Origin of the sequence: Rhodococcus sp. ACPA4, assembly GCF_002300185.1 — a bacterium.
GTDB classification, from domain to species: domain Bacteria; phylum Actinomycetota; class Actinomycetes; order Mycobacteriales; family Mycobacteriaceae; genus Rhodococcus_F; species Rhodococcus_F globerula.
In genome coordinates, this window is sequence record NZ_NSDY01000003.1 from 115,344 (window position 1) to 173,014 (window position 57,671).

Below are 57,671 nucleotides of genomic sequence, written 5' to 3' on the forward strand. Positions count from 1 at the left end.
GAGCCAGTCGCGTGACGAGCCGCCCCGCCGGCGTGACATCCCCCAGATCGTTGGCGGGGCACAAGACTGGCGCACCGCTTTCCGCCTCGGTTCTCGGTGCGCCCAGGACTCGCCGATCTGCTGATCACACACTGGCCGGCGAGTCCCACTCGGCCGTCCATCCCCCAGCCGGAGCCTGACAGGCATCACTCCCCAGGACCGTTCGCCGCATTAACCTGCCCGCGCGTCGACTCGGCATGGAACGGGGACCTTAGACCCTAAGCAATAAATACCGACCGGCTTATTCTTTTCGAGCACGAGCTTCGTGGACCGATGTGCTTCGGTCCGGGGAACGTGTAGGCCTTGTCGGACTGCCCGCAAAGTCGGCCCGACAAGGCCCCGATATCCGTTCTGTCCATTCCAGGGGGATGGACAGAACGGAGTTGCCACGAAAGCAGCCATGCCCCAAGAACGTCGAAGCAAGATCGACACCGCAATTATCACGGTCGCCGCATGTACCGCAGGCGGATTCGTTGTCGGCGCAGGCCATGATCCTGGCAGTGAGCGTTTTCCTCGGGGGAGGACTTGCCCTCGCGAGCTACATCATCAAAGGCGGCTGACTGCCCGCACCTCAACCATATTCGGCCGGCGCTGAACATGTTTACATTCACCAGTTTTCGGCTACGTTCCTTGCGCGACGGTGGATCTTCTCGGGCGTGGGGTCCGTCGCCCACGGCCCGCCTACCGGCTGTAACTCGCCGGAGGTGGGCCCCACAGCTGCGCATCGGCCGACTCGGTGCGTACGGCTCACCGGCGCGACACGTCCACCTCCTGCGTCGGTGAGCTCTTCCCCTGCTGCGACGAATATCGTCCGTCCCTAGACAGGCTTGGATTTTGGTCACCCACTTGAAGAAATCTCGTCAAAACCTGCATCTGCTTCTCACCGAGTCTTACCGTGGACATGCAGGGATCCGCTATGAGGGGAGTGGATCTCGGCGCGGATAGTGGGTCGCTGTGCTGTGTGCTCAGCGCGGACGACAACGAGCCCCGATCTCAGGCATGAGGTCGGGGCTCGTGGCTTTCGCAGATGGAAAGCCGCAAGGTAGCCGAGCCGCAACAGTGCCAACCCGGCCACTGCACCTACACAACGCGGAGGTGGGCGCTGATGCTGGCCAGCTGCTTAACCAACATGTCTCGACGCTCCGAGAGTCTCCGGATTGCGTTGTCGTCCTCGGCGAGCCGGGCACGGTTCAGCAGGAACTGGCAAGTGTCCAATTGATCTCTGACAGTAGTCATTGCCGTCACCTTCGATCACTTGTGTAGGTACGTTCTGAACCTGCCAGTGGAAAATGCGATATACATGGGCCAAAGTACCTACGTAGGCACCTGTTTTTCGGATCCGACATCGCAAAAGCCCCAATCTCATTGCGAAGCCAAGGGATTCGTGATTACTGGTACGTAAATGGCGAGGCCGAGTTGCTGGCCGCTACTTTCTATGCGCCCCTTCAGCGAGAGTTGAGCATACATCTCCACTGGAGAGGCGTCAGGCCTCGCCGGTTGCGACCCCCCGCTCCAGCGGGGCCTGTCCATGCTCAGGGTTTAGATCTCGCATTACCGGCGCCTGGCTGTACCGCTAACCTCACGAGTATGGGGCTTGCCGCACAAGGGCCGCTTGCTGGCTGTCTCTCTCACCAGCGGTGGACGGGGGAAGCGCATCGTTCGGGGTGCGAATCGCCCGCTGGCGTGCCGCGCTCACAAGTTCGATGCTGGAGGTGAGGCGCCGCGCCGCTCACCACTAGTTTTGAGCTGAGCCCATCTCTCGATTTGGGGCTTCGACGTCCTCTTCAACTTCTTGTCGATGATCAACTTGGTCCGCGCTGCATTAATCCGCACGTCAGTGACATGAGCAGCGCCTGGTGGTTCGAGTCTGTCATGACTGATCCTCCGAATCTTCACTGCAGACATCACCATGCGAGTACTTCATAAACAATGATGTCCGCGGCGGCCAACTCATCCGAACCGGCAAGAGTGCCGATCACCATCTTCCACACCATCGAACACCTCTGGAGTCACCGCTCCATGACCGATGAAGCGCCGCAGAGGTATCGACCCATCCTCCTCAACACATTGCCTGTCCTTCACAAGCCAACCGGCGAAGTTATCCACAGCGACTTTGCCATCAGTGCCAACTGCCGTCGACACTGAACGCAAAATCGTCCCCCAGCAGAGTCGGACTCCTCCTCATCTGCCAGGTAAGCGTCGTCAATCCGGCAGATGAGGTACCCACTTGCCTACTCCACAAGGACCTTTCGGTTACCGACGTACAAAAGACCGATTCCAGTCGCCGCACACTAGCGCTCGGGCTCGCCATGTCCATGCTCGGAGCCGAACCTTTAGAGCTCACGGTTCCCTCACTCGCATCACCGACTCCCCTGGGCTGCATCGACGTCCTTGCGGTGATGACCCCGGGGGCGTGGGAAACAACTTCCGACGCCGATCCCAGCGTTCCCGTCGGAATGCTCGCAGCGGTGGGAAACGTGTTGAAACGACGTACGGCGACAAAGTTGAGCCGTTCTATACCCCGTACGCTGCTTTGGCGTTTGATCAGGGAAAGACTTACGGCGACAGCAAGACAAACGGGACTGCCCCCATCGGCGCTCGACCCAATCCCGGAACACCAGCGAATGCCTGCGCGATGGACATCCACTCACCTGCCACATGGCCGGTGACGACGAGGCCTGTGTCCGCGATATTGCGGCGCTGGGTGACAACAAGAGCAAAGTCCCACGCCGAACCGGAAACACTATTCTGGCCGCACTCTGGTCCCCACCGCCATTCGTCTCCGTCAGGCGCGGTCAACACAACACCGACTGGCTCCGTGGGCGCCTCCATGCCGCGCAGCGCATAGCTGAATGCTCTCGTTTGCACGCCGAGGTGGCAAATATGTCGAACCCTAGCGGTTGGCTGTCGCTCGATTGCCAGCGCATCGGCTATGTCCTGCCCATGTGCCCAGGTTTCCATGAGCCGCGCCGTAATTGACGATGCGAGGCTCATAGACACGCCGAACCACGGCACTCGTCGAGTGTCCTCGGTGGCGTCAAAGACAGTGAGGAGGTTCTGTCGCGCTCGGTGGAGCCAATCGCGCGTCGCCTCGACGGGTAAACCCCGCTGCTGCTCAGCGATTTCACCTGGGAAATCCTGCGCACTCGCCATCAGGCTGTCAGCTAGCTGTGAGAACTCGGTGGGGTTACGCATGGCAAGTGTGGTTGCGTCGTCGAAATAGGCGAGATGGTTCAGTTGGTCTTGAACTGTCCACCCTTCAGCCGGCGTCTGTGTCATCCAGGACGCATCGTCGGCACCCTCGATCATCGACTCAAGCTCGGCGGTTTCCTCCCGGAGATCGGCGAGAATCTGCTTCGTTATCCTGGACATGTCATTCCTTATGTGTCTGACGCAATTGATGTTTGAGGACCTTGCCTAATTGAGTTCGTGGCGGATTGCAGGCCCTCGAGGGGCAAGTCCGCTCTGCCGATCACTAGCGACACCTGCGAATGACCCTCCGCGATACCGCATTCACGAAATGCGGTTCCGCCGCACTCTCATATGGAAGCTCGACCATCACCCACTTGGCCGCATCCCCCAACAGCGTGATCGATCTGCAGATTTGGCCGCTTCCCGCCAAGGGTTGGATCGACCCAGTCTCAGCCGTTTCCAGCTCGATCAACTCTGCCCGGCGCGACACCGCGAGAACTGGCTGCGTTCACGCACGGGAGTTCGAGCCCTTGGCCCTTCCTCGGACGCAGCCCGTGTCGCCCAGTGTCCCGACTGGACAACGCTGCGAACCCTTTTCCTGGAATGCCTTTCGGTGAACACGTTGGAGCTGACGGTGCGGCGCGATCTGTCGCATCACAGGTCGTTCCGTCTACCGAGAGAAACTCCAAGAAGATGACTATCCCTACAGGGCGGTGAACGGCGCCGTGAGAGACAGGGTGGCTCCGGCGTCTACTTTGAGCTGAAGTCCGGTGACATAGCGGGACTCTTCCGAGGCCAGAAACAGGACTGCAGCACTGATATCGCGCGGCTCGACCCATCCGGTTGGCATGGGGTGCGTCGCGGGGAAGGCCTGTTCGGCTTCAGCCCTGGTCGGCGACTCGAGATCCGGACGGAACGCCTCGTATATCGGTTGGCTGTACAGCATGTCAGTAGCGCAATTGGTCGGATGCACCACATTTGCCCGGATCGAATCAGGCGCAAGCTGCAGTGCCAGATCGTGAGTGAAGCGGGCCACGCCCTGTTTCGCGTGGGAGTACCCTGGGCCGCCGGCGCCTCTCGCGGGATTGTCCGTCCCTCCCTTTCGTACCAGACCCGCGATCGACCCGATCGTAATAATCGACGCCCCCGCCGACAGGTACGGGTATGCGGCCGAAACGGTGTTGATGACACCTACGAGGTTGACGTCGACTGCATCGAGGAACGCGCGCCGCGCAACACTCGCGCCCATTGGGCAGATTCCGGCGTTGGCCACCACGATATCCAGGTGACCGAGCTCGTCCACTCCTCTTTCGAGGGCTGTACGTAGCTGCGCGGCCTCGCGCACGTCGGCGACCGCCGTCACTGCCCTCTGCCCCTCCTGCTCCACCAACCGTGCCGTCTCCTCCAGGTCCTCCAGCGAGGCCAACGGATACCGGTTCGTCGGGATATCTGCGCAAATGTCGACGGCAATGATGTTCGCACCGTGCTTCGCCAACGTAACTGCATGACTGCGGCCCTGCCCCCTAGCGGCACCCGTGATGAATGCCACCTTGCCGTCTAGCTTCTTCGAACTTCTGTTCCCGCTCATGCCGGGGGTCCTTCGGGTCGGAACAGGAGTCGGAACTGCTCTGCGTTGTAGATGTTCTTCCGCGCCAGCTCTTCACGTGGGTCGGAGATCTTGACCTTCGCGGCCGGGCGCGCTGCGATTCGGTCCGACCATGCCTTCATATTCGGATAGTCCGATCCCGTAATTCCATGCCCACCGGCAACCCTCGCCCAGGGGTAGGTTGCAATGTCGGCAATCGAGTACTCGCCGGCGAGATAGTCCCGATCCCGGAGATGATCATCGAGAACTTTGTACAGGCGTGCCACCTCACCGACGTATCGGCTTCTCGCGTAAGGGTTGTCGATACCGTGCTTCGGGGCGTGCGAGACGAAGTGGGCGGCTTGACCTGCCATAGGTCCATGGTTCGCTACTTGCCAGAACAGCCAACACAACGCTTCCTGGCGGCCGCGGGGGTCGGCGGGCAGCAGCCGGCCGGTCTTTTCAGCGAGATACTGCAGAATCGCCCCTGTCTCGAAGAGCGCGATTGGCTCGCCTCCGGGGCCGTCATGGTCCACAATCGCCGGGACCTTGCCGTTCGGGTTGATCCGAAGATACTCGGGCGTGAAATGGTCCCCGTCCTTGAGTTCGGTCCAGATGATCTGGTATTCAAGCGAAAGCTCTTCGAGTGCGATCAGAACCTTTCGCACATTCGGGCTCGTGTAGTAGTAGAGGTCAATCATCGAACAGTGCTCCAGAAGAGTCGATTACGGACGGTCAGATGTCGTACTGCTGGGCGATCCTCAACCGAGTCTCACCACTCGAGGAAGGTGCCGTCCATGTGCTGGAACCGGCCCGAGTTCTCGGGCGTGAGGTTGTCGATGTTCTTGATCAGGCCGGCAGCTGACTGCTCCGGGGTGATGTAGGTGTGCTCGCCGGGGAAGTCCTTGCTCAGGTCCGTCGCAACCATTGCCGGGTGGAGCAACAGCACGCTGACTCCGTCCTTGGACAGGTCGTGATGCAGATTCAGCCCGACCATGTTGGCTGCGGCCTTAGAGATCCGGTAGCTATACATGCCGCCAGATGTGTTGTCGCCCAGGGATCCGACTCGGCTGGTGACGATGCTGACCTTCGCGCCCTTGTTGAGCAACGGTCGCACCGCCTCGATCGTCCGCAGCGGACCGAGGGTGTTGATCTCGATTTGCCTGCGAATCAGGTCGTAGTCGAGCGACCCGACCTCATCAAGCCACATCACACCGGCGACATGGAACACCGCGTCCAGCTTGGCACCCGCGTCGGACAGCCGCGCAGCGAGTGCTTCGACCGACTCCTGCGAGGTGACATCGACGTACGGCTCGACTGCGATTCCGTCGGCGGCAAGATCGGCGCCGTCGAACAAGCATGCCGCGATGACGTTATCGCCGCGATCGTGCAGCTGGCGGGTGATCGCGTGAGCGATGCCCTTGTCGGCACCAACAACCAAAACAGTTGACATTGTCTAGCACTTCCTCTCAGGCAGAGACGCCGGCAACGGCGTCCTGCTCAGTTCCAATGATTTTTTCCGCAGCGAGCGAAGCGATTTCGTCGTTGCTGTAACCGATTTCCGCGAGGATCTCGGTGTTGTGCTGACCGAGCAGAGGCGCCGCCTTGGGCGCATCTGGAACCGTGCGCAGGAAGCGGGCCGCCAATCGTGCCTGCCGCAGACGTCCGGCCGTGGGGTGCTCGGATTCAATGATCGGTCACGCGGGGGCAGTTTGCCGCGGTCGGTATGCCGTGAGCGAGCTTTGTCGGACCCACCCCGGGCGGCACGGGCTAATACCGCGCGCAGCTCCTTGAGATGTTGGGTGTGATGCTCGACGATGCTTGCGAAGGCGTCACTATTGCGGTCTGCGGCGGTGCCGATCGGGGGTGCTAGCGATGCCATGACGTCATGTCTCCTCGGGTTGGTGCCGCATGTCTGAGGCTGTTGAACCGCCCCCGATCGAGCGATCCAGCGGGACGAGTTTATTAATTAACGTTCATAAATTTAAGGGCAGAGTACACCTGCAGCAGTCATGGGTAGCCCGGTCGGGATCTACTGTGGTGGCCAGCTTGAAACCGGCCGATCTTCGAGCCCGTAGGGATTGAGTTAACGAAGACTAACTGCCATTAGGGTACCCGTGATCAGCCAACCCGTCTAGACCCCTTCTCCCTCAGCAGGTTTCGATGAAGGCGATAATCCAGACACAGGCAGTCGATCCGACGCACGTAACCCGATCCGGGCTGAAGACCGCCCACCGATCGAAGCCCATACGCGCCGCCGCGGTTAGGCGATGGCGGAGATGAACCTGAGGGATCTGCCATGCTCGCCCCACCCAGGGGGTCGCGAGCCCGGAACGTGCTAAATTAATGAACGTTAATTTATCATGCTATGCTGGAACCCATGACACGGTCAAGAACCTTGACGAGACCGGCTGTAATCGACGCCGCGTCGACGCTTTTCGCCACCCGCGGATACCGCGGAACATCAATGAAGGACATCGCTGGCGCGGTAGGGGTGTCCGCGCCGAATTTGTATAACCACTTAGAATCCAAGCAAGACGCTCTCGTGGAGATTATGAACACAACGATGGATCGTGGCCTGATCGCCATGAACCGTGCGCTTGCGGGTGTCGACGATGTGAGCGAGCAATTATTCAAGGCGACCGAGTCAATCGTCCTGCAATTCCTGCGCCACCCCCACGATGTGACGGTATGCGGTACAGAAATCTACTGCCTGGAGGAGACTAACCAGAGGGTGATCATCGAAAAGCGACGGCGATACACGAGCCGCATCATGGAGATCATTGAGAACGGCTGTGAACAGGGCCGATTTGCTACCGAGGTTCCCCGAGTTGCAACGTTTGTCGTCGTAGAAATGGGTAACAACGCCAAGTCATGGTTCCGGCATAGTGGAGATCTCCGCGATATCGATCTCGCGAAGCATTATGGAGAATTCGCACTTCGCATCGTCGGGGACCGCGGAAGTCTGCCGCAATAGTGGAATTGCGCGCGTTAGTCGGGCCGACTTGCTCCGAGCGCCGCGCCAGCTTGCGCTGCTGCCACGCCGACTCAGCCCGGCTTCCGGATTGCAGACAATTAACTCTCGGCGTCCTCGATGGCCCTACCTCCATCCACGAAATACCCAGCGGAGAAGCCGGCGGGACGGACACCCACACCGCAGTGCATACCGCGACCAACTGTCACCGCGCGCTGAGCGAGCGCACCGGTCACTCCCGCAGGCCAGGCGCGAGCACATCCTGTTGGACGCACTCGACAGCCAACACCGCTACCCCCAGGGGACACGACCCGAGGGCGGTCCGATCGAGTCCGATCGTTCACCAACACCGCCAAATTGGGCGAGATTAGTGTAGGACGAGCGCGCCCGTGGACACTAACTCACCCGGTGGCCGCACCCGCGCTCCGTGGTTCACGCCGACCGTGGTCAGCCCCGGTTGTATTCGACCATCCAGGCGGCGATCTGGGTCCGTGAGGTGAATCCCAGCTTGGCGAGAATGTGCTCGACGTGTCCCTGGGCGGTCCGTGGTGAGATCACGAGCTTGGCGGCGATGGCGCTGTTGGTCAGACCCTCGGCGACGAGCTCGGCGACTTGTAGCTCACGTCGGGTCAGGGTGGTCGCGGTCTTGCCCGTGGCGCCCCGTGGCCGAGATGGCTCGGGTAATTCGGCGGAATCGTCCAGAGCGTACGCGGCGGCCTCCTCGAAAGTGGCGGACGCAGCCCTCCGGTAGCTCGCGTCATACGCCTTCGGCCCGAGTGCCCGGCGGGTCCGTCTCTCGCACTCGTCGTGCTGTGCACGCAAGCTCGGGAGGACGATTCTCGGCAGGCCTCCCGTCTGTCGCATAGCCTGCGCGTAGCCCAGCAACACCGCGGACCTCGCGTAGTTCTCGTCGGCCGCGGCGATCCAGGCCAGGTACTCAATACAAGGCGCGGCACTGAATGAGTCACCGACGGACCGCAGTAGTCGCAATGCCTGCTCTATCAGCGCAATCGCGCGCTGTGGATCGGTCTCCCACACCGTCAACCCGAGTGCCCGCACGGCCCACGCCCGGAACACGATCTCGCCGCGCGGCTCGGTGATGTCCAGCACCCGAGCGAGGTAGTCGGCTGCCTTCGCTGATTGCCCGAGTAGTCCGCTGGCCACCTCGGCGCCAGCCAACGTGGCGACCCGCAGGAGATTCTCGTGGGGAGGGCAGGCATCGAGCGCCTCGTCGAAACATGTTGCCGCGGTGCATATGTCATTGGAGCTTAGCGCCACATTGCCGGCTGCATATAGTGCCGTCGCGGCGGCGTTGGGATCGTCGAGTGCCGCTGATGCCGCGCGCGCCCAGCCGATCCATTCGGCGCCGGTCGCGATGTCGCCCCGAAACCCCCTGAACACCGCGCCGAGGCTCACGGCCCGCACCCACTCCGTCCCGCGAGCAACGCCCTCAACGGTCAGGAGTCGTTCGGTCCAGCGGACGCCCTCGCTGAGCTTTCCGCTGGTAAGCCAGAACGGGTACAGCGCGGCCGCAATGCGCAGACCGACCACCACGTCACTAGGCTCCGCCATGCAGGCATCCAACGCCTCACGAAAGTTCTGCTGATCCAGTTCCAGACGAGCGATCCAATCCAGCTGGCGGGGCCCTATCCAGTCGGCTTCCGCCCGCAGCGCCAGGCGCTCGTACCAATCTAGGTGGCGTCGCCGCATCTGCTTGTACTCGCCGGACTCCGCCAGCTTTTCGAGACCGTACTCGCGGATGGTGTCCAGGAGCCCGTACCGCCCCGCCGTGGCAGATCCCTCATGGATCAGAATCGACTTCTCCACCAGCGACGCGACCAGATCGAGCAGCATCTCTGGCGACAGGTCGGCGCCGCAGACCTGTTCTACCGCCGTGAGCTCGAAGCTGCCCGCGAACACGGACAGGCGAGCCCACAGCTGTTGCTCCTGGGGCGTACACAACTCGTGACTCCAGTCGACGGACAGCCGGAGGGCCTGCTGCCGCGTCGGGGCGGTGCGCCCGCCGCGGGTCAGGAGCGCGAAGCGGTCGGTGAGCCGTTGCAGGATCTGGTCAGGTGACAGCGCCGCCAACCGCCCCGCCGCTAGCTCGATCGGCAGCGGCAACCCCTCGAGCCGGTGGCAGATCCCGGCCACATCGGCCATGTTGTCCTCGGTGAGCGCGAATCCCGGAACGACAGCGGCAGCACGTTCGGTGAACAAGGTGACCGCGTGGTAGCTGGGCAGAGCTGCCAGGTCGAGCTGACGGCCAGGAGCGGGCGCGCTGAGCGGCGGAACTCGCAGCGTCACTTCCCCGCCGATGCCGAGGGGTTCTCGACTGGTGGCCACGATGCGCAGCTCGGGGCAGTACCTGAGCAGCGTCTCGGCCAGTTCCGCGACCGTGTCGATCACCTGCTCACAGTTGTCGAGCACCAGCAGAATCTGGCGCGGCTCGAGGAATTCCGCGAGGACCGTCTGCAGCGGCTCGTGAGAGAAGGACTTCAGCCCGAGAGCGGACGCCACCACCCCGACCACCAGCGACTCGTCGCGGAGGTCGGCCAATTCGACAAGCCAAACCCCGTCGCGGAAGGCCCGCCGGACGCTCGTCGCGATCCGCAGTGCGAGCCGGGTCTTCCCGACGCCACCGATTCCGGTGAGCATCACCAAGCGAGAGGTCGACAGCATCTCTTTCGCCTCGGTCAGTTCGCTGCGGCGATTGACGAAACTCGTCAGCTCCGCGGGCAGGTTTCCCTTCCGGCCCCGAGTCGACGGCCCGGTCGGCGCGGGCCCGCCACTCGTCGACGGACGCCGATCGCCGCCCTTCGGAACGGCTGCGGACAGCAGTGCCATCTCGTCAACCGGAAGACCGTGGCGGAACTGGATCTCACGCAGGACGTCCCCAAGCTGTGCGGCCGTGGGGCGGGCGCCCGGATTCGCGGACATGGCGCGCTCGATGGCGGCGGCCACGTCATCGGGGATGTCGAGTTCACGCAGGTCCGGAACGGGCTCCGAGGTGATACGCACGAACTGCGCGACGACCTGCTCGCCGCTCCGGCGTTCGAAGGCCGCGTGGCCGGTGAGGGCGCAGAACACCGTCGCACCGAGGGCGTAGACGTCCGCGGCGGCACTGGGCGGGCCACCGCCCAGGATCTCGGGCGCGGTGAAGGCCGGGGTGGCGGTGAACGTGCCGGTGGAGGTCTCGAATCCGTCGGGGATGTGGGCGATGCCGAAGTCGGACAGCGCCGACTCGCCGTAATCTGTGAGGATGACGTTCGCCGGCTTGATGTCGCGATGCAGGATCGCGAGCCGGTGCGCGGACTCCACCGCGCCGGCCAGCTTCACGCCGAGTTGCAGCGTCTGCTCGAGTGACAATGGGCCCTGCTCGCGGATGCGCACATCGAGCGATCGCTGCGCGTGATACGGCATCACGATGTAGGGATGGCCGCTCGCGGTGGTGCCGACCTGCAGCACGTTCACGATGTTGGGATGGCCGGTGAGCCGGCCCATCGCCCGCTGTTCCCGGACGAAGCGCGTCCGATTCTCCTCGTCGAGGTCGGCGGTGAGCACCTTCACGGCCACGGTGCGGTCCAGGGTCGTCTCGGTGCAGCGGTACACGACGCCGAAGCCGCCGCGCCCGATCTCGGTCGCATCGGTGAACCCAACGGCATCCAGCTCCGATGTCACCGATGGGGGTACACCGCGCTGAGTAGCGAACGGATCGTCACCAGGCATCGATCATGCCGATCTATCGCCTGCGTGGCGCTCTTCATAATGCGACACGGCACTCACCTCACGGGCAACTACTCAGATTCCATACTGCCACCCGATTCGATATACGGATACCACCTGCACAGTTCGGACACTGGGCGACTGCGGCCAGAACACCCGTCACAGGGCGCCCCGTCCAACATGCGACTCTGCTTCCATCCCTGCCCTGGCACAGAACGCACCAGTCAGCTAGGTCAGCGCCGACGGCCTGTCTTGGCCGCAGAACGTCGACAACCGACGGGTAGTGTCGAAGAAAGCGCAGACCGGGATCGGACCGCTGGTTGCATAGCCGCTGATGTATCCGCGACCAGAACATGATCCTCGGTCAATGTCAGGTTGGCGCTGATTCGTCGTCGCCCAGCCGCGCCGAAGCCAGATCTGTTCCGCACTGCGGCGCGGACGGTGCCGCCGAAGCGCCTCGCCGTTTCGGCCAGCGCCGCAATCACTTCCACTCCACGCCCACTTCGTGTGCCGTGAGCAACCCATACCAGTACATCGTCACCACTGCGCATAATCACCTGAATTGCGTACGCAGTCAACAGGATCCAGGGCAAGACGGTAACCGCGTTTGACCACAGTCTGCACCGCTTCGGGTGCGCCGAGACACGCCCGCAATCGCGCCACGGCAGTTTCGACGGCGTGAGTATCAGTGCCACCACCGGGCAGAGCGGCAAGGAGATCCTCCCTGGAGACGACGCGACCAGGACTCGCACCAAGGGTTCGCATCAGCGACATCGCCGCGGGCGACAGTTGCCTCACCGCTCCGTCCACGACTACGCAACCGCTTCTAACACTAATTTCATGCGCACCGGCCTGAATTTGATTGGCTCGCAGCGGAATTTCCTCGACAATATGCCTGGCAAGTGCGCCCAGACGGGAACGGACAGGTCCCGTCGTCGGAACGTTCAGTGCATCCAACGGCGCCGATGCGACCGGTCCGACACACACAGCCGTCACCGACCCGCGCATGGCACCGAGGACCTCGTCGAGTCGTCCTGTACTGTCCGCACGCATCACCAGCGACGAAACCGCCGCCGCACTGGTAAAACTAACGGCATCAATTCCGGCAGAAGCGATTGCGTCGATCATCCGATCGAGAAGTGTCGGGTCTTCCGGTGGCTCCCAACGGTACACAGGGACCGCGATGACTTCGGCACCCGCGTCCCACAATGCCTGACAGAAATCAGAAATTGGTTCCCACTCGGTGGTGGCGCCGCGCAATTGAACAGCAATACTCTTGCCCGAGACGCCCTCGGACAGAAGATGTTCGAGAACCTCGGCCGAAGACTCCGAAACCGGTGACCACTCTTCGCGCAAGTCTGCCGCATGGATTGCACCCTTCGCCTTGGGACCCCGAGCCAGCAGACGCGCCGAACACAGTGCCGCGCTCAAATTCTCGGCCTCGCCCCAACCGTCAGCAGCCTCGAGCCAACCCCGAAATCCGATTCCGGTGGTAGCAATCACCACCTCGGGAGGATTCGAGATGATCTGTTGTGTAACGCGTTCCAGCTCACGATCGTCGGCGAGCGGGATGATGCGGATCGCCGGCGCGAACATCACATCTGCGCCCCGTCGGGTAAGGAGTGACGCAAATTCCTCGGCGCGACGCGAGGCCGTGATGCCGACGGTGAATCCCGCCAACGGCATATCGTCATTCACGAGGCAGTCTCGACAACGCAACCGGTGCTGCGCACTTGAACTACGCCGGCACAGACGTGAACCTCATACACCGGAAGCGATACCGACTCGTCGTCCAATGCCCGTCCGCCGATCAACGAGAACGCCTGCTTCAGAAACGCGGACAACACAATTGGTTCACCATTGCGATCACCGACCAGTCCACGCGATATCACAGCGGCGCGGCCGTACGGATCGAAGTTGCTCACGGCCCGCAAGGTGCCAGCCTCGAGCCCTAACAGCGCTCCCTGCTCCCCACTGCGAAGCAACACGGCAACTCCACGGCCCGTAATCAGGTGACTCAGCGGGCACGCCGACGTCCACTCGAGTCGCTCTGAAGCCGGCTTGGCGATCCGCACACTCATCGAGTCCTCCTCGTGTTCTGTTCCTTCTCGAGGACTGGCATCACGCCACTTCGCCGGGGAACCAGCCCGGCCGCTGCTCCTACAGCATTCGGAGGTAGGTTCTCATGCCGGTTGACTGCTCAACCAACGTGCGCCGATGCTCCGAGAATCGCCGAACTGCATCGTATTCATCTGCAAGTCTGGCTCGCGCCAGCAGGCACTGACAATTGTCCAATCGATCCTCGAGAGTCATCATCGCCACCGATCGCCGGCGTAGGTACCTCCTGAACCTCTCACGGACGTGAGCGTTGCGCACGGGCCCAAGTACCCGGATGGATACCTATCTCTCAGATGGCCGCAAAGCCGCAACCTCGTCGCCGGGCTCGAGCGCGGTTCTACCGCAGATGTGCAGAGTCATCATGAGGCTGCAACTTCGGCCTGCCGGCGTGTACCTCCGCCGTCCGCCGGCTGGCCGATTCCAACCCTGTTTTCTTTCCACCAGTGCGGATTTCCCAGCCCCTCCGCAGTGCGGAATTCCCAGGAGGCCATCACATGCCCATCTCCCCACCTGGATTTCCCCGGTCGTGTATCCCGAAGCGGCCGGGCTGAGAACGTCCACTCCCGAGCTGCTTCGCGACGCCGTAGCAGCGGATCCCAGCCGCATTTTCGTCGTCGAGGAGAACCACCGAATTTCGGGTGCAGAACTATTCGACGCCGTCACCCGAATTCAGCAATGGTTGCAGCGCAACGGAGTACAGGCAGGTGACTGCGTGGGCATGCAGTTCCCGAACTGGTGGGAGGCTGTGGCCGTGGCCCACGCGGCCTGGGGTCTGGGCGCGGTTCTGTGTCCGATCCCGGTGAACTACCGGTCAACCGAGATTCGCGCCGTGCTCGACGCCGTCACCCTCGCCGCCGTCGTAATCCCGGATACGTACCGGGGCGTCGACCGCGTCCAGTCGTTCGACGAGGTTCAGGCCACCCGCACGCTCGCCGCGCCGGTGCTGCTGCTGGTGATCAGACCCGAGATGGCTCCGGTTGCATACTTCCGCACAGGCGATTCCGCACCGATCCTGCATGCCGACCTCGACGCGATCTCTCTGCTGATGTTCACGTCCGGGACCACCGGACGCGCCAAAGGTGTTCTGCACAGCCATCGCACGTTGTTTTCCAAAGCGAGGTTTGCATTCTGCCCCAGAGTGATTCGATTACTGCATTGATGCTCCTATAGTTGTCAACTCGCATCGACACTGGTCACGGGATTGTTGACGAGGTGGTAGACCTCGCGGATGACGTAGCGTTTCAGGCAGCGGATGATGTCCCTTTTGGCCTTTCCTTCGGCGGTGCGGCGTGCGACGTAGATCTTGGTGGGTTCGTGAAACCGCATGCGTACGATGACTGTTCGGTAGATGGCCGCATTGAGTTGCCGATGGCCGCCGTGGTTGATCCGGTATTTCCCAGTCGTCGTCCCTGAAGACGCCGGGATCGGACTGATCCCGGCAAGCTTGGCAAGCGCTGCTTCGGACTTGATTCGCTCCGGGTTGTCACCGAACACGATCAAGATCTCTGCTGCCGTGTCGGCGCCAATTCCGTATGTTTGAACGAGTTGCGGTGCAGTGGTTTTCACCAATCCTTCGATATGTTCGTGCAATTCGGCTGCCTCGTGATCGAGTGTGAGCCAGCGACGAGCCAGACTTGCAAGTGTGACCCGGATGCTGTCCTCGGGTGAATTGAGGTACTCGACGATCAGGGCTGCGCAGTGGCGGGCCAGCATGATCTGCGTCTTCCCTGCTGTCTCGGAGCGCAAGGCTTCCGGTGCATGCACCAGCATCGCTTTCAGCGTCACCATTGTCGTGGCGCGGGCCTTGACTGCGGTGTCATGTGCGACTTTGAGTTGACGAATCATTTCGACAGTTCCGTCGGCGGTTTTCGGTTCGGCGGTAGCGAACCCGGCCCTCACTGCTTTCGCTGCATTCTGGGCGTCGATCGTGTCCGATTTCCCGACCAACCGGCGTATCCGTCGATCCGGTCGGGCGACTTCGATGACGCGGTAGCCGCGGCGCCGAACGAACGAGGTCAATGCACCACCGTAGGAGCCGGTCCCTTCGATGCCGAAAGCTATCGGTTGTCCGAATGACTCAGCCCACGAGAGCAACTGGAAGAATCCGTCCGAGTCGGCAGGAACGCTGATGGTCGATAGCAAACCGGCCGTGGTATCGAATACTGCTCCGACGTGAACGTATTTGTGGGTATCGATCCCGACAACAACATCGCCTGATTTCGCGATATCTACAGCTGTGGTGGTGGCCATGACGGTTCCTCCAGTACGTCGATCCGATCTACCATGGGTTGCACACTGGCATCAGGCCCGATCGACAGGACTGTCACGGGGACGCTCGCAAACCGACCTCCAGGCTCCTTATCAAGTCAGATCGGACGTGATGCCAGTGCCGTGCGCCCAACCAGAGGGCTGACAGATCAACGCAAAGACACCGAAAGGGTCACTCATAACAGGAGTCAAGCCGCTCTGGCTGGGACTTTGCCGAATCTACGCGCATAGACCGGCAGAAACAGACTGACAGTCATAGCATTCGCCGATCGCTCCCGTCGACGGGACGAGGCCTGAGTCGTGCGCCCGGCGGGTGAACGCCGACGGCACAAACAGTCTCACTGTCGCAATGAATCAAAGTGCCGGGTGTCGGAGCTCGATTCGAAATGGCTATTCCCAGAGCATTCGTCAGAAATGTCGCCGTCTGAGAAATAAAATATCAGTCGACTACCGGCAACTCGCCTCGAAACGTATCCAAGACAATGGCACAGTAAACCTTTCCTTCGCACGTGGGATGTTCTAATCATGCATGTTGCGGGCGACCCCCACGTACGCTACGTCCATTCCAACGCGCCTGGTCGGTGGTCGACGACATGCAACGGGGAAGGCCTCACCGGGTCACTATCAGGGGGCCTGCGCCGCCGTCCCGGCCGTCATGCCATCAGGACGAAGACCCTCGCATTGTTTGATCGGTAGATGTCGTCCGGTTTGGGTGCGAACGAAGACGCCGCACAGGGCTGCAAGCACCCCGCCGAACGCGAAGATGACCGGATAGGTCACAACACCCGGCCACTGCTCGGTGAGAGCCGACAGAATGGCCGGTATCGCGAAACCAAGATACGTAAGCGAGTAGAACACCGCGGTGAGTCCCGCAAGATCATCCGGGCTGGAAATGCGTTGAACCTCCAGTAGTCCGGCGACAAGCGCCATACCGTAACCACAACCGAGGACAGTCGCCGCGAGTAGCGCGCTCACGAGCGTCAGAACTGTTGCGGCCCAAGCAGCGAGCAGCATCCCGACGGTCAGTATTGTCAGGGCAACTATGGATCCGCGTGCGCCGAGGGGACTGTCGATTCTTCGGGCCGCCGACTGTATGGCAAACCCGGCTCCGAGTGCGAGCACCGACATCAGTGCGGACAGGGCTATCGGAAGGCCACCGCTACTACCGGCCATGAGTGATGGGAGAAGCGCGTAAGCGACGCTGGCGGAACCGAATACCCACGGCGCTACCGGAAGGACGATGAGCAAAAACCTTCGGTGTGATGCCGCGCGAACTTTCAAAGCGTCGACAAGCTTTCCGCGTTTGTCCGCGAAGATAGGCATACGCGTTTCAGGCGCCGCGAACATAGCCACGCCGACGGCCAGGCAAATCGACACATGAACCAGATAGGCAAGGTGCGTGGGCCACGGCGCCCACTGAGCAAGTACACCAGCAACACCGGCACCCAGTCCGAATCCTGAGGTGAGTGCCATTGCTGCTCGCTTCGCGCCCGATCCGCTCGACGAACGCGGATCGCGCGCAGACAACTCTTGCACCCAACTGCCACCCACTGCCATACCGATGCCCAACGCAATACCGGTCAATACTCGGCCTACGAACAGTAAGAGTGCCGAATCGGAACCGACTGCTATCAGCACTGATCCGATGGCAGCGATCGCGGTGGCAGGAAGCATCACTGGTCGCCGACCCACTCGATCCGACAACGGACCGCAAATCAACAGTGCAGGAACGATTCCTACGACGTAGGCGAAGAGGAAGGTGTACACGGTGATGGTTGAAAATCCATGCTCCAGCCGGTACATGACCAGCAGAGGAGTGAATTCGTTTCCGCCCCACGCAACGGCAAACATTCCCGCTGCGACGAGAATCCATCGGCGACTTCCGTCTACTGCGCCGGCCCGATGCTGTTCAACCTGCCCGGTCACAGCGAAGTCCCCAGGTTCCATCCGTGAACTCGACGCATATCCCGATCTACCGCGAGTTCGAATCCGTTGACATCACTTGATTCAATCAGGCCTATCAAGCGTGAGTGATCCTCGACGATACCGCTGACCTGTCCCGGATCGCGGGCCGAAGAGTCGGTTGCCATCCTCCGTTGCCGCTCATGTAAGCCCAGGTAGAACTGCTCCAGAAGGGAGTAGCTGACTGCATGAACAATGGCACCGCGCAAGTCCGCATCAGCGGCACTGAATTCCGACATATCGCCGGTCTCCGCAATCCCGCGTTGACGAATCACGTTCGAACCGAACGTCGTAGACAGCTCTGCTCGGGCTCGAATGGACGCAACCGCAGTTGCGACGCTCCTCCTCTCGACCAGCTTACGTGCAGAGACGATGTGCTTGGCCTCATTTTTTGCTATCTGAATCACTAGCACACCCTTGTTCAAAATCACGGTCTTCTGCTCGGTGTAGGCATCGAATACTGCGGCGCTGTGCTCGCGTCCCCAACCGGACTGCTTGAAGCCTCCGAACGGCGCCGAAGGACCGAGAACGTGGTCGGTGTTGATCCACACCGTGCCAGAATTGATCTTTCGAGCAATGTCGTGTGCCTTCGAGACGTCCGATGCCCAGACGTATTCGGCGGTTCTGTCCGGGAAACCCCAAGCGGCAGTGTCATCTGCGGTTAATGCGACCTACGGAGCTGGAGTCAATCGGCGCAATCCCCATGACTGGAAACCCACAACGTACAGCAGGGTCCAGAGCACTAACCAGTCGATGAACCCAAGCGCGTTGCCGTACAGGCTTCCGGCGATCGGGGGTTCATGGAGGATGTGCCCGGCGGCAAACTTGTAGTAGAAGAGGAAAGTGGCAACCCCAAGGGTGAGCGTAACGACGGCCCGAACGGCGAAATTTACAGAGTCACCGTATCGAGTGGGCCTATTGCCGAACGCATTGGCCCACAAAACCATCCAAAGCACCCAGCAGACTCCGATCTGCGCCGGGAACTGGTTGATGACAGCGCCGAGCTCATCGACATTCGATTGACCGACCAAGAACTTTGCTACGGAAACCATGACGAAGTACAAAGCTGTACCGAGGGCAGCGTTGCCGATCGTAGCCGTGAGCGGCATCAACCAACGTTTGCTACTGGATGCGAACGAACGCCATGGCCAATTGTCGAGCGTTTGACCCGTGAATATCACGCACACCACGATCGAGTAGAACCATCCGAGAACCGTATCGATGGACATCAAAGGATTGGTCGCCGATAGCGACACGGCCGGGAGCCCCAGCGTGAAGTACAAAGCCAACGTCGGGATCGCTACGAAGGCGATCTCACAGAGTCCGGCCAACGGTTGCTTCATGCCCAGTCCGGTCCATGGCCAATGATTCCAGTTGAGTGCCGCCATTACCCACGTTCCGAATCCGAACAAAACGAAGAGTGCACCAGCGAAGTAGCCGAGTCCGGCCTCGCGATCGGATGCAAAGTCCGGGTACAGTTCGCCGAGGCCGGGAGAGAGTAGCCAGGTGGCTGCGATTCCGAACAGCGCTGTGGAAACAAGGACGACCGAACCTCGCCAGGGCTGAGGAATTCTGTCGAATCCTGCGAATTCACAATTGAATCCGATGAATACGATGAATACGATTGACCAGAACAATGCAGCGTTGAACGGGAGTGGGTAGAAGTCCCACGGGCTGGTCTGTGGGTCGGCAAGCAGATACCACGACCCTATCGAAAGTGCCACCACCACGATCAGATTCAACAATCCGAAGAGCGGCCACGGGTGAGACTGCGTTGTGCTCACGGCAGGAGATATCGCTGAGTCTACGGTAGTTGTCAATGTAAGTGTCCTTCGAAAGAGGGCAGAAATGTCCTCGCGATGAGACGCGGCTATCAGTGAATTGGACGCGTCGTGGAGTGGCGTTGTAGTTCGGGGCGAAACCTAGGGGTGCTCGCACTGTGGTCTCGACAGATACTCTGACTGTCTGAAAATGTGAAAGGTGCTGTCCGGCAATCGTTAGTAGCCGAACAACACCTTCGCGTGGGTTACGGTTGTTATGTCTGTTGGGCCAGGGCGCGCTGACCGGTCAATGGATCGATGTACACGGGGCCGCGAGCGACGATCCGTTCGGCGACTTCGTTGATTTCGTCGTAGTCCGGGTCGTACGACATTGCTTCCTGCCCCTGGTACCCGAGCTTGGCGTTGACATCGGGGTTGAGATAGTACGCCCCAGCGATCAGATGCGCGACGAGGTCGAAGTCCTCAGCGGGCAGACCGGATTCGAGACTGCCGAGCGCATCTGCCGGTGTGGAGGACGGGAGGGCACCGACGATCTCGATGAACCGATCTTTCTGATCGTCCCGAACCTCCAGTGCACGGGGCAATAGATCTGTGATGACGCCGGCCTCGGATGCGGACGGCATCCCCAAGCTGGCATCGGCTGGAATGACTGCGTCACAAACCCATCCGAGCTGGGCGGTGATGGAGAGATAGTCGCTCATGATTTCGTCCCTTCGCGCTCAGCGCACTGCAAACGACAACTGCTGCTCGCGAGCAGCGGCGATCGCATGTTCTGTGGTTCGGAGTGATAGTGCCGCAACAGTTCCTGTTGGGTTGACGCATCCCGATGTCGGCATCACGCTGCCGTCGACGATGAAGAGATTGGCTACATCGTGTGCGCGGCCGTGACCGTCGACAACCGAGCGCCCGGGATCAGTTCCCATGGTTGCCGTACCGAGTAGATGCCAGCCGGTCTCGCGAACCACGGACGCGACGATCGTCTCGTAGGCGCCGGCCTCCTTCATGGAGATCTCGGCTTGTTTCTGGTTGAACTCGAGGAGTTTGATCGTGTTTTCGGAGGCACGGTAGTGAAGTTTCGGTGCGGGTAGACCATCCGAATCTGTGAGTGTCGGGTCCAAGGTCACGGTGTTGGATTCGTTTGGGAGGTCTTCCGCGATGATCGACCATCCGGCGGTGTGTCCGAACCGACGATCCACTTCCTTGTGAATGCCTTCCCCCCAGGCGATTCCGTTGAAGGGCCACGCTCCTGTGGCTGCGAGCGGACCACCGGTCCCCATCAGCTGCCATTTCGCACCGCGGACGAAGTCCCTGTCGGGGTGGGTCTCTTGGAACTCGAGCGAGTACGCCCGTTGCCCGTAAGGTCCCTGCCAGCCTTCGAAGAAGTCGTCGAAAAGCCCGACGACGACGCTGTAAGGGTGCATCATGAGGCGTTTGCCGACCTGGCCCGAGGAATTGGCGAGCCCGTTGGGGTGCGTCTCGGATGCGGAATTCAGGAGCAGTCGCGGAGTTCCGATGCCGTTGGCGCCGACAAATACTGTTCTCGCCGGCTGAAAATGCGTCTGCCCTGTGGTGCGGTCGATGTAGGTGGCGCCGGTGGCTAGGCCGGCGGAGTCGGTCTCGATTCGAACGACGCGTGCGTTGGTGACCAGTTTGGCGCCCAGCGACGTGGCGACGGGCCAGTGGGTCCGGTCTACCGAGGCCTTGGCGCCGTCGAAACATCCCCACAGGCAACTTCCACGCCGGACGCAGGGCAAAAGGTTGTTGTGCTTGACGGAGGCGATGGCGTTTGTGCCCTGCCACCAGTGCCAGCCCAGGCGGTCGTGGGCGGCCGCGACGCGTCGTTCCATATCTCCCAGGGGGAAGGGCGGAAGTGGCGGCTCGTGGTACGGGTAGGCGGGATCGCCCGGCATTCCGGAGACGGAGAAATCCTGGTCTACCCGGTCGTAATAGGGTGCGAGTTCGTTGTAGTCGAACGGCCAGTCGTCTGCTACTCCGTCGAGTGTCCGGACCCGAAAGTCGCTAGGCTTGAATCGATGCCATGCCGCGGCATACAGAATTGAGCTGCCCCCGACACCGTTCCACATCAGGGGTGCAACGTCGGATTGCTCGTCGTTGATTGGGTAGTCAGCGTCGGCTTGTCGTCTGTTCGGATACCAGCTGAAGTGCCGGTCCTTCGCCAGTTCGAATTCATCTGTGGCGCTTCGTATCTTCGTGTAGTCGGGGAAATCGCCTTGCTCCAGGCAGACGACGGAAAATCCCTCCTCGGCGAATCGTTTCGCCGCGACGGCGCCACTGGGTCCGGCACCGATGATCAAGACGTCATAAATGGTGTGATGTGAGGCTGAAATGGAGATTCTCCCTCTACTCGTACGGCCCTCAGGGTCTACTTGGGTTTTGGTGAGTGCTGAGTTTTAGTTGCGTGCTGATCGGTGAATCAGAGTGGCGCACTCGCCCAGTCGCCAGTCGAACGCAACGATTCGTCGAGGCCGATCGAGATATGTTTGACCTGCGTGTAGCTGGCGACAGTTTCCAGACCGTTCTCTCGCCCGATTCCGCTGCTTTTATATCCACCGTGAGGTGCCAGTGGCGATTCGGCCTGCCAATCGTTGACCATGACGCCACCTGCCTGGAGCTTTCTGGCGGTGGATAGTGCGCGCTTGATGTCGCGGCTCCAGATACACGCGAAGAGTCCGAACTCGGAGTCGTTAGCTTGTTCGACCAGGTCATCCAGATCGGTCCATGTCAGAACAGAGAGCACCGGACCGAACACCTCCTCGCAGACGATCCTGTCGGTACGGTCGACATCTACGAAAACGGTCGGCTCGATAAAGTAGCCACCCGGATGGGTTCCGGCCGGCACTCCGCCCCCGTAAACCAACTTGCCTTCGGCTTTTCCGATCTCGATGTATTCACGGACGCGTTCGAGTTGCCGACGAGACACGAGCGGACCCATTTGAGTCCCCGGTTTCAATGTGTCACCAATACTGATGGTGCTCAGACGTTCCTTCAGTTTGACGAGAAATTCATCTTTGATTGCCTCGTGCAGGAACAGCCGTGTACCCGCGACACAGACCTGGCCGGCATGCGAACAGAATGCTTGGACGGTGCCTTCGACGGCGTCGTCTATGTCTGCGTCCGCAAAGACGATGTTCGGGCTTTTACCGCCGAGTTCGAGGTTAGCCTGTGCCATGTTGTCGACCGCGAGGTGTGCGACTGCCTTACCTGTTTGGACCGACCCCGTGAAGGTGACGCCAGCTACGTCCGGGTGAGCGGCGAGAGCTGCGCCGACATCGGCACCGTGGCCGGTAACCAGGTTGAAGACGCCCGGTGGGAATCCGGCTTCGTGCACCAGTTCGGCGAATCGCAACGATGCCAGCGATGTGTCCTCGGCCGGTTTGACCACCACAGTGTTGCCTAGGGCCAATGCGGGTGCTACCGATCTAGCTAACAAGACCAGTGGGTAGTTCCACGGAATAATGTGGGCTGTGACGCCGAGCGGCTCCAGGACCGTCATGCTCAATCGATTGCCCGGCAGCGGGATGGTCCTTCCACCGACGGTAGGTGCAAGTCCCGCATGGTAATCGAGCCAAAGCGACACAGCGCCGACAAGGTCTTTGGCTTTGTCCAGGTAGTGGCCGCTGTCTACCGCTTCCAGCCACGCCAGTTCATCAGCGTGCGTTCTAACGAGGGAACTGAGCTTTTTCACCAAGTCGCAGCGAGTTAGGACGTCCGTAAATTGCCACCCAGTTGCAGCGGCCTTGGCAGCTGCAACTGCGTCGTCGACGTCTTCGACGGAGCCACAGGGAATGGCTCCGATCACGCTTCCGGTGCTCGGGTCTACTACCTCGAGACTCTGCTTGAGCTTGGGTGCCGTCGCACGGCCACCGATGTAAAGGGCGCCTCCGTCCACGCGTCGGTTTTCACGATCAATGGTCAACGAAGACAAAGTTGAAGTTGCAGCTGAAACAGCCGTTGAGGTCATGCGATGGTGTCCTTTTCAGTCGGAAGTGGCGATTTCGTCTGATGTGGTTGCGGCGGAACAGATTGCCCAGATCGTGGATGAGTTACGACTGGATGCGACACAGTTGTCTCGGAAGGATCGCCGCGATCGAGGTGTCGTTGATCGTCAAGCAGTCGAGCCGGAATCATGAGAATCAGAGCGCCACCGGTCACTAGTAATAACGCGACCGCGTAGAGACTGATTGTGGTGGTACCTGTGATGCTCGACAGCCAGCCGACAGCCGACGTGCTGACAACTCCGGATATGTTGCCGACAGAGTTGATCAATGCAATACCAGTCGCGGCACCTATTCCCGTAAGAAACGCAGCCGGCAGGCTCCAGAACGCTGCTTGAGCGGTCGATGCGCCGGCAGCCGCAATAACAAGGCCGATCATGGCGACCGTTGTGTTGTGTGCCCCGAGGCCCGTCAGGACAAGTCCTGCGGCTGTCACCCAGCACGGAAGCGAAGTGTGCCATCGACGTTCACCGTGCTTGTCCGCGTGAGTGCTGTTCGCAATCATGGCGACCACTGCCGCGAGGTACGGGATTGCGGTCAGTAGCCCGATTGCAATCCCGCCGGCGACCCCCGAGTCGCTGATAATCGTGGGAATCCAGAAGCCAATGACGTAGATCCCGAGCGCTATGCAGAAATAGATGGCGCTGAGTAGCCACACCTTCGGGCTTTTGAGTACGTCGAAGACCCGATTGTGTGTAGCTGTGTCCTCGGTGAGCGCCTCCGATGCAAGCGTGTGTTCGATGACTTGTTTCTGGCGCAGAGTGAGCCACTTAGCGTCTGTGTAACTGTTGTCCAGCCATTTCAACACCGCGAAGCCCAAAATCAGCGACGGGATAGCTTCAATCAGGAATACCCATTGCCAACCGTGAAGTCCGGCTGCGCCGTTGAAGGACTGCAACAGCCAGCCCGATAGAGGACCACCGAAGATCGAAGCGACCGGGATTGCGGAAAGAAACAACGCGAACACGCGTCCACGGCGGTGCACTGGAAACCATTGTGTGAGGTAGAACAGGATGCCTGGAATGAAGCCGGCCTCGGCTACACCAAGTAAAAATCGAAGTGCGTAGAACATTTCGGGACTGGTGACGAATGCCATGGAACCCGATATCAGTGCCCACGTCAGCATAATTCGTGCGATCCAGATTTTTGGACCGACCTTCTGCAGGATGATGTTGCTCGGCACCTCGAACAGGATGTAACCGACAAAGAACATGCCGGCGCCGAGTCCGTAGACCGCCTCGCTGAATTGCAGGTCTTCGAGCATCTGGAGTTTGGCGAAGCCGACGTTGACACGATCCAAATAGGCGGCGGCATAGCAAACGAACAGAAAAGCAATCAACCGCCGAGAGACCCGTTTGTACACAGCCTCGGTTTCAGCGGACGACGGTGGTGGGTTACCGAAGAGAGAGGAATCAGCCATGATGAATCCGTCCTTTTGTGGTTACACCCGACAATGACTAGACCAGCGCTCTGCGATCCTCGACGCGTCGCGCCTTGTGGTCTGTACGATCGAATGTGTTGGTGGACACGGTCTCTACGGACACACGCAGTCCCAGAGTCGCCTGCAATTCGGCACTGACGACTGCCTCAAAACGCTCGATTGCAGTGGGTTCGGTTGCATCATGCTTGCACTCGACTTTGACGAGCATCTCGTCCATTGATCCGGTCCGCGAAACGATGATGCGGTGTTCACCACCGTAGTGTTCGACGTTGCGCAGAACATTCTCGATCTCTGTCGGGTACACGTTTTCACCGCGAATGTGAATCATGTCGTCGATACGTCCGTAGATCCCACGGGGAAGCTTCGGATAGGTACGGCCACAGGGGTTTTCCTCGTATACCCAGCTGGTCAGATCACCAGATGCGAGCCGAATCATCGGCTGTGAGGTCCGTTCGAGATGGGTATATACCGCAGTGCCTTCGCCGCCGTACGGAACCGGCCTGTAGTTGGTTGGATCGCATACCTCATGATGGACGATGTCCTGGTACAGCAGCATGCCGTCCGGAGTCTCGGCGGTAGCTGATGCGCTCATGAACGGCGTCATTTCTGCCATCGTCCCGCAGTCCACGACGCGTGCACCGAAGGCAGACTCGATCGCGGTGCGAACCGAGGGTATCGATGCGCCGGGTTCGCCGGAGAAGAACATCACCTTGATCCCGAATTCCTTCGGATCAATGCCCTCCTGCACCGCCACCTCGGCCAATCGAAGCGCATACGAAGGAGTTGCATAGAATCCCTTGGGCTTTGACGCTTTCAGCCACCGAACGGCCCGTGCCGTCATCCCTGGCGCGCCCGCACCGAAGGGGAATGCTCTGCAACGCAACCGTTCTGCGCCGGCAAGGGCACCCCACGAGCCGAGATAAAGACTGAAAACGGCAGCGATGAACACCGTGTCCCCTGGCCGTAGTCCCATCCCCCACATCACGCGAGCGTGATTGTTCGCGACCGTGTCCCAGTCTTGCCGACTGACAGCAAAGGCGGTGGGGGTGCCTGTCGTCCCCGACGAGCCGTGGATGTGGTGGATCTCGGACTCCGGCGCGCAGAGGTAATTGCCGTACGGTGGAGAGTCCAACTGAGACTGCCGCAGTTCAGCTTTGGTGACGACGGGTACCGATTCGAAGGCCTCGAACGAAGTAATATCCTCCGGACTGATCCCGGCGCCATCCCACTTCCTGCGGTAGAAGTCCGATGTGCGGTAGGCGTACCGCATCACCTCTCGGAGTCTGATGAGAACAGCCTCGGCGCGCTGCTGTGGATCCATGGTTTCGCGGTGGCGGAACCAGTATCGGCTATCAGTATTGGGGAGATAGTCGTTGTTGTACCGTGTCGGAAAGGACCATTCCTCCATCGACAGTTGCTGGGTGCTGGTCGCTGCGGTCCCGATCAGATTGCTTGTCATGAATTCTCCCGGCGTTCGATTTCGATGTCGTTCCATGGCAGTAGTGCTTGGTAGTCCGGTACATATCCGAGCCCCTTCTGGGCATCGGGCGAGATTGCATCTCGAGTGACATCAACCTGGATCACTGCGGGTGCGGCGTCGACAGCCCGTTTGATCGCATCAGTGAGGTCGTTGGGGTCAGTGACGCGTTCGCCGTGCGCACCCAGTGCACGGGCCATCGCGGCGTAGTCCGCATCGCCCAGTTCAGTTCCCGCGATCAGTCCGTAGTTGGTTTGCTGGTCGTAGCGTTCGATGTTCCATGCGCGATTGTTCGCGACAATCACGACGATCTTCGCGCCATGCCTGACTGCTGTATCAATTTCCATCGCGTTGAAGCCAAAAGCGCCGTCGCCGTTGAACGATAGGACTACTTTCTCTGGGTTCTCGAGTGCAGCGGCGATCGCAAACGGCACACCGATTCCTAGACAACCGAACGCTCCTGCGTCGAGATAGGCGGAGCCCGATGCACCGAGACGCGCAAAGCTGAGAAGATCTCCGCCGTCAGCAACGACGATCCCGTCGTCGAGGCCCAGACTCTCTGTCGCCGCAAAGATTTGATTCGGATGCATCAATCCATCGGCTCCCGACTCGGACTTGCTAAGCCCTTGTTTGTAGCGGCGTGCCCGCTCAACGTGTCGAGCTCTCAATTCGTCTCGCCACTGAGTCTCTGGGTCGTGGCCTCCGCCGACCAGGAGCGCAGTGATCGCGTCGAGCACCAGGTCAGGCGAACCAAGAAGCTCGACCTCACCGCGACGGTTGTCGATCAGTTCGGCGGCGGTGTCACTGATTCGTAGAATCTTGGCGTTCGGAAACGCTGCGGGTGAGCCGTAGCCAAGTTGGTAGTCGAGTCGACGTCCCACCGTAATAAGGAGGTCGCATTCGCTCATCACTGCCGAACGCACCGCACCGACGAAACCTGGATGATCCTCCGAGACAAGGCATCGACTTTCCTGCGTGTCGAGGTAAGCAGCCCCGGTCACTTCCAAGAACCGCTCAAGTTCGGCGGAGCACGCTCTAGCTCCACGACCGGACACGAGTGCAGGTCGGCGGCATGAAGCAATGAGTGCGGCCGCGCTAGCAGTATCCTCAGCCGCCGGGACGGTGCGTCGACGAGAAGTCGGGCGGAGGTACTCGGACAGGACAGTCCTCGGAGCGACTGGTGTTCGCAAAACATCCGTAGGAATCTCGATATAGACGGGTCCCGGGTCGCCCCCGTCGCCCTCGGCAAGTGCCCATGCCTCGCTGAGTTCACGCAAAACCTGGTCTGCCTGACGCAGTGTGCGCGCACGACGGGTGATCGGCTCCATGATGGCGGTATGTGGAATATCCTGCAGGGCACCCATATTGGCCTGTGGACGTGGTGCGCAACCACCGAGCAGCAGCACGGAGGCTCGGGAGACGAAGGCGTTGGCAACGGCAGTCACCGTGTTGGTCACTCCTGGCCCTGCCGTCACCAATGCGACGCCGACGGTCCCTGTCAATTCGGCATGCGCGTGGGCCATGTGCACTGCAGCAGCCTCGTGCCTAACGTCGACGATTTCGACGTTCATACGGGCCAAATGATCCCAAATTGGTTGGATGTGCCCACCTTGTAATCCGAACACACGACGGACTCCATGTGCATACAGGAACTGGGCGGTCAGCAGTGCGGCGGAGGCCGGCTGAGGATCCGGATTGGAATTGGAATTGGCATTCACCCGAATTTCACTTCCTTGCTTCTAGTGCATTGGCTCACATTCAAAAGTTGATGTGCTGACAGTCACGTTAGCATTCTGAATTCAGAATGCAACATTCCGAATTCAGTTCGATGGCATACAGAACTCGGAGTTCAGCTACTATGTGGGGTGTACCAGCACTAAGAAGGGAGCGCACGATGACAGGACTTCCACTTCCGCCCTCCCGGACCGAGCAGGTGTATGACGCAATTCTCGACGAGATTTGCCGCGGCAAGCTCCCCCCTGGCGTCACCCTGCGGCAAGAACTACTAGCCGAACACTTTCAGGTCAGCCGACAGCCAATCCAGCAAGCTCTACTACTCCTCAAATCGCATGGGCTCGTACGTGATTCAGGAAAAAGGGGCCTCGAAGTAGTGCCGCTTGATGAAAAATTCGTGGTCGATCTGTACGAGATGCGGGCAGTAGTCGATGGATTGGCAGCTCGTCGCGCAGCATCACGGATCACGCCCAGCATCCAACGACGTTCCGAAGAACTGCTTCGCGAGGGCGCTCTAGGCGTCCAAGAGGGTTCTTTCGCCCATATGATCGCCGCTGATATGGAGTTTCATCAGCATCTGCTACAGGTAGCCGACAACATGCTTCTGTCTGAAAGTGCTGCCGTGCTCTATCGCAGTGTTCGGCGTGTCATGGGCGAGGTACTGCGCCAGAGTGGCACTCCGCACTGGGTATGGGCTGAGCATGAGGGCATTCACGCGGCAATCGTCAGGGGCGATGCCGACCTAGCCGAAACTCTGGCACGTGAGCACGCCATACACGGGACTCAACTCATCCTCGGCGCAATGTTCGGTGACAGTACTCATGTTCAGGCCGCTGTCGACGCATAAGTACATTTCCAACCTGGTGATCACTAGATCGCCCTTGCCATAGATTCCTCGAATCCTGATGCAATGCACAGATTCTCGAACTGTCGACATGGCTGCAAACGACTCGTCAGATACCCGGGTAGTTTCCCTCCACGCGGAGGACAGTCGCGTTCTCCGCTGGATCGAGATACACCCGACGATGTCGGTGACCTTCGCGACCAAGTCGGGGTCGGCGGAGAACTTGAATGCCTCACTGCGCCATGGCTGCACACCGTACTCGCGTCAGATCTGTGCGACCGTGCCGTACCCGATTCCCAGACGTGCTTGAGCAAACGCCAACTCAATCATGCAACCCATATTCTCTTGAGCGGCGGCACCAAGGTCGCGGTGACGAGACTGTGTGGCCGACGGGACCGCAGGTCGTCGTCGAGGCCCGCCAACCCGTCGACCTTGTAGCGGGCTGCGCAAGGCCAGCTCTATATCGCCACCATAACGCAAGATCAGCGGCCTAATCTCCATGCGTGAAGTATCTCCAGACCATACGGTCACAGAACTTCGGCGTGTGACCCGGACCCGGACCCCGACGGTGGCCGCGTTGCCTAAAACCCTGCACAGCGTGACGCGGGTCCATAACGCTGAACCTGGCCGTCGTCGGTGCCCCCGACGACGCCAAACCGCTATCCCCCGATTAGTCTCTCGTCACTCTGGAGAGTCCTGCCACACAACGGGGAAAAGATTACTCTCTATCCGGGTACCTGGAATCATCGGCGGAACCGAGAACCCACCAATGGTGGAAATGTGCTCGAAGCTGGAGCCTGGCCTCGGATCCCACACGACATCGTCGCCAGTGAAGATAGTTGTCACGGCACGACGAGGTCGGTCTGTGCGATTTGGGGGCGATCCGTGCACAGTCTTCGGATGGTGCAGCAATGCGTCCCCTGGCTCCGCTTCACCGACAAACCAACGAGAGCTGTTGTAGGTGGCCGAAAAATCGGGCAACTCTGGATAGGGCGATCGGTCATACACCGCGACCACCTCTGGATCACCGCTGAAGCTACGTGGTCGGTAAACCGGCCCGAAGTGTGATCCCTTCAGATAGTGAATCGCTCCGCTGCTGGCGGTGACGGTGTCAAGGGGAACCCAGATTCGAAAGTACTGATCACCGTCGATTGGTAGATAGGGATAGTCCTGATGAAACGGCGCACCCCGACCTGACCCCGGTTCCTGCGCGAATACCTGATCATAGAAGAACCGCAGCGATCGCATCCCAGGGTGAATCTGCTGTGCGATGTCCTTTGTCGGCCCATGGAGGGCCCAGACATCGAATGCAGGATCCACGAAGCGTGGAAACGCCTGCGAGAAGAACCGAGGTTGGCCGGGCTCCGTATAGTTCTGGGAGGTGTCGGGGACGTCAGTGAGCAGCCGAGCCACCGCACTTCGAAGGTATTCGATCCAAGCCGGAGAAATCACGGATTTGAGCAAGGCGACACCATCAGCGGCGAATGCTGCCCGTTCCTCATCGGTGATCACACGAAGCAGGCTGTCGGTGGGATGATCGGCGTTGTTGTCAATAGTCATTTGAGTCCTTGTCTAGTTCTGGGCATGTCGCCGAGACGATGCGGCCTGCCCTCTGGCCGTAGTTGCAGCTCATGTCTGCCGTGGTCCGGCCTTGCTGATCGGAATCTTCGTCTGCTCTTAGTTGGTGTCCGGACACAGCGACCCAATGCACTGCCAGCTGAAGGCACCGTTCAGTTGGCAGATCCAGATCCTCCGGTGTCGAGCCTTCACGGAAACTACGGCCCCACTCGATAGGGTGAATTACCCTACACGACAACATAATTCAATCAATCCCCAATCAACCACGCCTCGTGGACATTCGGAATCTCGTCCAGCGTTTGCCTCTTGAAATTGTTTCACACTTAAGTAGTTATTTTTCAAATATATTTGACTGCGATACTTTTCACACCTAAGCTTATGTGATCTGAAGCACAAACCCCGAACCGGGTGCAAGCTCACCGTATGCACAGAAGAGATGAGACCGATGGACGATTTCTTCAGTTGGACCTCACGGCGAATCATCCTCAGGGATAGTCGCAATCTCCCGACAACGCCCGATCGGGAACACTATGACGCTGAGGGAGTCTGCGATCCGCCTCATCGCGAACTGGACGTAAAGCTTGTGGTCGCCGGGACACAGTGCCGCTTGGTTTCTTTCACGCACACCAGCCAGGACTACGTTATTTTGGCCATTGGCTCGGTCAATGGCCAGCACAATGTGCCAGTCAGCGTTGTCGACGAGGAATCGTTGCTGATCGAGGTGAGTCGCAGATCAACGTCATCCGAGATACTGATCGCAATTCCGAACGCCCTGGTCGGCACGAATCTCGAAGTGCACCGCGAACGCTTGCTCGCATCCCAGGTTTGCCGGGGTGGCCCAATCCGGCAAATGCTCATAGCAACGGGAGCACATTCAGTTCTGGTGCCAATGATGGAGTCGACCGCCCACGTCGCGTAGGACGTTACGCAGCGATACGGAATTTCAAATGCGCCAGCAAATTTTCAACCAATCAACTAGTACCACGCGGCAACCTCGGGCCGACAAACGTTCAACGAAAGTTGAACTCCACTGCGGGCACGTTCATCTACAACCGATTGGCTATGTGAGTCGAAGACCGAAGGTACTCTGCACCTTAATCCGTGAACTTCGCACACCGATCAATGAGACTGCCACACTCATCGCTCCCCCTGCATCTTCGCGCACCGTGCGATCGCCCATGCGATTATGTCGGCCGCCAAGTGCGTACCACTGAGCGCATCGATCTCGCGGATTCCCGTGGGGCTGGTTACATTCACTTCCGTAAGTTTACCTCCAATGACGTCAATTCCAACGAATACCAGTCCACGCCTGACGAGTTCGGGGCCGATGGCGTTGCAGATTTCACGATCGCGAGCGGTCAGCGTGTCGGGTAGTACGCGCGCACCGGTGGCCATGTTGCACCGAAATTCGGTGCCACCGCGATCGACGATTCGGCGAACAGATCCGATCGGCCGACCCTCAAGAACGATCACACGGCGGTCTCCCTCCGTCACCACATCCGGAATGAACTGCTGGACGACCACATGATTGACGCCACGATCAGTGGCGGTGTCAAGTATTGAATGCAGGTTCGGATCGTCCGGCCTCAGGAGCATGATCCCACGGCCGGCCATACCATCAGTGGGTTTGAGAACTGATGTGCCCCAGGAAGATACAGTTTCACATATCTCATCCCTATCCGAAGACACAAGGGTAGGGGGACCCAACTCGGGCATCCGCAGAGCAAACAGCTTCTCGTTGGCGTCGCGAAGTCCGGATGGTGAATTGATCAACATCGTCTTCGCCGGGTCGACCAAGTCCAGAATGAATGTGGCACGCAAGTACTTGCCGTCAACCGGAGGGTCGGTCCGCATGAAGATCGCGGCCACTTCGTCGAGTCGAAGCCGGAAAGGGACATCCGTGGTGTACCAGTCGGTATCGGCGATCCACATGTTCTCACTCAACACCGCCGGGCGAAGCGTCACCTCGCGACAACGCGCGAAAGCATACCCTCCATCGATGCCCAGCTCACCGATGGTCGTGGCCAGCACGCGATGACCGGCCAACTGAACTGCTTCCATCAACGCGATTGTGGTGTCATGCGCGGGTTTCAATGTGGTGAGCGGATCCGCAATGAAGACGAAGTCCATCCGAAGCCCGGAGCGCGCTTGCGGCGCACAGAGTTCCGCACTCATGGGGCAACCCCGCTCCGGCGATGCCCGGACCAGCCAGTCCACGCAGTAGGAATCAACCCGCTGTGCATGGCACGCATAGGCCCTCGCTCCCGTGCGGTGACCCCGAACCGGTTATGGTCATCCATCGAATCATCACCCCAGACCGCCGCGTACCCGTCACGATATCGACTCTCGCGGAAAACCGCGTCGATGTCGGCGAGGGTATCCCACTGGACGATGGTAACTACGGGGCCGATGGGTTCGGACGAGTCAGTCAGCATCACTGACACCGCCTTCGACGAGACGTCACCCAAGTCTACGACCGTGGTGGGCAGACGCCACCCCATCCGATGCTTGACGTCATCGGGAACCCGCCCACCCAGTAGTACCCGTCCACCGCCGACTACCAACTGGTCGATTCGACTGAAAGCCCGCCCACGAAGAGGCTCCGCAGGAAGAGGAGCAGCTTCATTCTCACCCAAAGCCAACTGGCCGAGAATCGCGGCGATTACGTTCTTCGCGACGTCCCGGTGAACGGCCACCGTGTGTAAACCGAAAGGACCGCCCGAGCTATGAACCCGAACGGCTTGGGCGATTTCAGTGGCCATCGTTTCGAGCTTCGCTTCTCCAATTCCGGGATAGACGATCGCGGCATTTCCTCCTGCGCCGAGAGTGTGCAGAGGGACATGCGTCCGACGACCAGCGCGGCTGGCGCGACTTAGAGTGGACTCGTTCGCCCGCACATGCAGCATCTGGAGCGCTGTACTGCTGATGAGCGCAGCGCCCACATCCACTCCAGTGCCTTGCACAATATTGAGAACACCGGCCGGAAATCCCAACTGGTCAGCAATGCATGCGACCGCCACCGCTGACAAGGCTCCACGCAGCGATGGCTTGACGACCGCAGTGTTCCCGGCAGCCAGAGCAGGAAAAACACTCAACATCATCTCCGAAAATGGTGCCCCCCAAGACAGCACATGACCTGAAACACCCGCTGATGTTGAACGGTCGCGCAGGATCTCCTTTGTCAGGATCGAGCGAGCGATCCTCAACGTCGATTCGACAGCGGCTAGCGAATCGGCGAATCCGAGACCTGTCTCGATCGACTGAAGGCGCGCCAGCCCGTCCGCCTGATCAGCTAGCCGGTGCAGCAGAAGGGCCAGTAGCTGATCTCTGCTCTGTGTGTCTGCCCATTGCCCCGGTAGCGCTTCGGCAGCAGCCGCAATTGCATGATCGACGTCGAACCGCGAGGAAAGAGGAACCACTGTGGTGATTGTGCTGTCGGAGGGATTGCGAATCTCGTACTCGTAAGGAGCTGCCGGGAACACCCACTTGCCGTTTATAAGGTTTCGCCCGTAGTGAGCATGAGTCGGTAGTTGCACGGCTTCCATCAACATGATGGGTCCTTCCGGATTCGGGGGTAGTTCGGTTAAGCGATGAAGCGGTCGAAGAACAGTCGGCCCGCAGATGCGTTGCGCTCGCGCACGAGCAGACGCATGGCTGCGTCGACCATGCCGGCCGGGCCGGCGAGATAGATGTCGTGATGGGCGAGATCGGTCCAGTCGTCGGCAACGTGGTCGACCACCCGACCTGATCGGGAATCTGCAAACATCTCCCAGGCTGGCGGATTGTCAGCACCAGAATCGGCGTCTTCGACGGACAGGGCGACCCGAGCGCCGCGCTCCTTCAATCGAGCGAGCCGATCGAGGAGCACGATGTCCTGTGCTTGCCGTGCGCCGATGTAGAGGTCCACCCGTCGCTGAGGGTTCTCGACCAGGAGGTCCTCTGTGATCGCAAGGATCGGTGCCAGCCCCGTGCCACCTGCGATGCACAATGCCGGCCGGTCAGAATCTGACTGGGAGTAGGCGCGCCCGTAGGGTCCCTCGACTAAAATCTCGTCACCGACCTGAGCCTTGTCGAATAACCAACCCGAGGCAGCTCCCTCCGGCTTTGCGCGGATGATGAATTCCACTGTCGTGGAACCGGTAGCGTCGGCAGGGTGTGCCATCGAGTACGCCCGCCGAACCCCCTCTGGTGACTCCAGGAGCATGAACTGCCCTGGTAGGTAGTCGAGGGGTGCGCTGAAGTCGAGCGTGAAGAGGGCGGTGTCGGGCGTCAGCGCTTCTCGCCCTACGAGGCGGGAAGTCACACGTTCAGGAATGGGTTCTCGACTCATTGCCGGTCCGTCAAGGACCGGTGCCTTGATCGTGCAGTTTGCCGTGGGAATCGACTGGCACATCAACACCCGGTTGCCCCGCCGCCGATCACGCTCGGAAAGTCCGGCGGCATCGGCCCAGAGGGTTTCAACCTCGCCCTCCACGACTTGCGCACGGCAACTGCCGCATCCGCCGCTGGCACACTCGTAGGACAGGGCCAATCCAGCCCGGAGGCCGGCCCGAAGAAGAGTTTCTTCGGGCCCGCACATCACGGGTTCCTGACGCCCATTGAAATTCACTGTGACAGTCATGGACTCGTAGACCTCAGTTGGCTTCTGCGTGCAAACCGGTGGACTCGAGAAGCGAATGCCATTCCTGGCGAACAGCATCGGCGATGTCGGCCGCGGAACGTCCGTTCGGGGAGGCGATGATTCGCGCACCGGCGTCGATCATCTTGTCTCCGCGTTCGGACCAGTCATTCAGATGCCCTTGGAGCACTTCGAGATTTCCTGGATCGGCGGCGGTCAAGAACTTGACCAGTGCGACCGACCACCGTTGGCTCCGCTGGCTGTCACGCCAGAGGTTTTCCAGTATCAGCGAGTCGAGTCGTGCGCCGAGCTCATTGGCCTGGTGCACGAGCTGGACCAGGAAGAGCTGATCTGCGATCGCTTTGGTCACGAGATTGGTCGCCACGAATGCCCGATCCCAATCGAATTCGACCAGTGCGTATTCGAACGCTGCCCGGATCGGCTGCCAATCGGGGTGCTTCGTCCAGATTTCCTTTTCAGCGGTACCGAACCCGCGTTCGGGATAAGTGAGCTGAAGCTGAGTCGTGCGATACGCAGTCAGCTGGACCCGTCGTAGTTGGTCCGCGGTTTGGAAGGCAGCGCAGTTTCCTACGTAGCTACTCATGGCGAGTTGCTGAATGTACGCCGACAGCATCTGCTGGCCGTGCACGACGTACCGGGTCGGGGCAAGCGCCCCCGCCAGCAACGTCAAAGCCTCGTCCGAGAGGGCTTCGTCGGACTTCTCGCTGTCGAACTGGGCGATCAATCCTTCGACGTAAGTTTCTTGGTCGTCCTGTTCGGCGACGTAGGTTCCGTATGTGACGGTGTCGGGATCTCGAAACGCGTCCCAGTCGGGGACCGTCAGCTTCATCGAATCCCGGTGTTCGCGCAGCCACACGTTGCCGTGAACATCGGGGCCCATCTCGAGTGGCACGGTCCCCGTAGTGTGGTTCATGTTGTGCGTGAGCACTTCGTACTCGGTCGGACGTCGCCCGAGATTTCCGAACGCGCTCCAGGTCTTGAGACCGCGCGAACGGGTGCGGAGCGACGGTGTCTTCTCTGTCATGACTTCTCCTGTCCAGGGTTCTGGAAGAACCAGACGTATTCATCGGTGCGAGTCTTGAGGCGTCCCTTGAACGAGGGCATGTCGATCTCGAGCGCGGCCAATTGGTAGCTCTGACCGAGATGTTTTTCCAAGCTGGACTGCGTCAGACGGCACGCACCGCGGGTGTGAATGCGGACGTAGTCCTCGCGGTCGAGGACCAGGACATCCTGTCCAGGATTGTCCTCCTCGATCGCGTCGATCACCGCCTCCGCAAGGTTGCCGGCCCGGATGACGGGGCCAACGAGGTCAGGAGACGATTCGTCTGAGGCATCCATATCGACAATGGCCATGAGTGTTGAACTCCTACTTCAGTGTTGCGCCTGGGCCGGCGACTTGAGACGAACTTGGATGACGCCGTCGACGATGCGGACGTCGTGCCTGATCAAGCAGGTATCACGGGGGTTGATCCCGGCCCCGGTCAGTGCGTCGAACTGCCACTCGTGGGCCCGGCAGGTCAAGACCCCGTTGTCGAACTCCCCCTCGATGAGCGAGATGCTCTGGTGCGGGCAGATTCCGTCATACGCACGGACTTCACCGTTCACCTTCATCAGGAGCACTTCGTCGTCCCCGACGTCGAATGATTCCATCTCGTCGTTCCACAGTTCATCCTCGGATATCAGGTCGACGAAGTCGTTGTCCTGACCGTCAGCCATTGCTGCTCACCTGCTCACGAAAGCGGACGTCGATCCATTGCAGCGGCGGAATGGATCGTGTGCCCAACAAATCCCCCAGGGTCTCGTCGGGTGTCATCACAGTTCCATCGAGAAGTACGTCGTATCCCGGGCTCACTTCAGGCTCCGGGATACGACGCCCTACCGCATGCACTGCTATCTTGCAGGCAATTTGATCCCATGTGTCGTCGGTATCCACGGCAACGAGATGTGGAACGAAATCACCGATGAACCGGCCAGTGATAGGAAAGGGTGCCATTTGAATTCTCCTTGCCGAACGAATTGATTCGAGATCTAGATCGAGATCTTTTCCTGTGCAACAAATTCCGTTGCAGCTAAGGAAGGCGAGGCCAAGTAGTCCTTCGCCCAGGCGTAGTTGTATACATCCTCACCCATCACCTCCGGCGTCAGCCCCATATAGCTCAGCCCGCCGGCGAGATCAGCTGGAACGATCTGGCCGTCGATGACGCGGTCGATAATGTTCTGGTGGCCGGCATAGCGTTCCGGATCTTGTTCGAAGCACCACTTGGAAATCGCGGAATCGAAGTGGTAAAGCCGCCCGTTGTAGGTGAGGCTGTGGTCGGCGAGGTCGTTCAGAGAGAAGGCCGATCCAAGCGGAAGCTGAGTCAGATTACACAGCGACGGAAATGTTGCGGGAAGCGTCTTCTCGATCTGATCGGTGTTGACATTCTTGATGATCTCGTCCCACATTCCGCCCCAGTTCTCTTCCCAGGTGGGGTATTTTTCCCGCAACCATTCGCGCTCGTCTTTGGAGACACCGGCGTTCGGCTTCCAGAACAACGTGGGGCGCCAGAACCAAGTCCCGAGGTGCATCGCGTGATGGCCGTGCTCGAGTGAGTACATGAATTGATCCCAGTACCAGGGTTTCTTCAGCCCGTAGTCCTCTAGAATCCGCTCGTGATGATTGACGATCCACTCGAGCATGAACTCCTTGAAGCTCATCTTGCGTTGATCAAGAGGCGTGTAATAGTCCATCGCCGGACCGGTTAACGTCTGAAAAAGCCGGGTGGAGCGCCAGAACGCGATATCGAGAGCTTTCTGCGCGCGGGCGGGATCATGCTCCATCAGGATCGATAGTGTTGGGAAACCCTGCTGGGCGTGCCGTGCCTCATCAGTTTGTATGGAGGACAACAGGTTTGACCAGTTTATATCGCCGGCGGCCATCGCGTCGGCAGCCAAGGCGACGAACTGAACGTTGGTGAAGCCATGTTCGACCGTCAGGCTCGTCGCCAAAGCAGCTTCGACGCAATCCGCGTTGAGCATTGCGTCGTCGAAGAAATTCTTCACCGCGAGGACACCCCACTCGTTGGTGTGGAATGCCTTCTGCGACCAATCGAATCGCGGGTCCTGTTTGAGCAGGTCATGGGAGAAGCGCAGATCGAGCTGAGTGTGGCGAGTCTCGTCGAGCATTCCGAAAACACCTAGATTCCGCCAGCGCGGGGTCGGTGCGAATCGGCAGAAGCGGCTCTGCATGGTCACAGCCATATGTTCGACCATGCAGGTGGTACCCATATGCAGGTGCGACGCGGCAACGTGCGCGGGGTCGAGCTTTTCGTAAGTGCCGGAGCGCACCAGGGCGTTGCTGACAGCCTTGACGCCCGATTCCTTTTCGCGCTGGATGCGGACGTAATCGCGATACGAGACCCGGAAAGGTTCGTCCCACTTGTCCCAAGCCTCCGTCGGTACGTCCCCCGCTCCACTCCAACTCGTCGGGAACGCCACAGCCGGATCGACATAGCTCAGTTCCCAGTCGAGGTCTCGCGAGATGTCGTACCAATCGTCCCTGTTCAGTAACATATTGTGCTCCTTCTGTTGTGACGGTATGGGCGGTGGCTTTTTGGATAATTCGATTCCGAAGTACGGGACAACCCCACATTCGCGCCCCGAGAATTTCATGAATAATTTGTTCGACGCTCAGCCCAGATAGTCTGATCGCTCAATTCAAACTTTTTGACTGGGCCAAGGGACATCGACGTTCAGTATCGGACGCTGCTTCGCGTAACCCCGCTTAGACAGGCGCGCACTCCATACACGCATTTCGTCCCCGGTCACGACAGGTCTAACCAATCTATCCGTCGAAGTACAGCCGGCAGAGTGGACAAGAATCGGTCATGACGCTCACCTTTGACAGCCTTCCGGCCGGAACAATCGTTGAAACTGCTCTGCGTTGTAGACGTTCTTTCGTGCCGCTTCCTCGCGCGGGTCCGAAACCTTGACCTTCGAAGCCGGACGCGCAGCGATCCTGTCCGACCATGCCTGCACGTTCGGATAGTCCGAAACCGAAACACCGTGCCCTGCTGCAACTCTCGACCACGTATAGGTTGAGATATCGGCGATCGAGTACTCCCCTGCCAGATAGTCCCGGTCGCGAAGCCGCTCGTCGAGGACTTTGTACAAACGTGCAACTTCGCCGGTGTATCGGCTCCGAGCGTACGGGTTGTCGATCCCGTGTTTGGGGGCGTGCGAGACGAAGTGGGCTGCTTGTCCGGCCATCGGGCCGTGGTTGGCGACCTGCCAGAACAGCCAACAGATCGCCTCCTGCCGAGCTGTGGGGTCCTGCGGCAGGAGGCGTCCGGTCTTCTCCGCAAGGTAGAGCAGAATTGCCCCTGTCTCGAAGACCGAAATTGGCGCACCGGTGGGGCCGTCGTGGTCGACGATGGCCGGCACCTTCCCGTTCGGATTGATCTCGAGATACTCGGGCGCGAACTGGTCACCTTCTTTGATGTCGGTCCAGATGATCCGATATTCGAGGGACAGCTCCTCGAGCGCAATGAGAATCTTGCGAACGTTAGGGCTTGTGTAGTAGTAGAGATCAATCATCGAACGACGCTCCACGACAATTGGTTTCGGACTCTCAGATGTCGTACTGCTTGCGGATACGCTCCAGGTAGTCCACGAGGTTCGGCTTGGTCTGGACGTACCCGGTGCCGAGCCACTGCTGCGGCTGATCGGCGATATGCCGCAACGTCGAATACAGCGAGGCATCGATCGAATGCACCTTGTCTCCGAGGAAGAAAGGCTTGTCATCCAGGAAGTCCGACAAAGCGTCGATGTCTGCCCGGAAGAACTCGGCCACGACCTCCTCGCTACGTCGACCCATGCCCTGGCCGTTAAACCCGTCCAGGATGCGAGCCCGGAACGCATCCAGCCCCACGCGCATCTCCGGAGTCACCTCGGCACCTTGAACGATGAATGGGATGTAGGTTTCCCAACCGGCGTCGTCCTGCCAGCGCGCCTGGATGATTCCGCTCCAGTAGAGGTGCTCCTCGATCAGGCGGTGAAAGGCAAGGGCCTGCGCCAGCTGCTGCTTGCTCAGGTCGACGTCGAGCTTGTCACCGAACTTGTTCTTGAGGTATTCGATAATCGTGTTGGAGTCCCCGACCTTGGTTCCGTCGCTGTCCACGATGTACGGGAGCTTGCCGTGGGGCGAGTCCTGATCGAGAGTCGCGAGGTCCTGAGTCTTGTACTCAAACTCGATCCCGGTGAAGCTCAGGTAATTGACAACCTTGGTGACATAGGGGCTGATATCCGGGATTCCCCAGGCGGGAACGTATCCGTAAACGGTGATCATTCTATGTTCGTCCTTCTCTTTGGATGGGATTTAAACTCGTCGGCTAGCACTGGTTCGTTGGGGTGCTCACCATTGGAGGAAGGTTCCATCCGAATGCTGGAACCGACCCGACGTCTCCGGCGTCAGATTGTCGATGTTCTTGATCAACCCCGCAGCCGCCTGCTCCGGGGTGATGTAGCTGTGCTCACCCGGGAAGTCCTTGGTCAGATCCGTCGCCACCATCCCCGGATGCAGCAACAACACACTGACCCCGTCCTTCGACAGATCATGATGCAAATTCAAACCGACCATGTTCGCCGCAGCCTTCGAAATCCGGTAGCTGTACATCCCACCAGAAGTGTTGTCGCCCAACGAACCAACACGACTGGTGACAATACCGACCTTCGCACCCTCGTTCAGCAACGGACGCACCGCTTCAATCGTGCGCAACGGACCCAAGGTGTTGATCTCGATCTGCTCCCGAATCAAGTCGTAATCGAGCGAACCGACCTCATCAAGCCACATCACACCGGCGACATGGAACACCGCATCGAGTTTGACGCCCTTCTCCGACAAACGCGCCGCCAACGCCTCCACCGATTCCTGCGAGGTGACATCGACACCCGGCTCGACCGTGATCCCGGCGGCCGCGAGATCGGCACCGTCGAACAAGCAAGCAGCGATCACATCCTCACCACGATCATGCAACTGACGTGAGATGGAATGAGCGATACCTTTATCCGCACCGACAACCAATACTGTGGACACTGTCAACACTTCCCTTCAGGCAGAGACGCCGGCGACGGCGCCCTGCTCGGTTCCGATGATCTTTTCCGAAGCAAGCGAAGCGATTTCGTCGCTGCTGTAACCGATCTCCGCAAGGATTTCGGCGTTGTGCTCACCGAGCAACGGCGCACCCCGCGGCGCATCCGGGACGGTTCCGAGGAACCGGGCCGCCACTCGCGCCTGCCGCAGACGACCGGCCGTAGGGTGCTCCGATTCGACGATGATCTCCGCCGCCTTGACCTGCGGATGCTCGATCACCTCGGCCCGCGTCAGGATCGGCGCAGCCGGCACGTCATGCTCGTCGAGCAACGCCAACCACTCCGCAGAACCCTTGAGCAACAACACCTCTTGGATCAATTCCAAACGCTCGTTGATATGAGTGGACCGACCCACCGCCGTCGTGAACCGCTCGTCCTCGATCCACTCCGGATGCCCGAGAGCCCTGCACATGCTCTGCCACTCACCATTGCTGTTCGTAGCGACAGTGATGTAACCGTCCCCCGTCTGATAGATCAGATCGATGAAACTACCACCCTTCGACAACGGCACCGGCTGATCCGGGAACGTGTACGCACCCATATCCGACGCCCACAGGAACGAGAGCACCGCCTCGAGCATCGAGAGCCGAACATGCTGCCCTTCCCCGGTACGCTCACGGGCGAACAACGCCGCCGTAATCGCCTGCGCCGCAAAGACCGCGCTCAACTTGTCCGGAAGAATCGTGCGAATCAGACGGGGCCGTTCCTCGTCGGAGCCCGCCTGGACGGTCGTCAGACCGGTCAACGCCTGGATCAGCGAATCGTAGACCCGCTGCCCCGACGCCGGACCACGCTCACCGAACCCGCTCATCGACAGATACACCAGGTTGGGATTGACGGCCGACAAGTCGTCGTACCCGATACCGAGACGCTCGACGACACCCGGCCGGAAGTTCTGCACCACGACATCAGCAGTCGAGACCAACTTCTTCAGTACCGCAACACCTTCCGGCGTCTTCAAGTCAACCGTCAGCGACCGCTTCGACCTGTTGACATTGACGAACATCGCCGACATGTCACCGGACCGATTCGGCAGTGAACGAACATGGTCCCCCTTGCCGGGAACCTCCACCTTGATGACATCCGCACCCTGGTCACCGAGGATGCCCGTGGCCCAAGGCCCCGACATCATCGAACACAGGTCAACGATCTTGATTCCGCTCATCGGGCCGCTCATGGATAACGCCTTTCCTCTTGCTGAAGATCGCATGGATCGTGTTGTCAGACACATACGAGGTCTTGCTGTGACTCGCTTCACTCCATAGTATGAAGAAATCTCTTGCTCGTCAATTGTTTCGACGTGAAATATATTTCGGCTAGAGTGTCCATAACGAAAGGACCGAGCGCCATGCCCAATCCTCGCCCTACACTGACGATCCAAAGAGTTCACGAGGTTGCCCGAGAAGCCTTCGCGAGCGACGGTACAGATCTCGTCGGAGTCGAAGTCGAATGGCCAGTGCACAAGCGCGGCAGCATTTTTCGGCCCAACCTCAATGATCTTCAACCTGTCATGAACCCACCTCTGCCGAATTGCAGTCGTATCACGATCGAACCCGGCGGGCAGATCGAACTATCCGGCCAACCAACCGCATCTGGACCAGCCGCATTGCACGCAATCGATGAAGACGCCGCTGTTCTTCATCACCGCCTCGCAACGCACGGCCTGGTTGCAACCGACCTCGCCGTTGACGATCGTCGTCCGCCGTATCGAATTCTCGACCTCCCCCGATACCGCGCAATGGAGAATTTCTACGCACATCGAGGCCGGGAGGGAACCTGGATGATGACCAACACTGCGTCGGTACAAGTCAACATCAGCCATCTCGCTCGCCCGGGAAACCTACGCTGGGATTTAGCGAACAAGATCGGGCCACTGCTTATCGCCGCCTTCGCGAACTCACCCGGAATCGGGCCGGACGGAAATCGCTGGCAATCACTCCGCCAAGCTATCTGGAACGGCATTGACCCAAGACGAACCGCTCCGGTAGTTGCTGGCGATCAACCCGAAATCGACTGGGCACACTACGCGCTCATGGCAGACGTGTTCTATATTCAGGGTGAACCCGAAGGTCTTGGTGTTCCCCCTGGGCTGACTTTCATCGATTGGATGACGATGGGGCACCCCTCGGGGTGGCCAACCGAATCCGACCTCCGATACCACCTGACAACCCTGTTCCCTCCCATCCGCCCCCGCGGATGGCTCGAGTTCAGAATGATTGACGCATTGCCACCCGAATGTCGAGCGGCTGCAATCCTTGTCGTCGCAGGTTCAATGGAGGAGAAAACGGCCGAAGAGCTGTACGACGTACTCCCCGATACCCGCGAGCTTTGGACCACAGCCGCCCGAGACGGACTCAACAATTCAGTGCTCAGGCCTGCCGCTCAACATCTGCTGGAAACAGTCGAGCTGAACCTACGTCGCAGTCCGATCCACGCATCTGCCGCGGACACCGTTGCTGCGTTCATCGATCGCTACACTTCGCTCGGGCTAGCACCTGCACATATGTGTGGAGACATCGAAATCGACGCCTTCCCTCTGGTCAAACACCCAGCTATAGCACCATGACTGACTACGTGATCATATTGTGGACGCAAGTACAAGAACCGGCTCGACCGCGTGCCGCCCACAAGTTCCGGCCGAAGCATCCATATGGACACCCACACACCGCCCGCCCAAATGGCATCGTGCGAATCTCATCGAAGAACGGGCTCGCGGCAATGCTGCACTAACTATGCACAACGGCTGAAACTAGGACGGCCCTTACTCGATGTCCCGAGGGAGGCTTGAACCCTGACAGAAACGTCCCGCGCAGGCACACGCCTGGACGGCTTGCCGCAAGCGGCCTTGATATCAAATACATTGTAGTCGAACGACTTAGGGCTGAATAGTGGCATCGGCTAGTGGGGGCATCACATGACCAGCGAATCACCAGCTGCTTGCACGCCTGAACGAGGCGACGGCGTTGATCGCATTGAGCAGGCATGGGCGCGCGAACGACCGGATATCGACGCATCTTCAGTCGGCATCGTCTCGAGAATTTGGCGCCTAGCTCGACACTTGGAACGAGAACGTAATAGATCTCTAGCCGAACACGGAACCGATCATGCGACAGTCGAAGTCCTTGCGGTTCTGCGCCGCGCAGGAAAGCCATATCGTATGACAGCCGGCCAACTCACAAACGCCGCATTGATTTCCGCGGCAGGTATCTCGAACCGTCTCGACAAATTGGAGCGAAGTGGGCTCCTTAGACGGAGCTTCAATACGAATGACCGCCGTCGCGTCAACGTGCAATTGACCAAGAAGGGCGTCGAGTTCGTCGACAAGGTTGCTTCCGACCTCATGGACCATAACTCTCAACTCATAGCGCTAGTCGACAGTGCCGATCACGCTAATCTGCGCAAACTCCTCAAGATTTTCTTGACACAGTTCGAGGATCCGAATTCTGACCAAGATTGACGCGCGAATGCTCTACGGACGCAAGTGAGTCCAGAGTCGGGCTTGAATAGTTCCGAAGTTTTCGAAGATGATGAGATGCCCCGAGTTTTCCGAGTTTTGTTTGTTTTGCTTCAGGCATTAACGGACCTGCGCGAGGTACACGATGCCCGACGTATCCATCTTCAGTTCCGCCGAGAATCCCTCGATCTGTTGAAGTCTGGCCGTTGCGTCGCTCAGGTCGCATCGGACCTGGATGTCACCGAACAGACTGCACACAACCGGTTTGGCCAGGAATGACATCGGTGTTTGTGTGTTCGAAAACGATACGGCTCGCAACGACCGAAGGCGCTGGCACAGAAGAACTCACACCGGCCAGGAAACGTGGTGGAGCACGGCTACGGCGAAGAGAGCCACTGGCGCGAAAGGACTTTCGAGAAAAGGATGCGCATGCCCACCGTGCCAGACTCCGACTGAGAGGATCTCGCGGAACAAATTGCGGGTCAAGGGCATTCCGTCAAACGTCAAGTGGTGCCCTGAAGCCAATTGGGACGACGCCACGGAACTAGGTGCACATCAAAGTCTCCGGGCCCCGGCGCGTTTCACGCCTGCTCGATCGCACACGAGCCGTATCAGCGGCCCTACGCGTCGAGGGACCTTCGCAGACTGATCCAGCGCAACGATCCCGGTTGCAACCTCGACCGCGACAGCGATATACCTCTTACCTGCCGGCAATGCAGTCACCGTGCAGTCGCTTCTCGCCGATCCGGCTGCAAACGGGCTGATCATATCCGGTGCGTAGCGCTGAGGCGCCATTGACCGAAAACCTGTCGAATTCTGTTTCCTAGGAAGAGGATACGTTGTTCATCAGACCGCGAATTCGGTTGATCAACAACCGCCTGGCCGGTGAGACTGGTGGATTCCCTTCCCCCGTGCGCGCATTCATCGTCGATGATGACCACGGACGTCATCATCAGAGTGCGATCACTGCCACGATGGTTACTGTGAGGCCGGTTTCCGTGTTGCGGAATTCACCGACGCAGCATCTCGTCGGCGGTGTTGAGACCACCAAACGCTGACAATCCTCCCGATTTCGACTTCGGTCCAGCCATGTCCTACGGCTTCGCAACGCGTACATCTTTCCCACATCACCAGGAAAATCTCTGGCCGCCAACGTAAGACGCTCGACTGGGGGGCATCCCAGCCGAGCGTCTACGTGACCTGACTACCGCGTCACTTAAGCAGTGTTTGCGACAACTCTTTTCAGCCTCCACTTGATGCGCAAGTGGGCCCTTGAACACTAGATTCGGTCGGCCAGCCTTCTCGCAGCCAGTTGGATAGCTTCCCACACGGTTGCAAACGGGGGCGAATACGAGAGATCCATCGTTGCCAAGTCGTCTACAGTCATTTCCCCCCACAGAGCGGCCGCCGCCGTGTCGATGCGCTTGGCAGAGTTGTGACCGCCGACAATCTGCACACCGAGGAGCCGTCTACTGTGCCGGTCGGCAATCACTTTGGTTGCGATTGTCGACCGCTCCCGCATGTAGCCGCTAGCCGTACCGCCGACAGTGACGAGCGATTCGGGGTTGAAGCCAGCCTTGATCGCTGCATCCGTGGACATCCCGGTTCGGCCTACTTCGACATGCACTTTCGCATTGGTGAATCTGGTTATGGCCGTGGCTAATACACCGGCAAATTGCTGCTTCCCACCCACGACGTTATAGCCACAGATCCTGCCCTGCTTGTTAGCATGCGTGCCGAGCGGCGCGAAGATGCGGTTTCCGGTCAGCCTGTCGATGACCTCGCAGCAGTCCCCTGCTGCCCAGACGTTTTCGGCAACGGATTGGTTTTCATCCGGCAAGTATCCGCCGAAGTCACCGACAGGAATACCTGCGTCGGCCCCCAATTCTGTTGCAGGTCTGACACCCAGTCCGAGCACTACCACGTCGGCAGGATAGGTCTCCCCGTTGCTCGCCGTCAGTGATCGCACCCTTCCGTCAACGACCTCGACGCTCTTGACCGTGCAGTCGGACAGCACCTGCACGCCGCCTTCCACGATCGAGTTCATGACCCGTTCGCTCATGTCGCTATCCAGATTGCTCATCACCGCGCTCCGGGTGATCAGGGTCGTTGCGAATCCGCGATCGAACATCGCTTCTGCCATCTCGACGCCGATGTAGCCAGCACCGACAACGATCGCGTGTCTCTCCTTGGGACTGGATTCCGGATCGGCCGATGGTTCCGGAAGCACGAGGTCGAGCCACTGGCGGGCATCGTCCAAATTCTTCACCGGATGTATACCGGTCACCAATTGCCCGTCATTCCCAGTGGCCCATGAGGGGATTACCGGGTGAGCGCCGGTTGCAAGTACCAACTTGTCGAAGCCAATGGTTTCCGCGGCGCCGGCAGTATCGACGTACGTCACGGTGCGTGCCTCGAGGCTGATGCTTACGACATTCGCGTCCAGGCGAAGATCAACACCCATTTCTCGGTGTCGCTCTGGAGTGCGCGCACTGAGCGAATCTTCGCTGTCTACGATCCCGGAAACCAGATACGGAATTCCACACGCGGAGTATGAAGTATCGCGGGTCTTTTCCAACGCGATTACTTCTACCGCGCGACTGTTGCCCTTGGCCGATCGCAACGCTTGGTGAGCGGCGCTCATTCCAGCGGCGTCAGCACCGATAACGACGATGCGTTCGGGACGTTCCTGCGTGGTCATCAACGGACCTCTGCATTCGCACACATAGCCGTTACCCACGACATGGTGCTCGTTGCAAGACGTGTCCCGCTGAGCGCATCGATCTCGCGAATCCCCGTGGGGCTGGTTACATTCACTTCAGTGAGCCAATCTCCGATAATGTCGATTCCGACGAAATGGAGCCCACGTTTGACGAGCTCCGGGCCGAGGGTTTTGCAGATCCTGCGATCGCTATCTGTGAGTGTGTCGATCTCCACGCGAGCGCCAGCGGCCATGTTGCAGCGAAATTCGTCTCCCACTGCGATCCGGCGGATAGCACCGACTGGGATTCCACCGAGAACGATGACGCGTCGGTCCCCCGCGTCGACTTCGGGTACGAACTTCTGGATCACAACATGTTCGGTACCGCGAGCGGTAGCAGTGTCGAGGATCGAGTGCAGGTTGGGGTCGCCAGGACTGAGCAACATTATCCCACGTCCAGCCATACCGTCGGTTGGTTTGAGAACGGCCTTACCCCACTCACGCACCGTTTCGATGATCTCACTGTGATCTGCGGAGATGAGTGTCGGCGGGCCGAGCTCCGGAAAGCGGAGAGCAAAAAGCTTCTCGTTCGCATCCCGAAGGCCCGAGGGCGAGTTCACCATCAGTGTTCGCTCAGGATCGACCAGGTCGAGGATATATGTGGCCCGCAGGTAGTCGGCATCCACCGGCGGATCGGTCCTCATGAACACGGCTGCGGCGGTGTCGAGAAAGATCTGCCCGGATTCGGTCGCGACGAACCAATTCTCTCCCACGACCCACTTGCTGTCGATGAGTACTGCAGGCTGCAGGGTGACGTCACGAGTCTGCGCCGTTGCCCGCCCAGCTGTCACACCCAGTTCGGCGATGGTGGTCACCAGGACACGATGTCCTTGCGCTTGAGCTGCTTCCATCAGCGCCACTGTGGTGTCGTGCGCCGGCACCAGCTCACTGAGCGGATCGGTGATGAACACGAACGTGAACCGTGAATTGACCGTATCGGTACTCGCCGCAGGAGTGGTTGATAGTTGACTCATGGGATCTGTCCTGTTTCTCTGAGCGGGCGGCAGTCCACGCACCATCAAATAGTGCGTGGACGAGTGGCTGTCGGCTCTTGCCTGCACGAAATGCCTTTTCTGACAGTCATATCGCGAGAGCCGACAGCCGATGCGTATCAGCGCTTGACGCGCAGCACCCTGAAATTGGTGTACTCAAGGATTCCGTGGATCGATTGCTCGACACCCAACCCGGACTGCTTGATTCCACCGAACGGTACATCTGATGTCAGCACAGGATGCTGATTCACCCAAGTGGTTCCCGATTCCAGACGATTCGCGACACCAACGGCGCGCCCCTCATCCGTCGACCACACCGAGGAACCGAGTCCGAGATCCGAATCGTTGGCACGCGCGACGACGTCGTCGATATCGGTATAGGTGAGGATAGGAAGGACAGGCCCGAATTGCTCTTCCTTCACGAGAGGAACAGTGTCGTCTACCCCGCGAACAAGCGTAACGGGATGGAAGTAGCCTGGGCCATCAGGGATTTCGCCTCGGAAGTAGACGTCAGCTCCACACGCAGCCGCATCGTCGACATATCCGCGAACCTTCTGCAGTTGAGCCAGGTTCTGGATCGGTCCCATGTCGACCCCCTCATCGAGTCCGTTGCCGACCTTTACCGTCTTGGCGACCTCGGCAAGTGCCTCCTCGATCTCTGATGCGAGGTGGGCTGGGACATACAACCGCTTGAGACCTGCGCAAACAGCACCGCAGTTCGACAGTGCCGCCCAGTAGAGGTCATTCGCCATTGCAGCAACGTCGACATCGTCGAGCACGATTCCCGCATCATTGCCGCCAAGCTCCAGCGTCAACCGCTTCAACGTCGGGCCTGCACCGGACATAATCGACTTGCCAGCCCGCTCGGAACCGGTGAAAGTGATCTTGTTGATGCCCGGGTGAGCGGTCATCGCACGCCCGAGGTCGTCGCCGCCACTGAGCACCTGCAGAACCCCAGCAGGAAGCACCTGTTGGAGTAGTTCACCGAGTCGCAGAGTCGCCACCGGCGTCAGCGGAGAGGGCTTGAGAATAATGGTGTTTCCGGTAACAAGCGCCGGGCCGATCTTCCACAAGGCCAACAACAGTGGGTAGTTCCATGCGGTGATCGCGCCGACTACGCCGACAGGTTCACGGCGGATCTCGATGAATTCGTCATTGTTGTCGCGGTAGATTTCGACCGGGATATCGGTGCTTGCATAGCGAGTAAGCCCACGCAGCCCCGAATCGATCTCGCCTGCGGCTTTGGCCAGAGGCTTGCCCTGTTCAAGAGTCACCAGCATTGCGAGTTCGTCGATGTTGGCACGAATCACTTCGACAACGCGCAGAACGATTTCCTGCCGCGCCGCAATACCGAGCTCTCGCCAGCTTGGAGCAGCACGCCGCGCTGCTGCGACAGCGGTTTCCAGGTGCTCGACTCCGGCGTCGGGGACCGAGATGAAAACCTCACCGGTCGCGGGGTTGATAACGCTGTTGACGGTGGAAGTCGTCACGACCTCGCCATCAATGGTTAGTCCGGGAGCCTTATCTGCTACCTCGGCGGGGGTGATACTCATGCTGGGGATCCTTCCGGTCGGAACAATCGTTGAAACTGCTCTGCGTTGTAGACGTTCTTTCGTGCCGCTTCCTCGCGCGGGTCCGAAACCTTGACCTTCGAAGCCGGACGCGCAGCGATCCTGTCCGACCATGCCTGCACGTTCGGATAGTCCGAAACCGAAACACCGTGCCCTGCTGCAACTCTCGACCACGTATAGGTTGAGATATCGGCGATCGAGTACTCCCCTGCCAGATAGTCCCGGTCGCGAAGCCGCTCGTCGAGGACTTTGTACAAACGTGCAACTTCGCCGGTGTATCGGCTCCGAGCGTACGGGTTGTCGATCCCGTGTTTGGGGGCGTGCGAGACGAAGTGGGCTGCTTGTCCGGCCATCGGGCCGTGGTTGGCGACCTGCCAGAACAGCCAACAGATCGCCTCCTGCCGAGCTGTGGGGTCCTGCGGCAGGAGGCGTCCGGTCTTCTCCGCAAGGTAGAGCAGAATTGCCCCTGTCTCGAAGACCGAAATTGGCGCACCGGTGGGGCCGTCGTGGTCGACGATGGCCGGCACCTTCCCGTTCGGATTGATCTCGAGATACTCGGGCGCGAACTGGTCACCTTCTTTGATGTCGGTCCAGATGATCCGATATTCGAGGGACAGCTCCTCGAGCGCAATGAGAATCTTGCGAACGTTAGGGCTTGTGTAGTAATAGAGATCAATCATCGAACGATGCTCCAAGATAGTTGGTTTCGGACTCTCAGATGTCGTACTGCTTGCGCATACGCTCCAGGTAGTCCACGAGGTTCGGCTTGGTCTGGACGTACCCTGCGCCGAGCCACTGCTGCGGCTGATCGGCGATGTGCCGCAGGATTGCATACACGGTTGCATCGATCGAGCGCAGCTTGTCTCCGAGGAAGTACTCACTGTCGCCGAGGAAATCCGACAAAGCGTCGATGTCTGTGCGGAAGAACACGGCGACGACCTCGGCGTCACGGCGACCCATGCCCTGGCCGTTGAAACCTGTTACAACGCGGGCCCGGAATGCATCGAGGAATGCACGCAACTCCGGAGCTACTTCCCCGTCACCGACGATGCACGGGATATAGACTTCCCAGCCCGAGTCCTCACGGTAGCGCGGCTGGATGATTCCGCTCCAGTAGAGGTGTTCCTCGATCAGGCGACTGAACGACAACGACAACGCACGATCTTTTGCAGACAGATCGCTATCGAGCGAGTCGCCGAACTTGTCCTTCAAGTAAGCCAGGATCGTGTTGGAGTCGGCGACCTTGGTTCCGTCGCTGTCCACGATGTACGGGAGCTTGCCGTGGGGCGAGTCCTGATCGAGAGTCGCGAGGTCCTGTACCTTGTGCTCGAACTCGATCCCGGTGAAGGTCATGTAGTTGATGACCTTGGTGACATAGGGGCTGATATCCGGCACCCCGAAAGCCGACGGGTAACCATAGATGGTGATCATTGTGTCTCAACATTTCTGCTCGTGTGAAAAGAGTTGCAGGACAATCCACAACGGCGACTTACCATTGGAGGAAGGTTCCATCCGAATGCTGGAACCGACCCGACGTCTCCGGCGTCAGATTGTCGATGTTCTTGATCAACCCCGCAGCCGCCTGCTCCGGGGTGATGTAGCTGTGCTCACCCGGGAAGTCCTTGGTCAGATCCGTCGCCACCATCCCCGGATGCAGCAACAACACACTGACCCCGTCCTTCGACAGATCATGATGCAAATTCAAACCGACCATGTTCGCCGCAGCCTTCGAAATCCGGTAGCTGTACATCCCACCAGAAGTGTTGTCGCCCAACGAACCAACACGACTGGTGACAATACCGACCTTCGCACCCTCGTTCAGCAACGGACGCACCGCTTCAATCGTGCGCAACGGACCCAAGGTGTTGATCTCGATCTGCTCCCGAATCAAGTCGTAATCGAGCGAACCGACCTCATCAAGCCACATCACACCGGCGACATGGAACACCGCATCGAGTTTGACGCCCTTCTCCGACAAACGCGCCGCCAACGCCTCCACCGATTCCTGCGAGGTGACATCGACACCCGGCTCGACCGTGATCCCGGCGGCCGCGAGATCGGCACCGTCGAACAAGCAAGCAGCGATCACATCCTCACCACGATCATGCAACTGACGTGAGATGGAATGAGCGATACCTTTATCCGCACCGACAACCAATACTGTGGACACTGTCAACACTTCCCTTCAGGCAGAGACGCCGGCGACGGCGCCCTGCTCGGTTCCGATGATCTTTTCCGAAGCAAGCGAAGCGATTTCGTCGCTGCTGTAACCGATCTCCGCAAGGATTTCGGCGTTGTGCTCACCGAGCAACGGCGCACCCCGCGGCGCATCCGGGACGGTTCCGAGGAACCGGGCCGCCACTCGCGCCTGCCGCAGACGACCGGCCGTAGGGTGCTCCGATTCGACGATGATCTCCGCCGCCTTGACCTGCGGATGCTCGATCACCTCGGCCCGCGTCAGGATCGGCGCAGCCGGCACGTCATGCTCGTCGAGCAACGCCAACCACTCCGCAGAACCCTTGAGCAACAACACCTCTTGGATCAATTCCAAACGCTCGTTGATATGAGTGGACCGACCCACCGCCGTCGTGAACCGCTCGTCCTCGATCCACTCCGGATGCCCGAGAGCCCTGCACATGCTCTGCCACTCACCATTGCTGTTCGTAGCGACAGTGATGTAACCGTCCCCCGTCTGATAGATCAGATCGATGAAACTACCACCCTTCGACAACGGCACCGGCTGATCCGGGAACGTGTACGCACCCATATCCGACGCCCACAGGAACGAGAGCACCGCCTCGAGCATCGAGAGCCGAACATGCTGCCCTTCCCCGGTACGCTCACGGGCGAACAACGCCGCCGTAATCGCCTGCGCCGCAAAGACCGCGCTCAACTTGTCCGGAAGAATCGTGCGAATCAGACGGGGCCGTTCCTCGTCGGAGCCCGCCTGGACGGTCGTCAGACCGGTCAACGCCTGGATCAGCGAATCGTAGACCCGCTGCCCCGACGCCGGACCACGCTCACCGAACCCGCTCATCGACAGATACACCAGGTTGGGATTGACGGCCGACAAGTCGTCGTACCCGATACCGAGACGCTCGACGACACCCGGCCGGAAGTTCTGCACCACGACATCAGCAGTCGAGACCAACTTCTTCAGTACCGCAACACCTTCCGGCGTCTTCAAGTCAACCGTCAGCGACCGCTTCGACCTGTTGACATTGACGAACATCGCCGACATGTCACCGGACCGATTCGGCAGTGAACGAACATGGTCCCCCTTGCCGGGAACCTCCACCTTGATGACATCCGCACCCTGGTCACCGAGGATGCCCGTGGCCCAAGGCCCCGACATCATCGAACACAGGTCAACGATCTTGATTCCGCTCATCGGGCCGCTCATGGATAACGCCTTTCCTCTTGCTGAAGATCGCATGGATCGTGTTGTCAGACACATACGAGGTCTTGCTGTGACCTGCTCCGCTCCATAGTATGAAGAAATCTCTTGCTCGTCAATTGTTTGATCGTGAAATATTTATTCAGTTGAGTATCCACAACGAAGCAGTCTAGAAATATTCCACGACGATTGATGCACTTGAGGACCAATCTTCAAGCACAGCAGCATAATTCGCCTCTAACTGCCGTCCGGACCTCCGACAACAACCCCTATGCCGAACAGCCGTCGCCCCAAGAACGAGCATGGAGGGTAGCTCGAACTTCCCGACCACCGCGACCAATAGGGTCGGTACGCGTAAGTGACGGCACTGACGATCAGTTTCAGGACCACATGACAATCTGATCCGGATCCGCCTACCAATCAGCCAAGGCGTGTGCAGCGCACTCGGCCTACGTACCACTACGGGCAGTACGGTCTACCAGGCATTGCGGACCAGCAACAGCGATATCGGATTCTGTTGCCTGGAAATGGGTTTCAACCACATACCGGCGCTCAGGCATGCCGATGTCTTACTGTGACGATCGTGTATGTCTGCCCGATCGGTACCCGCGATACGCCAGAACAGGACAACCCGAGTAGCGACCCGTTGCGGCAATTGCTTGGTGCGTCAGCCATTCATCCGCCTCACCTAAACCAGTCACAGATCTATCAGCTGACCTGCATCAACCTGACACACATCGATCGCACGTCTGGTCGTATGCCCTCGCTGAACATGACGAGCTGGCACTCGTGAACAATGGCGTTCTGATTGCACCGGTACGCCGATCGATATCTACCGTCGCCACAACTCGTCGTGGATCGCTCCCGAATTAGCAGCCGAATTCATTACGGCCGCAATCACCCGAAACGGCACTGTCCAGCACACCGTCCACGCGGACCTCTGCACCTCGATGGCTTCCGGATTGAACGATGCCTACGCCGCGAACCCGGTCCGGCTTTAACGCCGGCCGAATCCGCCCGCGATGCCGACCGTTTGCTTCATCAAGAACCAATCGTCGAATCGCAGATCAACTGATCGCTAGCGTCTCGCTTAACTTGACAAACATCGCAGGGCGCGATGGCACGGAACAAATACTTCGACTCGCCTATCGACAATCGAGCTCTGGCTGCGTTCGGTGCGCGCCCGCGCACAGTCAAGCATCGTCGACTCCGACAGTTTTCCGCCCACATATTCATTGAACCCAGCCGGAGCGCAGCAGGCGCTCAACGCTATGCATGTGATACGCGGTCCAATCTGCGACTCAGTTGGCCGCAGAGCCCTCATCTGGGTTCTCGAATTGGGTCAGCAGCAACTTGAGAAGTCGTCGAAGTTCCGCCTGGTCGTCTGCACCGAGGCGCGCCAAAAGCTGTGAATCGTGGTCCATGACATCGGCGGCAACCTCATCAACGAGTTGAACGCCCTTTTTCGTCAGTTGCACATCGACCCGACGGCGATCTTTCGGGTGAAAACTCCGCTTCAGTAGTCCACTACGCTCAAGCTTGTCCAAGCGATTCGAGATTCCCCCAGGAGTGATCAGCGCTCCTTCGGAAAGTCGCCCGGCCGTCATCCGATACGGCTTACCCGAACGCCGCAACATTGCCAGCACATCGAGCGTGACGCGGTCCGTTCCGAGTTCCGTTAACCGCTCGATCCGTTCACGCTCCAAATACCTTGCAATGCGCCAAATTCTGGTCACGATCCCCACGGAACTAACATCGATGTCTGGCCGTTCGCGCGCCCACGCCTGCTCGATACGATCGACCCCGTCGTCGACCGCATCACAATCCGTGATAGAAACCTCAGCAGTCATGTAAGCCTCGAATCCGCATAGACGCAGTATACGACGGATAAGAAGTTCACGTCTAAATTATGTGGAACGCTAATTTACCTGACGGAAATTTTTTGCTGGCCAACCGTACTTCCCTACGAAAACGACGTGGCTATGGGCGTGAATCAAGGTTTGCCGAAACATGACCGTAGCCCCAGTACCCTCCACGCTTCTGTGAAGGGGTGGCTGCACCGGCCAGTGATCGTAACCGCAACCGAACGGCTCTTTCGAGGTCGACCACGTAGCCGCCCGGCTCGCATCCACGATGCGAGTGATTCTGTCGCATTGACAGTTGCCAGCCGTGCTACCGGGACCCTATCTACAGCGAGAATGGCATGCCAACAGCCGTGTCCAGGAGTTACTCACGCTCTCCCGGACTAGCCGTCAGCCACTGAGATTCGGCCGACTGCACGTGCGGGCGCCGCGAGTGTCGGTAGTCAGGTTCGGATCCCACGCTGACCGTCCGACACCATTGACCCACTTCACTGAAGCGGAGTGGACAACTGCGGATCGGTTGGTTCTGCCGAGGCCAAAACTGCTGACAAGAATAGTTCGTCAACCTCTGGCCATTCACTGGGCCATCGGTTGTGCAACAACCGTTCTCGAAGCGAAGCCACCAGATTTGTCAGCGCGGGTCCCTCGTCACAAAGCAGGCGGACCAAGCCGAGCTGGCCACATCTCGCTGCGAGCGGGACCAACGCCGCCTCCGCTTCCTCGTCGCCATGCGCCGCGCACAGCGCGGCCACCTCGAGCAGACCCGCGCGAAGGGCTGCGCGGGGACGGTGTTGCGCTCGCATCCTGGCTACCAGCGCGGACGCGAGTTCGAGTGCCTCGACCGCGTCGTGCGATGTCTTCTCGGCGAGCAATATTCGGATGGCCGCATCTTCGTAGAGTTCAGTGGTCATCTCCAAGGTACCGTTGAGCGGGGATGAGTCTGTCTCCGCGGCTGCTTCTCGTCGGACGGGCAGGGTTGCCGAGATATATAAGGGTGGCCTGCCCATCGGATAATTGGGATAGGAACAACGGTGACGACACCCAGATGGGGGGCGGACCAATTCCCTCGCTAGACCAGCACCTTTCGCACTACCTCCCGATCGCACGTCGTGAATCGACCACTCCTAACCCAACTTCCCTGTGCGGCAGCGATATTCAAGTCAGCGACATTTTTCAGGACGACCGACAGAAACTCGACATCCTGAGCGGCGAGTTGACGACACTGCTCACGCTCGACCAAGTGCCATGTGGGGACTGCCGCACCTGTCTGACCGTGAATTCACTTATCCCGCGTCGCGCTAGGTCGTCCTTGCAGAGGGATCAAGGAGTCGGTCACCAATCCATCTTCTGGATGTCGGCCGTGCCCTCACCGTCGAGACCAGCACCTTCGCAGTGGGAGGTCTCGACCAGACAGTAGTTATGGCGGCACTACTGCGCGGTAGCGATTTCGACCGTTGCAGCAGGTGCCGACGCGTTGGGTATGCCGATCAAGTCGCGATCACGCATGGCGACGAGGGCCAGGATCGAAATCACGCCTGTCCCGGCGAAAAGTACCGGTGTATAGATTTCGCCCGTTCTGGTAACGATCCATGTCGCGATCAGTGGAGCGCTTCCTCCGAACAGGGCGATGGGGAGGTTGTATGCGATGGCGATGCCCGTCACTCGGACCTGCACTGGGAGCAAGTCGCACATTGTCGTGCACGCGGATGACGCAGACACGCCTAAGGTTGCGGCTACGGAGAGAACTGGCCAGATGAACGTATTCGGCGCGGCTGTCAGCGCCGCCAGGAAGAACCAGATCATCGACGCAGTAACCTACGACGATGGCATCTTGATGGTGACGGTACCGGTTGCCGAAGCACAATCGCCGGAAAGCACGTCGAGGTCAAGAAGGCAATTGACAAGAGCGGCAAGAAGAACTGAATGATTAATTGGGATTCAAAAGGGTACCGACCTGCAGTCTCCTCTCTCCACAGTCCCAGACACTCTCCGTGTCGGGCAATCACTCCTCGGCCCGTGGATGCACAGGACCATATTGGGTTGCAGCGATGTTCACGTCATTTCGGCTCGTATGCGCCGGGATTGCGTATTTTGTGGACATTGCGGGCCGGCGGGGCGTGTTGCCCGGTCG

At 59.5% G+C, this 57,671-nt stretch carries 49 protein-coding genes; 6 read left to right on the forward strand and 43 right to left on the reverse strand.

The window, feature by feature from the left end:
- Positions 1-1,119 precede the first annotated feature (1,119 nt).
- The 6 genes from CJ178_RS32985 to CJ178_RS32570 form a co-directional block, all read right to left on the reverse strand.
- Complete coding sequence (locus CJ178_RS32985) at positions 1,120-1,275, reverse strand: hypothetical protein (RefSeq protein WP_179300886.1); 156 nt, start codon at positions 1,273-1,275, stop codon at positions 1,120-1,122.
- Between the two features lie 1,320 nt (positions 1,276-2,595).
- Positions 2,596-3,411 carry a TIGR03084 family metal-binding protein gene (locus CJ178_RS30675; protein ID WP_095888840.1) on the reverse strand — a complete coding sequence of 272 codons (816 nt, stop codon included), beginning with the start codon at positions 3,409-3,411 and terminating at the stop codon, positions 2,596-2,598.
- Positions 3,412-3,934: 523 nt separating this feature from the next.
- Positions 3,935-4,819: a mycofactocin-coupled SDR family oxidoreductase gene (locus CJ178_RS30685; RefSeq protein WP_095888842.1), complete on the reverse strand. Its 885-nt coding sequence runs from the start codon at positions 4,817-4,819 to the stop codon at positions 3,935-3,937.
- Positions 4,816-5,517, reverse strand: coding sequence for a glutathione S-transferase family protein (locus CJ178_RS30690; protein WP_095888843.1), 702 nt, complete (start codon positions 5,515-5,517; stop codon positions 4,816-4,818). The genes CJ178_RS30685 and CJ178_RS30690 overlap by 4 nt, the downstream gene beginning before the upstream one ends.
- A gap of 71 nt (positions 5,518-5,588) precedes the next feature.
- The gene (isoH, locus tag CJ178_RS30695; protein WP_095888844.1) at positions 5,589-6,269 is read right to left on the reverse strand and encodes a 1-hydroxy-2-glutathionyl-2-methyl-3-butene dehydrogenase; all 681 of its coding nucleotides are present in this window, start codon (positions 6,267-6,269) and stop codon (positions 5,589-5,591) included.
- 16 nt (positions 6,270-6,285) lie between these two features.
- Positions 6,286-6,462 (reverse strand): hypothetical protein, encoded by a 177-nt coding sequence (locus CJ178_RS32570; protein ID WP_179300887.1) that lies wholly within the window; start codon positions 6,460-6,462, stop codon positions 6,286-6,288.
- A 734-nt stretch (positions 6,463-7,196) separates the two neighbouring features.
- On the opposite strand from CJ178_RS32570, the gene CJ178_RS30700 reads away from it, so the two are divergent.
- Positions 7,197-7,793 carry a TetR/AcrR family transcriptional regulator gene (locus CJ178_RS30700; RefSeq protein ID WP_179300888.1) on the forward strand — a complete coding sequence of 199 codons (597 nt, stop codon included), beginning with the start codon at positions 7,197-7,199 and terminating at the stop codon, positions 7,791-7,793.
- Between the two features lie 444 nt (positions 7,794-8,237).
- Here the strand turns inward: CJ178_RS30700 and CJ178_RS30705 are convergent, their stop codons facing one another.
- The 3 genes from CJ178_RS30705 to CJ178_RS30715 all read right to left on the reverse strand — a co-directional run bounded on the left by CJ178_RS30705 (position 8,238) and on the right by CJ178_RS30715 (position 13,597).
- Positions 8,238-11,471, reverse strand: a complete 3,234-nt coding sequence (locus tag CJ178_RS30705) for a protein kinase domain-containing protein (protein WP_306453225.1) — start codon at positions 11,469-11,471, stop codon at positions 8,238-8,240.
- 582 nt (positions 11,472-12,053) lie between these two features.
- Positions 12,054-13,214 carry a uroporphyrinogen-III synthase gene (locus CJ178_RS30710; RefSeq protein WP_095888847.1) on the reverse strand — a complete coding sequence of 387 codons (1,161 nt, stop codon included), beginning with the start codon at positions 13,212-13,214 and terminating at the stop codon, positions 12,054-12,056.
- The gene (locus tag CJ178_RS30715; protein WP_095888848.1) at positions 13,211-13,597 is read right to left on the reverse strand and encodes a nitrite reductase (NAD(P)H) small subunit; all 387 of its coding nucleotides are present in this window, start codon (positions 13,595-13,597) and stop codon (positions 13,211-13,213) included. Before CJ178_RS30715 ends, CJ178_RS30710 begins: the two co-directional genes overlap by 4 nt.
- Positions 13,598-14,160: 563 nt before the next feature.
- Between CJ178_RS30715 and CJ178_RS30720 the strand changes: the two genes are divergently transcribed.
- The gene (locus tag CJ178_RS30720) at positions 14,161-14,793 is read left to right on the forward strand and encodes a class I adenylate-forming enzyme family protein (protein WP_179300889.1); all 633 of its coding nucleotides are present in this window, start codon (positions 14,161-14,163) and stop codon (positions 14,791-14,793) included.
- Positions 14,794-14,807: 14 nt separating this feature from the next.
- Here the strand turns inward: CJ178_RS30720 and CJ178_RS30725 are convergent, their stop codons facing one another.
- The 10 genes from CJ178_RS30725 to CJ178_RS30770 form a co-directional block, all read right to left on the reverse strand.
- The gene (locus CJ178_RS30725; RefSeq protein ID WP_095888850.1) at positions 14,808-15,884 is read right to left on the reverse strand and encodes an IS110 family transposase; all 1,077 of its coding nucleotides are present in this window, start codon (positions 15,882-15,884) and stop codon (positions 14,808-14,810) included.
- Between the two features lie 642 nt (positions 15,885-16,526).
- The gene (locus CJ178_RS30730) at positions 16,527-17,753 is read right to left on the reverse strand and encodes an MFS transporter (protein ID WP_373557500.1); all 1,227 of its coding nucleotides are present in this window, start codon (positions 17,751-17,753) and stop codon (positions 16,527-16,529) included.
- A 71-nt stretch (positions 17,754-17,824) separates the two neighbouring features.
- Complete coding sequence (locus tag CJ178_RS33475; protein WP_373557501.1) at positions 17,825-18,442, reverse strand: FCD domain-containing protein; 618 nt, start codon at positions 18,440-18,442, stop codon at positions 17,825-17,827.
- A 93-nt stretch (positions 18,443-18,535) separates the two neighbouring features.
- On the reverse strand, positions 18,536-19,684 hold the full coding sequence (locus CJ178_RS30740; RefSeq protein ID WP_095888853.1) for a hypothetical protein: 1,149 nt from the start codon (positions 19,682-19,684) through the stop codon (positions 18,536-18,538).
- Positions 19,685-19,899: 215 nt separating this feature from the next.
- Entirely contained in the window at positions 19,900-20,346 is a 447-nt protein-coding gene (locus tag CJ178_RS30745; RefSeq protein WP_095888854.1) for a hypothetical protein, read from the reverse strand.
- A gap of 18 nt (positions 20,347-20,364) precedes the next feature.
- Positions 20,365-21,960 (reverse strand): GMC family oxidoreductase, encoded by a 1,596-nt coding sequence (locus CJ178_RS30750; protein ID WP_306453226.1) that lies wholly within the window; start codon positions 21,958-21,960, stop codon positions 20,365-20,367.
- Between the two features lie 119 nt (positions 21,961-22,079).
- A complete protein-coding gene (locus CJ178_RS30755; RefSeq protein WP_095888856.1) occupies positions 22,080-23,627 on the reverse strand; it encodes an aldehyde dehydrogenase family protein in 1,548 nt (515 codons plus the stop codon).
- On the reverse strand, positions 23,624-25,081 hold the full coding sequence (locus tag CJ178_RS30760; RefSeq protein WP_095888857.1) for an MFS transporter: 1,458 nt from the start codon (positions 25,079-25,081) through the stop codon (positions 23,624-23,626). The genes CJ178_RS30755 and CJ178_RS30760 overlap by 4 nt, the downstream gene beginning before the upstream one ends.
- 37 nt (positions 25,082-25,118) lie before the next feature.
- Positions 25,119-26,561 (reverse strand): phenylacetate--CoA ligase family protein, encoded by a 1,443-nt coding sequence (locus tag CJ178_RS30765; protein WP_218833768.1) that lies wholly within the window; start codon positions 26,559-26,561, stop codon positions 25,119-25,121.
- On the reverse strand, positions 26,558-28,297 hold the full coding sequence (locus tag CJ178_RS30770) for a thiamine pyrophosphate-binding protein (protein ID WP_095888858.1): 1,740 nt from the start codon (positions 28,295-28,297) through the stop codon (positions 26,558-26,560). The genes CJ178_RS30765 and CJ178_RS30770 overlap by 4 nt, the downstream gene beginning before the upstream one ends.
- Positions 28,298-28,473: 176 nt before the next feature.
- Here CJ178_RS30770 and CJ178_RS30775 point away from each other — a divergent pair, with 176 nt between their 5' ends.
- The gene (locus CJ178_RS30775; RefSeq protein WP_095889109.1) at positions 28,474-29,160 is read left to right on the forward strand and encodes a GntR family transcriptional regulator; all 687 of its coding nucleotides are present in this window, start codon (positions 28,474-28,476) and stop codon (positions 29,158-29,160) included.
- Positions 29,161-29,838: 678 nt separating this feature from the next.
- On the opposite strand, the gene CJ178_RS30785 is transcribed toward CJ178_RS30775, so the two are convergent.
- A complete protein-coding gene (locus CJ178_RS30785) occupies positions 29,839-30,717 on the reverse strand; it encodes a phytanoyl-CoA dioxygenase family protein (RefSeq protein ID WP_045063269.1) in 879 nt (292 codons plus the stop codon).
- Between the two features lie 463 nt (positions 30,718-31,180).
- Between CJ178_RS30785 and CJ178_RS33480 the strand changes: the two genes are divergently transcribed.
- Positions 31,181-31,654: a hypothetical protein gene (locus tag CJ178_RS33480; RefSeq protein ID WP_239654573.1), complete on the forward strand. Its 474-nt coding sequence runs from the start codon at positions 31,181-31,183 to the stop codon at positions 31,652-31,654.
- 218 nt (positions 31,655-31,872) lie between these two features.
- Here the strand turns inward: CJ178_RS33480 and gshB (CJ178_RS30795) are convergent, their stop codons facing one another.
- The 12 genes from gshB (CJ178_RS30795) to CJ178_RS30850 form a co-directional block, all read right to left on the reverse strand.
- Positions 31,873-32,910 carry a glutathione synthase gene (gshB, locus tag CJ178_RS30795; protein WP_257013605.1) on the reverse strand — a complete coding sequence of 346 codons (1,038 nt, stop codon included), beginning with the start codon at positions 32,908-32,910 and terminating at the stop codon, positions 31,873-31,875.
- Positions 32,907-34,286, reverse strand: coding sequence for an aldehyde dehydrogenase family protein (locus CJ178_RS30800; RefSeq protein ID WP_045063272.1), 1,380 nt, complete (start codon positions 34,284-34,286; stop codon positions 32,907-32,909). Before CJ178_RS30800 ends, gshB (CJ178_RS30795) begins: the two co-directional genes overlap by 4 nt.
- Before the next feature lie 32 nt (positions 34,287-34,318).
- Entirely contained in the window at positions 34,319-35,356 is a 1,038-nt protein-coding gene (isoF, locus tag CJ178_RS30805) for an isoprene monooxygenase reductase (protein ID WP_095888859.1), read from the reverse strand.
- Positions 35,357-35,369: 13 nt separating this feature from the next.
- Complete coding sequence (gene isoE / locus CJ178_RS30810) at positions 35,370-36,398, reverse strand: isoprene monooxygenase oxygenase subunit beta (RefSeq protein ID WP_095888860.1); 1,029 nt, start codon at positions 36,396-36,398, stop codon at positions 35,370-35,372.
- A complete protein-coding gene (gene isoD / locus CJ178_RS30815) occupies positions 36,395-36,727 on the reverse strand; it encodes an isoprene monooxygenase effector protein (RefSeq protein ID WP_045063280.1) in 333 nt (110 codons plus the stop codon). Before isoD ends, isoE begins: the two co-directional genes overlap by 4 nt.
- Positions 36,728-36,745: 18 nt before the next feature.
- Entirely contained in the window at positions 36,746-37,090 is a 345-nt protein-coding gene (isoC, locus tag CJ178_RS30820) for an isoprene monooxygenase ferredoxin (protein WP_045063283.1), read from the reverse strand.
- Positions 37,083-37,367 carry an isoprene monooxygenase oxygenase subunit gamma gene (gene isoB / locus CJ178_RS30825; RefSeq protein ID WP_045063285.1) on the reverse strand — a complete coding sequence of 95 codons (285 nt, stop codon included), beginning with the start codon at positions 37,365-37,367 and terminating at the stop codon, positions 37,083-37,085. Before isoB ends, isoC begins: the two co-directional genes overlap by 8 nt.
- 35 nt (positions 37,368-37,402) lie before the next feature.
- Positions 37,403-38,926, reverse strand: coding sequence for an isoprene monooxygenase oxygenase subunit alpha (gene isoA / locus CJ178_RS30830; protein WP_095889111.1), 1,524 nt, complete (start codon positions 38,924-38,926; stop codon positions 37,403-37,405).
- A gap of 321 nt (positions 38,927-39,247) precedes the next feature.
- Complete coding sequence (locus CJ178_RS30835; RefSeq protein WP_095888861.1) at positions 39,248-39,949, reverse strand: glutathione S-transferase family protein; 702 nt, start codon at positions 39,947-39,949, stop codon at positions 39,248-39,250.
- Positions 39,950-39,983: 34 nt separating this feature from the next.
- Positions 39,984-40,700 carry an iIsoprene-epoxide--glutathione S-transferase gene (gene isoI / locus CJ178_RS30840; protein WP_095888862.1) on the reverse strand — a complete coding sequence of 239 codons (717 nt, stop codon included), beginning with the start codon at positions 40,698-40,700 and terminating at the stop codon, positions 39,984-39,986.
- Between the two features lie 66 nt (positions 40,701-40,766).
- Positions 40,767-41,447 carry a 1-hydroxy-2-glutathionyl-2-methyl-3-butene dehydrogenase gene (isoH, locus tag CJ178_RS30845; RefSeq protein ID WP_095889112.1) on the reverse strand — a complete coding sequence of 227 codons (681 nt, stop codon included), beginning with the start codon at positions 41,445-41,447 and terminating at the stop codon, positions 40,767-40,769.
- Between the two features lie 15 nt (positions 41,448-41,462).
- Positions 41,463-42,680: a CaiB/BaiF CoA transferase family protein gene (locus tag CJ178_RS30850; RefSeq protein ID WP_257013608.1), complete on the reverse strand. Its 1,218-nt coding sequence runs from the start codon at positions 42,678-42,680 to the stop codon at positions 41,463-41,465.
- 144 nt (positions 42,681-42,824) lie between these two features.
- On the opposite strand from CJ178_RS30850, the gene CJ178_RS30855 reads away from it, so the two are divergent.
- Both CJ178_RS30855 and CJ178_RS30860 read left to right on the forward strand, forming a co-directional pair.
- Positions 42,825-44,069 (forward strand): glutamate-cysteine ligase family protein, encoded by a 1,245-nt coding sequence (locus CJ178_RS30855; protein WP_257013610.1) that lies wholly within the window; start codon positions 42,825-42,827, stop codon positions 44,067-44,069.
- Between the two features lie 348 nt (positions 44,070-44,417).
- On the forward strand, positions 44,418-44,960 hold the full coding sequence (locus tag CJ178_RS30860; RefSeq protein ID WP_095888864.1) for a MarR family winged helix-turn-helix transcriptional regulator: 543 nt from the start codon (positions 44,418-44,420) through the stop codon (positions 44,958-44,960).
- 117 nt (positions 44,961-45,077) lie between these two features.
- Here CJ178_RS30860 and CJ178_RS32995 read toward each other — a convergent pair whose 3' ends face one another.
- From CJ178_RS32995 to CJ178_RS30920, 11 genes are all read right to left on the reverse strand, one after another.
- Positions 45,078-45,239: a hypothetical protein gene (locus CJ178_RS32995; protein WP_179300890.1), complete on the reverse strand. Its 162-nt coding sequence runs from the start codon at positions 45,237-45,239 to the stop codon at positions 45,078-45,080.
- Between the two features lie 997 nt (positions 45,240-46,236).
- Positions 46,237-47,658, reverse strand: a complete 1,422-nt coding sequence (locus tag CJ178_RS30875) for an FAD-dependent oxidoreductase (protein WP_095888867.1) — start codon at positions 47,656-47,658, stop codon at positions 46,237-46,239.
- Positions 47,658-48,692: a glutathione synthase gene (gene gshB, locus CJ178_RS30880; RefSeq protein ID WP_045063301.1), complete on the reverse strand. Its 1,035-nt coding sequence runs from the start codon at positions 48,690-48,692 to the stop codon at positions 47,658-47,660. Before gshB (CJ178_RS30880) ends, CJ178_RS30875 begins: the two co-directional genes overlap by 1 nt.
- A 137-nt stretch (positions 48,693-48,829) precedes the next feature.
- A complete protein-coding gene (gene tadD / locus CJ178_RS30885; RefSeq protein ID WP_095888868.1) occupies positions 48,830-50,263 on the reverse strand; it encodes a non-phosphorylative glyceraldehyde 3-phosphate dehydrogenase TadD in 1,434 nt (477 codons plus the stop codon).
- The gene (locus CJ178_RS30890) at positions 50,260-50,961 is read right to left on the reverse strand and encodes a glutathione S-transferase family protein (protein WP_095888869.1); all 702 of its coding nucleotides are present in this window, start codon (positions 50,959-50,961) and stop codon (positions 50,260-50,262) included. The genes tadD and CJ178_RS30890 overlap by 4 nt, the downstream gene beginning before the upstream one ends.
- Positions 50,962-50,995: 34 nt before the next feature.
- Entirely contained in the window at positions 50,996-51,712 is a 717-nt protein-coding gene (gene isoI, locus CJ178_RS30895) for an iIsoprene-epoxide--glutathione S-transferase (protein ID WP_095888870.1), read from the reverse strand.
- Positions 51,713-51,770: 58 nt separating this feature from the next.
- Positions 51,771-52,451, reverse strand: a complete 681-nt coding sequence (isoH, locus tag CJ178_RS30900; RefSeq protein ID WP_095889112.1) for a 1-hydroxy-2-glutathionyl-2-methyl-3-butene dehydrogenase — start codon at positions 52,449-52,451, stop codon at positions 51,771-51,773.
- A 15-nt stretch (positions 52,452-52,466) separates the two neighbouring features.
- Positions 52,467-53,684 (reverse strand): CaiB/BaiF CoA transferase family protein, encoded by a 1,218-nt coding sequence (locus tag CJ178_RS30905; protein WP_257013608.1) that lies wholly within the window; start codon positions 53,682-53,684, stop codon positions 52,467-52,469.
- A gap of 1,295 nt (positions 53,685-54,979) precedes the next feature.
- Positions 54,980-55,528 carry a MarR family winged helix-turn-helix transcriptional regulator gene (locus CJ178_RS30910; protein WP_045063316.1) on the reverse strand — a complete coding sequence of 183 codons (549 nt, stop codon included), beginning with the start codon at positions 55,526-55,528 and terminating at the stop codon, positions 54,980-54,982.
- 500 nt (positions 55,529-56,028) lie between these two features.
- The gene (locus tag CJ178_RS30915) at positions 56,029-56,451 is read right to left on the reverse strand and encodes a hypothetical protein (protein WP_095888871.1); all 423 of its coding nucleotides are present in this window, start codon (positions 56,449-56,451) and stop codon (positions 56,029-56,031) included.
- Positions 56,452-56,968: 517 nt separating this feature from the next.
- Complete coding sequence (locus tag CJ178_RS30920; protein WP_095888872.1) at positions 56,969-57,343, reverse strand: hypothetical protein; 375 nt, start codon at positions 57,341-57,343, stop codon at positions 56,969-56,971.
- Positions 57,344-57,671: the final 328 nt, after the last annotated feature.

Bases quoted from the DNA above. Each gene is read 5' to 3' on its own strand.
- CJ178_RS30785 (WP_045063269.1), bottom strand. From the start codon at position 30,717: ATGACTATTGACAACAACGCCGATCATCCCACCGACAGCCTGCTTCGT.
- isoH (WP_095888844.1), bottom strand. From the start codon at position 6,269: ATGTCAACTGTTTTGGTTGTTGGTGCCGACAAGGGCATCGCTCACGCG.
- CJ178_RS30690 (WP_095888843.1), bottom strand. From the start codon at position 5,517: ATGATTGACCTCTACTACTACACGAGCCCGAATGTGCGAAAGGTTCTG.
- gshB (WP_257013605.1), bottom strand. From the start codon at position 32,910: ATGAGTGCGGAACTCTGTGCGCCGCAAGCGCGCTCCGGGCTTCGGATG.
- CJ178_RS32995 (WP_179300890.1), bottom strand. From the start codon at position 45,239: ATGTCATTCCTGGCCAAACCGGTTGTGTGCAGTCTGTTCGGTGACATC.
- isoB (WP_045063285.1), bottom strand. From the start codon at position 37,367: ATGGCACCCTTTCCTATCACTGGCCGGTTCATCGGTGATTTCGTTCCA.
- CJ178_RS32985 (WP_179300886.1), bottom strand. From the start codon at position 1,275: ATGACTACTGTCAGAGATCAATTGGACACTTGCCAGTTCCTGCTGAAC.
- CJ178_RS30850 (WP_257013608.1), bottom strand. From the start codon at position 42,680: ATGAGCGGCCCGATGAGCGGAATCAAGATCGTTGACCTGTGTTCGATG.
- CJ178_RS30905 (WP_257013608.1), bottom strand. From the start codon at position 53,684: ATGAGCGGCCCGATGAGCGGAATCAAGATCGTTGACCTGTGTTCGATG.
- isoC (WP_045063283.1), bottom strand. From the start codon at position 37,090: ATGGCTGACGGTCAGGACAACGACTTCGTCGACCTGATATCCGAGGAT.
- CJ178_RS30775 (WP_095889109.1), top strand. From the start codon at position 28,474: ATGACAGGACTTCCACTTCCGCCCTCCCGGACCGAGCAGGTGTATGAC.
- CJ178_RS30915 (WP_095888871.1), bottom strand. From the start codon at position 56,451: ATGACCACTGAACTCTACGAAGATGCGGCCATCCGAATATTGCTCGCC.
- isoI (WP_095888862.1), bottom strand. From the start codon at position 40,700: ATGATCACCGTTTACGGATACGTTCCCGCCTGGGGAATCCCGGATATC.
- isoD (WP_045063280.1), bottom strand. From the start codon at position 36,727: ATGGCCATTGTCGATATGGATGCCTCAGACGAATCGTCTCCTGACCTC.
- CJ178_RS30760 (WP_095888857.1), bottom strand. From the start codon at position 25,081: ATGGCTGATTCCTCTCTCTTCGGTAACCCACCACCGTCGTCCGCTGAA.
- CJ178_RS30835 (WP_095888861.1), bottom strand. From the start codon at position 39,949: ATGATTGATCTCTACTACTACACAAGCCCTAACGTTCGCAAGATTCTC.
- CJ178_RS30875 (WP_095888867.1), bottom strand. From the start codon at position 47,658: ATGACCACGCAGGAACGTCCCGAACGCATCGTCGTTATCGGTGCTGAC.
- CJ178_RS30685 (WP_095888842.1), bottom strand. From the start codon at position 4,819: ATGAGCGGGAACAGAAGTTCGAAGAAGCTAGACGGCAAGGTGGCATTC.
- CJ178_RS30860 (WP_095888864.1), top strand. From the start codon at position 44,418: ATGACCAGCGAATCACCAGCTGCTTGCACGCCTGAACGAGGCGACGGC.
- CJ178_RS30725 (WP_095888850.1), bottom strand. From the start codon at position 15,884: ATGGCCACCACCACAGCTGTAGATATCGCGAAATCAGGCGATGTTGTT.
- CJ178_RS33480 (WP_239654573.1), top strand. From the start codon at position 31,181: ATGGACGATTTCTTCAGTTGGACCTCACGGCGAATCATCCTCAGGGAT.
- CJ178_RS30910 (WP_045063316.1), bottom strand. From the start codon at position 55,528: ATGACTGCTGAGGTTTCTATCACGGATTGTGATGCGGTCGACGACGGG.
- CJ178_RS30715 (WP_095888848.1), bottom strand. From the start codon at position 13,597: ATGAGTGTGCGGATCGCCAAGCCGGCTTCAGAGCGACTCGAGTGGACG.
- CJ178_RS30730 (WP_373557500.1), bottom strand. From the start codon at position 17,753: ATGTTTGCCGTTGCGTGGGGCGGAAACGAATTCACTCCTCTGCTGGTC.
- CJ178_RS30745 (WP_095888854.1), bottom strand. From the start codon at position 20,346: ATGAGCGACTATCTCTCCATCACCGCCCAGCTCGGATGGGTTTGTGAC.
- CJ178_RS30800 (WP_045063272.1), bottom strand. From the start codon at position 34,286: ATGTTGATGGAAGCCGTGCAACTACCGACTCATGCTCACTACGGGCGA.
- CJ178_RS30700 (WP_179300888.1), top strand. From the start codon at position 7,197: ATGACACGGTCAAGAACCTTGACGAGACCGGCTGTAATCGACGCCGCG.
- CJ178_RS30755 (WP_095888856.1), bottom strand. From the start codon at position 23,627: ATGACCTCAACGGCTGTTTCAGCTGCAACTTCAACTTTGTCTTCGTTG.
- CJ178_RS30920 (WP_095888872.1), bottom strand. From the start codon at position 57,343: ATGATCTGGTTCTTCCTGGCGGCGCTGACAGCCGCGCCGAATACGTTC.
- CJ178_RS30890 (WP_095888869.1), bottom strand. From the start codon at position 50,961: ATGATTGATCTCTATTACTACACAAGCCCTAACGTTCGCAAGATTCTC.
- tadD (WP_095888868.1), bottom strand. From the start codon at position 50,263: ATGAGTATCACCCCCGCCGAGGTAGCAGATAAGGCTCCCGGACTAACC.
- isoE (WP_095888860.1), bottom strand. From the start codon at position 36,398: ATGACAGAGAAGACACCGTCGCTCCGCACCCGTTCGCGCGGTCTCAAG.
- CJ178_RS30675 (WP_095888840.1), bottom strand. From the start codon at position 3,411: ATGTCCAGGATAACGAAGCAGATTCTCGCCGATCTCCGGGAGGAAACC.
- isoA (WP_095889111.1), bottom strand. From the start codon at position 38,926: ATGTTACTGAACAGGGACGATTGGTACGACATCTCGCGAGACCTCGAC.
- isoI (WP_095888870.1), bottom strand. From the start codon at position 51,712: ATGATCACCATCTATGGTTACCCGTCGGCTTTCGGGGTGCCGGATATC.
- isoF (WP_095888859.1), bottom strand. From the start codon at position 35,356: ATGACTGTCACAGTGAATTTCAATGGGCGTCAGGAACCCGTGATGTGC.
- CJ178_RS30765 (WP_218833768.1), bottom strand. From the start codon at position 26,561: ATGACAAGCAATCTGATCGGGACCGCAGCGACCAGCACCCAGCAACTG.
- gshB (WP_045063301.1), bottom strand. From the start codon at position 48,692: ATGAGTCAACTATCAACCACTCCTGCGGCGAGTACCGATACGGTCAAT.